General features: G+C 48.5%; 54 protein-coding genes and 2 tRNA genes (2 of these 56 running past the window's edge). 10 read left to right on the top strand and 46 right to left on the bottom strand.

Features of this window, described 5'->3' with window-relative positions; translation table 11 throughout:
- Window positions 1-726, top strand: partial view of an LEA type 2 family protein gene (locus tag KFF03_RS05760; protein ID WP_255859592.1) — the 3' portion only. It extends 141 nt beyond the left edge of the window; only the last 726 of its 867 coding nucleotides appear in the window; its start codon lies beyond the left edge, outside the window; the stop codon is at window positions 724-726.
- Window positions 727-752: 26 nt separating this feature from the next.
- Entirely contained in the window at window positions 753-1,655 is a 903-nt protein-coding gene (locus tag KFF03_RS05755; RefSeq protein ID WP_255859591.1) for a prenyltransferase, read from the top strand.
- Between the two features lie 17 nt (window positions 1,656-1,672).
- Here KFF03_RS05755 and rlmF read toward each other — a convergent pair whose 3' ends face one another.
- The gene (gene rlmF / locus KFF03_RS05750; RefSeq protein WP_255859589.1) at window positions 1,673-2,947 is read right to left on the bottom strand and encodes a 23S rRNA (adenine(1618)-N(6))-methyltransferase RlmF; all 1,275 of its coding nucleotides are present in this window, start codon (window positions 2,945-2,947) and stop codon (window positions 1,673-1,675) included.
- 126 nt (window positions 2,948-3,073) lie between these two features.
- Between rlmF and KFF03_RS05745 the strand changes: the two genes are divergently transcribed.
- Window positions 3,074-4,339: an inorganic phosphate transporter gene (locus tag KFF03_RS05745; RefSeq protein WP_255859588.1), complete on the top strand. Its 1,266-nt coding sequence runs from the start codon at window positions 3,074-3,076 to the stop codon at window positions 4,337-4,339.
- Window positions 4,340-4,513: 174 nt separating this feature from the next.
- Here KFF03_RS05745 and KFF03_RS05740 read toward each other — a convergent pair whose 3' ends face one another.
- Together KFF03_RS05740 and KFF03_RS05735 are read right to left on the bottom strand one after the other, a co-directional pair.
- Window positions 4,514-5,116 carry a Yip1 family protein gene (locus KFF03_RS05740; protein ID WP_255859587.1) on the bottom strand — a complete coding sequence of 201 codons (603 nt, stop codon included), beginning with the start codon at window positions 5,114-5,116 and terminating at the stop codon, window positions 4,514-4,516.
- A 177-nt stretch (window positions 5,117-5,293) separates the two neighbouring features.
- Window positions 5,294-6,127 (bottom strand): TatD family hydrolase, encoded by an 834-nt coding sequence (locus tag KFF03_RS05735; RefSeq protein ID WP_255859586.1) that lies wholly within the window; start codon window positions 6,125-6,127, stop codon window positions 5,294-5,296.
- Between the two features lie 68 nt (window positions 6,128-6,195).
- Here KFF03_RS05735 and KFF03_RS05730 point away from each other — a divergent pair, with 68 nt between their 5' ends.
- Window positions 6,196-6,606 carry a hypothetical protein gene (locus KFF03_RS05730; RefSeq protein WP_255859584.1) on the top strand — a complete coding sequence of 137 codons (411 nt, stop codon included), beginning with the start codon at window positions 6,196-6,198 and terminating at the stop codon, window positions 6,604-6,606.
- Window positions 6,607-6,609: 3 nt separating this feature from the next.
- Here KFF03_RS05730 and msrA read toward each other — a convergent pair whose 3' ends face one another.
- A complete protein-coding gene (gene msrA / locus KFF03_RS05725) occupies window positions 6,610-7,239 on the bottom strand; it encodes a peptide-methionine (S)-S-oxide reductase MsrA (protein ID WP_255859582.1) in 630 nt (209 codons plus the stop codon).
- 40 nt (window positions 7,240-7,279) lie between these two features.
- Here msrA and KFF03_RS05720 point away from each other — a divergent pair, with 40 nt between their 5' ends.
- Entirely contained in the window at window positions 7,280-8,044 is a 765-nt protein-coding gene (locus KFF03_RS05720; protein ID WP_255859581.1) for an MBL fold metallo-hydrolase, read from the top strand.
- A 3-nt stretch (window positions 8,045-8,047) separates the two neighbouring features.
- A complete protein-coding gene (locus KFF03_RS05715; RefSeq protein ID WP_255859580.1) occupies window positions 8,048-8,734 on the top strand; it encodes a methyltransferase in 687 nt (228 codons plus the stop codon).
- An 82-nt stretch (window positions 8,735-8,816) separates the two neighbouring features.
- Here KFF03_RS05715 and KFF03_RS05710 read toward each other — a convergent pair whose 3' ends face one another.
- A complete protein-coding gene (locus tag KFF03_RS05710) occupies window positions 8,817-10,616 on the bottom strand; it encodes an alkaline phosphatase (protein WP_255859579.1) in 1,800 nt (599 codons plus the stop codon).
- 337 nt (window positions 10,617-10,953) lie between these two features.
- Between KFF03_RS05710 and KFF03_RS05705 the strand changes: the two genes are divergently transcribed.
- Window positions 10,954-12,885 carry a ribonuclease R family protein gene (locus tag KFF03_RS05705; RefSeq protein WP_255859577.1) on the top strand — a complete coding sequence of 644 codons (1,932 nt, stop codon included), beginning with the start codon at window positions 10,954-10,956 and terminating at the stop codon, window positions 12,883-12,885.
- 198 nt (window positions 12,886-13,083) lie between these two features.
- On the opposite strand, the gene KFF03_RS05700 is transcribed toward KFF03_RS05705, so the two are convergent.
- From KFF03_RS05700 to KFF03_RS05670, 7 genes are all read right to left on the bottom strand, one after another.
- Window positions 13,084-13,833, bottom strand: a complete 750-nt coding sequence (locus tag KFF03_RS05700; RefSeq protein WP_255859575.1) for a TIGR04219 family outer membrane beta-barrel protein — start codon at window positions 13,831-13,833, stop codon at window positions 13,084-13,086.
- Window positions 13,834-14,068: 235 nt separating this feature from the next.
- Window positions 14,069-14,779, bottom strand: coding sequence for a phosphoribosylaminoimidazolesuccinocarboxamide synthase (gene purC / locus KFF03_RS05695; protein WP_255859573.1), 711 nt, complete (start codon window positions 14,777-14,779; stop codon window positions 14,069-14,071).
- Between the two features lie 65 nt (window positions 14,780-14,844).
- Window positions 14,845-15,612 (bottom strand): MBL fold metallo-hydrolase, encoded by a 768-nt coding sequence (locus KFF03_RS05690; protein ID WP_255859571.1) that lies wholly within the window; start codon window positions 15,610-15,612, stop codon window positions 14,845-14,847.
- On the bottom strand, window positions 15,609-16,271 hold the full coding sequence (gene bamC, locus KFF03_RS05685) for an outer membrane protein assembly factor BamC (protein WP_255859570.1): 663 nt from the start codon (window positions 16,269-16,271) through the stop codon (window positions 15,609-15,611). Before bamC ends, KFF03_RS05690 begins: the two co-directional genes overlap by 4 nt.
- A 4-nt stretch (window positions 16,272-16,275) precedes the next feature.
- Complete coding sequence (gene dapA, locus KFF03_RS05680; protein ID WP_255859569.1) at window positions 16,276-17,151, bottom strand: 4-hydroxy-tetrahydrodipicolinate synthase; 876 nt, start codon at window positions 17,149-17,151, stop codon at window positions 16,276-16,278.
- Between the two features lie 104 nt (window positions 17,152-17,255).
- Window positions 17,256-18,329 (bottom strand): AI-2E family transporter, encoded by a 1,074-nt coding sequence (locus KFF03_RS05675; RefSeq protein WP_255859568.1) that lies wholly within the window; start codon window positions 18,327-18,329, stop codon window positions 17,256-17,258.
- 4 nt (window positions 18,330-18,333) lie between these two features.
- Window positions 18,334-18,576: a sulfurtransferase TusA family protein gene (locus KFF03_RS05670; RefSeq protein WP_255859567.1), complete on the bottom strand. Its 243-nt coding sequence runs from the start codon at window positions 18,574-18,576 to the stop codon at window positions 18,334-18,336.
- A 419-nt stretch (window positions 18,577-18,995) separates the two neighbouring features.
- Here KFF03_RS05670 and KFF03_RS05665 point away from each other — a divergent pair, with 419 nt between their 5' ends.
- Window positions 18,996-20,360, top strand: a complete 1,365-nt coding sequence (locus KFF03_RS05665) for a M48 family metalloprotease (protein ID WP_255859565.1) — start codon at window positions 18,996-18,998, stop codon at window positions 20,358-20,360.
- Window positions 20,361-20,452: 92 nt separating this feature from the next.
- Here KFF03_RS05665 and nadA read toward each other — a convergent pair whose 3' ends face one another.
- The 20 genes from nadA to KFF03_RS05565 form a co-directional block, all read right to left on the bottom strand.
- Complete coding sequence (gene nadA, locus KFF03_RS05660) at window positions 20,453-21,481, bottom strand: quinolinate synthase NadA (protein WP_255859563.1); 1,029 nt, start codon at window positions 21,479-21,481, stop codon at window positions 20,453-20,455.
- A 175-nt stretch (window positions 21,482-21,656) separates the two neighbouring features.
- Window positions 21,657-21,732, bottom strand: a tRNA-Lys gene (locus KFF03_RS05655).
- 97 nt (window positions 21,733-21,829) lie between these two features.
- Window positions 21,830-21,905, bottom strand: a tRNA-Lys gene (locus tag KFF03_RS05650).
- Between the two features lie 118 nt (window positions 21,906-22,023).
- Window positions 22,024-22,833 (bottom strand): tol-pal system protein YbgF, encoded by an 810-nt coding sequence (ybgF, locus tag KFF03_RS05645; RefSeq protein WP_255859561.1) that lies wholly within the window; start codon window positions 22,831-22,833, stop codon window positions 22,024-22,026.
- Entirely contained in the window at window positions 22,833-23,387 is a 555-nt protein-coding gene (gene pal / locus KFF03_RS05640) for a peptidoglycan-associated lipoprotein Pal (RefSeq protein WP_255859559.1), read from the bottom strand. Before pal ends, ybgF begins: the two co-directional genes overlap by 1 nt.
- A gap of 32 nt (window positions 23,388-23,419) precedes the next feature.
- On the bottom strand, window positions 23,420-24,715 hold the full coding sequence (tolB, locus tag KFF03_RS05635) for a Tol-Pal system beta propeller repeat protein TolB (RefSeq protein WP_370647453.1): 1,296 nt from the start codon (window positions 24,713-24,715) through the stop codon (window positions 23,420-23,422).
- Window positions 24,709-25,560 carry a cell envelope integrity protein TolA gene (gene tolA, locus KFF03_RS05630; RefSeq protein ID WP_255859558.1) on the bottom strand — a complete coding sequence of 284 codons (852 nt, stop codon included), beginning with the start codon at window positions 25,558-25,560 and terminating at the stop codon, window positions 24,709-24,711. The genes tolB and tolA overlap by 7 nt, the downstream gene beginning before the upstream one ends.
- Before the next feature lie 14 nt (window positions 25,561-25,574).
- On the bottom strand, window positions 25,575-26,024 hold the full coding sequence (gene tolR / locus KFF03_RS05625; protein ID WP_255859556.1) for a protein TolR: 450 nt from the start codon (window positions 26,022-26,024) through the stop codon (window positions 25,575-25,577).
- On the bottom strand, window positions 26,024-26,731 hold the full coding sequence (gene tolQ / locus KFF03_RS05620; protein ID WP_304941530.1) for a protein TolQ: 708 nt from the start codon (window positions 26,729-26,731) through the stop codon (window positions 26,024-26,026). Before tolQ ends, tolR begins: the two co-directional genes overlap by 1 nt.
- Before the next feature lie 46 nt (window positions 26,732-26,777).
- Window positions 26,778-27,176 (bottom strand): tol-pal system-associated acyl-CoA thioesterase, encoded by a 399-nt coding sequence (ybgC, locus tag KFF03_RS05615; protein ID WP_255859553.1) that lies wholly within the window; start codon window positions 27,174-27,176, stop codon window positions 26,778-26,780.
- Complete coding sequence (ruvB, locus tag KFF03_RS05610) at window positions 27,176-28,201, bottom strand: Holliday junction branch migration DNA helicase RuvB (protein WP_255859552.1); 1,026 nt, start codon at window positions 28,199-28,201, stop codon at window positions 27,176-27,178. The genes ybgC and ruvB overlap by 1 nt, the downstream gene beginning before the upstream one ends.
- 14 nt (window positions 28,202-28,215) lie before the next feature.
- On the bottom strand, window positions 28,216-28,824 hold the full coding sequence (gene ruvA, locus KFF03_RS05605) for a Holliday junction branch migration protein RuvA (RefSeq protein ID WP_255859551.1): 609 nt from the start codon (window positions 28,822-28,824) through the stop codon (window positions 28,216-28,218).
- 225 nt (window positions 28,825-29,049) lie between these two features.
- Window positions 29,050-29,571, bottom strand: a complete 522-nt coding sequence (ruvC, locus tag KFF03_RS05600; protein ID WP_255859550.1) for a crossover junction endodeoxyribonuclease RuvC — start codon at window positions 29,569-29,571, stop codon at window positions 29,050-29,052.
- A gap of 42 nt (window positions 29,572-29,613) precedes the next feature.
- Entirely contained in the window at window positions 29,614-30,015 is a 402-nt protein-coding gene (locus KFF03_RS05595; RefSeq protein WP_255859549.1) for a protease complex subunit PrcB family protein, read from the bottom strand.
- Window positions 30,016-30,040: 25 nt separating this feature from the next.
- Window positions 30,041-30,496, bottom strand: coding sequence for a hypothetical protein (locus KFF03_RS05590; RefSeq protein WP_255859548.1), 456 nt, complete (start codon window positions 30,494-30,496; stop codon window positions 30,041-30,043).
- Window positions 30,497-30,693: 197 nt separating this feature from the next.
- Complete coding sequence (locus KFF03_RS05585; RefSeq protein WP_255859546.1) at window positions 30,694-31,293, bottom strand: hypothetical protein; 600 nt, start codon at window positions 31,291-31,293, stop codon at window positions 30,694-30,696.
- Between the two features lie 55 nt (window positions 31,294-31,348).
- On the bottom strand, window positions 31,349-32,029 hold the full coding sequence (locus tag KFF03_RS05580) for a methyltransferase (protein WP_255859544.1): 681 nt from the start codon (window positions 32,027-32,029) through the stop codon (window positions 31,349-31,351).
- A 1-nt stretch (window position 32,030) separates the two neighbouring features.
- The gene (locus KFF03_RS05575) at window positions 32,031-33,098 is read right to left on the bottom strand and encodes a murein transglycosylase domain-containing protein (RefSeq protein ID WP_255859542.1); all 1,068 of its coding nucleotides are present in this window, start codon (window positions 33,096-33,098) and stop codon (window positions 32,031-32,033) included.
- 54 nt (window positions 33,099-33,152) lie between these two features.
- Entirely contained in the window at window positions 33,153-34,508 is a 1,356-nt protein-coding gene (locus KFF03_RS05570; protein WP_255859540.1) for a DUF1329 domain-containing protein, read from the bottom strand.
- Window positions 34,509-34,729: 221 nt separating this feature from the next.
- Window positions 34,730-36,028, bottom strand: coding sequence for a homoserine dehydrogenase (locus tag KFF03_RS05565; RefSeq protein WP_255859539.1), 1,299 nt, complete (start codon window positions 36,026-36,028; stop codon window positions 34,730-34,732).
- Between the two features lie 269 nt (window positions 36,029-36,297).
- On the opposite strand from KFF03_RS05565, the gene KFF03_RS05560 reads away from it, so the two are divergent.
- Window positions 36,298-36,813, top strand: a complete 516-nt coding sequence (locus KFF03_RS05560) for a glycine cleavage system protein R (RefSeq protein ID WP_255859537.1) — start codon at window positions 36,298-36,300, stop codon at window positions 36,811-36,813.
- Between the two features lie 112 nt (window positions 36,814-36,925).
- Here KFF03_RS05560 and KFF03_RS05555 read toward each other — a convergent pair whose 3' ends face one another.
- The 12 genes from KFF03_RS05555 to KFF03_RS05500 all read right to left on the bottom strand — a co-directional run bounded on the left by KFF03_RS05555 (window position 36,926) and on the right by KFF03_RS05500 (window position 53,512).
- On the bottom strand, window positions 36,926-37,792 hold the full coding sequence (locus tag KFF03_RS05555; protein ID WP_255859535.1) for a DsbC family protein: 867 nt from the start codon (window positions 37,790-37,792) through the stop codon (window positions 36,926-36,928).
- Window positions 37,793-38,055: 263 nt separating this feature from the next.
- Window positions 38,056-38,421 carry a 50S ribosomal protein L19 gene (gene rplS, locus KFF03_RS05550; protein WP_255859533.1) on the bottom strand — a complete coding sequence of 122 codons (366 nt, stop codon included), beginning with the start codon at window positions 38,419-38,421 and terminating at the stop codon, window positions 38,056-38,058.
- Between the two features lie 10 nt (window positions 38,422-38,431).
- A complete protein-coding gene (trmD, locus tag KFF03_RS05545; RefSeq protein WP_255859531.1) occupies window positions 38,432-39,187 on the bottom strand; it encodes a tRNA (guanosine(37)-N1)-methyltransferase TrmD in 756 nt (251 codons plus the stop codon).
- A gap of 36 nt (window positions 39,188-39,223) precedes the next feature.
- The gene (gene rimM, locus KFF03_RS05540; protein ID WP_255859529.1) at window positions 39,224-39,790 is read right to left on the bottom strand and encodes a ribosome maturation factor RimM; all 567 of its coding nucleotides are present in this window, start codon (window positions 39,788-39,790) and stop codon (window positions 39,224-39,226) included.
- Window positions 39,791-39,808: 18 nt separating this feature from the next.
- Entirely contained in the window at window positions 39,809-40,060 is a 252-nt protein-coding gene (rpsP, locus tag KFF03_RS05535) for a 30S ribosomal protein S16 (protein ID WP_068654437.1), read from the bottom strand.
- Between the two features lie 201 nt (window positions 40,061-40,261).
- On the bottom strand, window positions 40,262-41,494 hold the full coding sequence (locus KFF03_RS05530) for a CDP-alcohol phosphatidyltransferase family protein (protein ID WP_255859527.1): 1,233 nt from the start codon (window positions 41,492-41,494) through the stop codon (window positions 40,262-40,264).
- Between the two features lie 139 nt (window positions 41,495-41,633).
- On the bottom strand, window positions 41,634-43,229 hold the full coding sequence (locus KFF03_RS05525; protein ID WP_255859525.1) for an AMP-binding protein: 1,596 nt from the start codon (window positions 43,227-43,229) through the stop codon (window positions 41,634-41,636).
- On the bottom strand, window positions 43,226-44,371 hold the full coding sequence (locus KFF03_RS05520; protein ID WP_255859524.1) for a hypothetical protein: 1,146 nt from the start codon (window positions 44,369-44,371) through the stop codon (window positions 43,226-43,228). Before KFF03_RS05520 ends, KFF03_RS05525 begins: the two co-directional genes overlap by 4 nt.
- Window positions 44,372-44,564: 193 nt before the next feature.
- Complete coding sequence (locus tag KFF03_RS05515; protein ID WP_255859523.1) at window positions 44,565-47,327, bottom strand: phosphoenolpyruvate synthase; 2,763 nt, start codon at window positions 47,325-47,327, stop codon at window positions 44,565-44,567.
- The gene (locus KFF03_RS05510) at window positions 47,320-50,199 is read right to left on the bottom strand and encodes a phosphotransferase (protein WP_255859521.1); all 2,880 of its coding nucleotides are present in this window, start codon (window positions 50,197-50,199) and stop codon (window positions 47,320-47,322) included. The genes KFF03_RS05515 and KFF03_RS05510 overlap by 8 nt, the downstream gene beginning before the upstream one ends.
- The gene (locus KFF03_RS05505) at window positions 50,196-51,140 is read right to left on the bottom strand and encodes a UbiA family prenyltransferase (protein WP_255859520.1); all 945 of its coding nucleotides are present in this window, start codon (window positions 51,138-51,140) and stop codon (window positions 50,196-50,198) included. Before KFF03_RS05505 ends, KFF03_RS05510 begins: the two co-directional genes overlap by 4 nt.
- A gap of 29 nt (window positions 51,141-51,169) precedes the next feature.
- Entirely contained in the window at window positions 51,170-53,512 is a 2,343-nt protein-coding gene (locus KFF03_RS05500; protein WP_255859519.1) for an RND family transporter, read from the bottom strand.
- Between the two features lie 563 nt (window positions 53,513-54,075).
- Here KFF03_RS05500 and KFF03_RS05495 point away from each other — a divergent pair.
- Window positions 54,076-55,812 carry a Na/Pi cotransporter family protein gene (locus KFF03_RS05495; protein WP_255859518.1) on the top strand — a complete coding sequence of 579 codons (1,737 nt, stop codon included), beginning with the start codon at window positions 54,076-54,078 and terminating at the stop codon, window positions 55,810-55,812.
- Window positions 55,813-55,913: 101 nt separating this feature from the next.
- On the opposite strand, the gene KFF03_RS05490 is transcribed toward KFF03_RS05495, so the two are convergent.
- Window positions 55,914-57,005, bottom strand: a complete 1,092-nt coding sequence (locus KFF03_RS05490; RefSeq protein WP_255859517.1) for a GGDEF domain-containing protein — start codon at window positions 57,003-57,005, stop codon at window positions 55,914-55,916.
- 398 nt (window positions 57,006-57,403) lie between these two features.
- Window positions 57,404-57,671, bottom strand: the 3' portion of a protein-coding gene (gene trxA, locus KFF03_RS05485; RefSeq protein ID WP_255859516.1) for a thioredoxin. 62 nt of this gene lie beyond the right edge of the window; the window shows 268 of its 330 coding nt (coding positions 63-330); its start codon lies beyond the right edge, outside the window; its stop codon occupies window positions 57,404-57,406.

Here is a 57,671-nt window from a genome sequence, read left to right as displayed (position 1 = left end):
GATTTATCACTGAAAACCATCACCCTTAACGCTCAGGTAAACATCGAAAACCCGAATCCTTTTGAATTAAAAACCGCGGGCCTGGAGTTAGATGCCGCCATTGCCGGGCATTCTCTGGCACGCATCAGCCAGCCAGACTCACAACTCACTCTGCCTGCTTCTGGTAATAAAACCATTGATTTACCCATCACCATTAAATTCAGCGAATTGTTTGCCGCCGCTAACAGCGTAAAAGGAAAAAACCAGGTGCCGTATGGCTTATCAGGAGAGATTCTGGTGGCGGTACCGGTATTGGGTACCATCAGCATGCCGCTGGAATATCAGGATGTATTACCGATCCCGCAATTACCGGATGTTCGTATTGATGATGTGAAATTGCTGAAAGCCGGTTTTACCGAGATTAAATTACAGCTGGATATGACCATTAAAAACCTCAATGACTTTGCCATCGATTTGCAACAACTCAACTTTAATCTGGCGGCACAAGGTCAACCATTGGGCGGTGGTGAATTAAAATCGGTATCACTGGAAAGTGGTAAAAGTCAGTCGGTATCGTTACCGCTGTCGCTGAGTTTATCGGAGTTTGGCAGTGCGCTGTTACGCCTGATTAATAGCGATAAACCGATGGATTTCTCACTCAGCGGAGATGCCGAATTACTACCAGCACTGGAAGCCTGGCAGGCAGAAAACATGTCATTTAATGTGGAAAAACAGCTGAGTCTGTAGCTCGCAAAACATCACAAGGAATTTTTATGAGTAACCCGGCTTTTCATATCCCTGCTGTCTTTCAGACCATGCGCCCGCCCTTTTTGGTTCTGACACCAATTGTCGTGTTGTTGGGCGCCAGCAGCAGCGCAACACATACCGATGGCTGGGTGTTTGATTTATCACTGATTGTGATCGCCGCGTTATTAGCCCACATCAGTGTCAACATGCTCAATGAATATCAGGATTATCACAGTGGTATCGACCTCAACACCCAACGAACGCCTTTCAGTGGTGGCAGTGGCGCATTACCTGAGCATCCGCAATCCGCAACAGCCGTGCTTTGGGGTGGCGTTGCCAGCCTCAGTTTGATGGGGTTAATCGGGCTGTATTTTATTCAGCAGGCCGGTTGGCTGGTGTTAGCGTATGGCGTAATAGGCTCATTGATTATTGTGCTGTACACCCGGGTGATTAACCGCTCTCCGGTTTTATGCCTGATTGCTCCCGGTGCCGGGTTTGGCTTATTGATGGTGTCGGGCACACAACTGGTATTGCAACAACAAATTACCGAGCCTGGCATTTACAGCGCTCTGATTGTCTTTTTTCTGGTGAATAATCTGCTGCTGTTGAATCAGTTTCCGGATATTGAAGCCGATAAAAACGCTGGGCGTTTTCACGCCTTGATTGCCTGGGGGCCTAAAAAGGCTGCGCAGTGGTATGGCATGTTTCTGATGGCGGCGGCCATCACTCTGATCATTGCCATTATTCAGGGGGCTTTTCCACTCTGGTCTGCGGTTGCATTAGTGCCAATGATTCCCGGCGTGCTTGCCTGGCGGGGTGCCTGTTCATTAGGCGAGAATATCGCTCAGGAGCCTAAACTCCTGGCGATGAACGTTGTCATGAACCTCGCAACTCCTGCCTTTCTGGCAGGAACCCTGGCTTTGCAATAACAAGCCATCAGATACGATTAAAACGTCCAGGCGATGAAACGACTGATTTTCTGACCCTGGGCCATTTTCACCACTTCGGTCTTTTTAGCGCCCTGGCGTTTGAGGTATTCCAGCAGCATTGGCACATGCTCCTGCTTCGAGACTAAGCTGGTGAACCAGTCCACCTGGGTTGCAAACTCTTTGCTTTCCCGCGCCATACGCTTCAGGAATGCCAGTTCACCACCTTCACACCACAACTCATTATTTTGACCGCCGAAATTGCGCTGTTTATCTAAGGCTCTATGATCTGGTGCGCTTTTGGCTTTTGCCCAAGGATCGTTACTCGACACCGTATCCGTGTTAACACCGGAATCAAGCGGCGCGACCGGTTCAGTGCCTGGAGTCGTACGTGTCTGTTGATGGCGTGCCAGATTGCGTGTTTTGCGTCGGTTTTCTGCTTGAGCATCGGCCGCCGATTCATAAAAAGGAGGATTACACACCGATAACTGGTAATGCTCACCTGGTTGAATCATCTGGCGGAAAATCGACTGCTTGTCGCTTTGCAGGCGTAGCTGAATCTGTGTCGCCAGAGCCGGGTTATGCTGCAGAATCTCAGCAGCGTTATCCAACGCGGCCTGGTCAATATCACATGCCAACATTTGCCACTGATACACACTGGCACCCAACAAGGAATAAATCAGATTCGCGCCGGTACCAATGTCCAACACCCGGGTTTGCCCGTTACGAGGCGATAACTGATATTTCGCCACTAAATCCGCTGCGTAGTGAATGTAGTCTGCTCGCCCGGGAATCGGTGGGCATAAATAACCCACCGGAATCTGCCACCCCTGAATGCCATAGTGGTGCAGCAATAATGCCTGGTTCAGACATAACACCGCTGCCTGGTCAGCAAAGTCGATGGTTTGTTCGCCTCTGGGATTGAGTATCAGGTAATCGGATAGCGCTGGCAGTGCTTCCACCAGCGCCGCCATATCATAGCGCCCCTGGTGCTGGTTACGGTGATGCAGACCTTGTGATACCGAAGGTTTGCGCGCGTCCGTGTTGTACTTGTCTGTGTTGCGCTTGTCTGCTCTGCCCTTCGTCGCTCCAGACGTTTTAGCCGATGAACTGCGTACCTGAATTCTGGGTTTACGTGGTTGTGCTTCACCGCTACGGCCCAGACGTTTGTTGGCTAGCGGGCGTGAGGCTTCCTGTTCTCCCGCTTGATTGTTAGCGGATTCGTCCGGTGTTTTATCGGGAAAATGCTTGGAAGACGTCACGGTGGTATACCCCAGAAAATTTGCCCGGATCATACCACAGCCAGCATTCACTGAACGTATGTGTTTTTTCCTCCCGCTTTCGTGATTCTGCGCCTATGAAGTGACCGAATGCTGGGGTAGAATGCGCGCCTTTTTTGACTATGAACTCAGGAATTCATCATGGAATTACTTGCTGACCAGGGGTCTGTATTTATTATCCTGGCCTGCATCTTCGGTGCATTTATGGCCTGGGGTATTGGCGCCAACGACGTTGCCAATGCCATGGGAACCTCGGTTGGTTCAAAAGCCATTACCATCAAACAAGCGGTACTGATCGCCATTATCTTTGAGTTCGCCGGTGCTTTTTTTGCCGGAGGTGAAGTTACCGCCACCATCCGCAAAGGCATTATTGACCCGTCTTATATTGCTTCGACACCGGAATTGCTGGTGTTTGGCATGCTGGCGTCGCTATTAGCCGCTGGCACCTGGCTGCTGATTGCCTCTTACCGCGGCTGGCCGGTATCCACGACGCACTCAATCGTCGGAGCCATTGTGGGCTTTGCTGCTGTGGGGATTTCGATGGATGCCGTCAACTGGGGCAAAGTCGGCAGTATTGCTGCCAGTTGGTTAGTCTCTCCCGCTGTTGCCGGCAGTATTTCATTTGTATTGTATAAAACGGTTCAGCACTGGATTCACGATACTCAGGACCCGTTCACCCAATCGAAGCGCTTAGTGCCGTTGTATATCCTGCTGGTTGGTTTTGTGATTTCGATGGTAACGCTGACCAAAGGCCTGAAGCATTTGGGCCTGAATATCTCTTATCAGGACGCGTTGTGGATGGCGGCGATTGCCGGTTTGATCATCATGGCGATTGGTAGTTTCTTTGTGCAGCGCGTTCATGCCGACCCGGAAGTCTCCGAAGATGTGCATTTAGCCAACGTTGAAAAAGTGTTTTCAATCCTGATGATCTTCACCGCTTGTGCCATGGCCTTTGCCCACGGCTCTAACGATGTCGCCAATGCCATTGGCCCGGTTGCAGCAATTGTCAGCGTGGTGGAGCACGGTGGCGAAATTGCCGCTAAATCGGCATTACCATTATGGATTCTGCTGGTCGGTGCTGTGGGTATTGTGGTTGGCCTGATGACCTTTGGTCATCGTGTTATTGCAACCGTAGGCAGTGGTATCACAGAACTGACACCAAGCCGTGGTTTTGCCGCGACTCTGGCCGCCGCAACAACCGTTGTGGTGGCGTCTGGTACAGGCCTGCCAATCTCAACCACACATGTTTTAGTGGGCGCAATTCTGGGTGTAGGTTTAGCCATGGGCAGTGACTCACTTAACCTGAAAAAAATCGGTTCTATTTTTGTTTCCTGGATTGTGACTTTACCGGCCGGTGCGGCATTAGCAGTGTTGTTCTTTTATCTGTTTAAAGCCATTTGGTTATAAAACAACACAACTTACTCAAACAGCCACCAGGCAAACAAAAAATTGTTTAATAGTCTAACTCCCACGCAGAGCGTGGGAGTTAGACAGACAGCAGTAATAAAAAACAAAGCCCGCTTAGAAAGCGGGCTGTGTTTTTTATCGGTGTTGTTTTATCGGTGCTGCGTTGTAGAATTTCTAAACGAAGCTAGGGCCAAACCCCATCCCCCACATCACCACCGTGATTGCCATACAGCCAACCAGTGCACACAAGCCAACGGTTAATACCGAGCTGGCAAAAATAAAACCACGCTCTTCAGGAATATCCATAAAAATAGGAATGCCGGAATACAGCAAATAAACGCTGTAACACACCGCGGCTAACACCACAAAAAAGTCGAGCCAGAGAATCGGCAACAAGCCAATAAAACCAGCCAGAAACATCGGCGTTGAAGTGTAAATAGTGAAGATCACACAACGTTCAAAACTGGCGGTGACACCAAAGGTGCGTTCCATCCAGAACATGCAATAAGCAACAAATGCAATACCCACTAATAGTGCAAAATAAAACGCAATGGCAATGGGCACAGCACTTTCCATACTGAGTTTCACCACATCACCACCGGCAACACTCCAGCCCATTTGTGTTGTACCAATCAACAAAGAAGCCGGGGGGATAACCGCTAATAATAAAGCGTAACGAATAAAGACCTGAAGCAGGCTGGGAGCACCCTCTTTGCGAATGGCTGCCCATTCTTCCCGAGGATGATATAAAAGGCCGAACATATGATTAGGGAACATAAGCAGTTACCTCTGCTCAGTGGGCTTAAAATTTAAGCTATACAGGCGCGTGTTGTTGTACAAGCCTTTGGGAAAAGGTGGTCTAAAAATTCCGTTCAACAACGCTGGATGATCTAAAAAATGATGGAACTTTTTTTGAAATAATTATTAAGTATTAAAAATAAACCCATTAAAAAATCAGGTTTTAAAGTTCACCAATACCGATTTTAAATTACTTAATGTTTGTGTGGATACCACCTGGATCGATGTATTTTTTAAGGCGGCCAGGATCGCGCCATACAAAGGAATAGCAACCGGCGAACTCACACCCTGACGAAAAAACGCCGGGCGCATATCCGGGGCATCGGTTTCCAGCACCCAAGCCGAAAGTGGTAAGGAAGCAATGGTTTTACGCAATTTATTCGCCCGGGGAAATGTCATGGCACCACCGATGCCCAGTTTAAAGCCCAGATCGAGCCAGGCTTTGGCTTGTTGTTCGCTACCAGAAAACGCATGAACAATACCACCGAATGAAAACCTCCGGCGGCGCAGCCAACTGGCGGCCTGATCATGGCAGCCACGGATATGCAGAATCACAGGCAGTTGATAACGCTCCGCCAGCGCTACCTGAGCCTCGAACCATTGCCACTGCTGTGCACGGGCAGCATCCGGGTCATCGGCTTGCTTAGCCAACACCCAATCCAGACCAATCTCCCCCAACGCAATAGCCTCAGACGCAGATAACAACCCCTCAAGAGCGATAAGATCATCAGTGTGATGTTGTGCAAGAAAGTACGGATGTAATCCCAGTGCAAACTGCCAGGGCGTATCGGTACAGAACTGAGTGACCTGCTGGTTTTGCTCAATCGTGGTGCCGGGAACAATCAGTGACTGTACACCCAGTGTTTGTGCCAGCTGCCAGTGTTCGTCACGCTGCGCCTGCCACTGCGGAAAATCAAAGTGGCAGTGGCTATCGACCCACACCAGCTTTTCCGGTTGGACATTGTGATCGTTGTGTGACAATAAATTCATACTGGCAGTGGTAATCCTTCAGTAATTTGGTATTAAATAATGCCATTGCTATCAGTACAGGCACAGTCATGGAACTCGACACTCAGGAACTCAGGGAGCAGATCATCCGCCCCACGCTGCAATACCTTGGTAAAGATTCAGACGCCGCTGAAAACCTGCTGATTGCCCTGGCCCAGTTAAATCAACATTCACTGTGTCGCCAAAATAAAGCCTATGGCATTTATCAGATCGATGCCGCCTTACATCAGCGTATCTGGAATAAATACCTGGCGTTTGAGCCCGACCTGGCCAGCAAAATACGTGGCCTGGCATCACAACGTGAGTTTTTGAATAACCCGCATACTGAACTTACCACCAATTTGGCTTATGCCACCGCCATTGCCTGGGCAATTCATCTGGCATTTCCTCAATCAAAACATCCATGCCAGCAAACACCCACAGATGCAGCAGGAAAAGAGCAGCAGGCGACCGGTAGCTAAACGTCAGCCATAGCTGACATGGCAACCACCCAAACCACAATAACCGTTCGGATTTTTCGCCAGATACTGCTGATGATAGGTTTCTGCCAGATAATAGGGGCCAGCAGGCAGAATTTCCGTAGTAATCTCGTCAAAACCGGCGGCCAGCAAACGACGTTGATAGCGCGAACGTGATGCTTCAGCCAGTTCACGATCCTGTTCATCGGACAGATAAATACCCGAGCGATATTGGGTGCCAACATCATTGCCCTGGCGCATGCCCTGAGTCGGATCGTGACTTTCCCAAAAGACTTTTAACAGCGCATCCAGCGAGGTTTGTTGCGGATCGTACCAGATGCGTACCAGCTCATTATGGCCGGTATTGCCACTGCACACTTCCTGATACGTAGGATTCGGCGTATGCCCCGCGCCATAACCAACCGACGTGACGACGACACCCGACTGCTGCCAGAAGCGCCGCTCTGCTCCCCAGAAACAACCCATTCCAATAATCAGCTGCTTCAGGTGCGCCGGACATTCACCATCAAAGCGCTCACCATTGATAAAACTCTCCGGCTCAACGGCTAAGGGTTCATCACGACCGGGCAATGCATCCGCTGCATCAGGGATGGACATTAATTTTGGACGCCACATAATGCAGACCTCTTGCTTTTGTTTGTCGATATACCGGGTTATGACCACAGAAAACGCACAATATTCACTGAATTTTCATGGCTGCGGCAGCGGTGGCCAGATTTCGCTGGGCACCTCAGCCTCAACACTGGAAAAAAACGGACAGCCACAACTACTGATAGATTGTGGCCCGGGTACCGTTCACGCTTACCAACAACGTTACGGCCAATTACCCCACGCTATTTTTATCAGCCACTGCCATCTGGATCATATTGCCGATCTGGAAATTTTAACGGTCAGAGCCCGGCTGCAACAAGAGTCTCTCGCCGAAGGGCAAGTACAAGCACCGATTCGTTTATTTGTGCCTCTGAATCTAATCACTACTTTGCACCAGCGGCTGGCGACGTATCCGGAATTCGGCACCATGGCCGAAGGTCGCCATGATTTCTGGCAGTCGTTTCAGTTATTGCCGGTTAGCCATGAGTTTTTTCATGCGGGGTTACACTTTCAGGTGTATGCCACCCGCCATCATGCTCCCAATACCAGCTTTGCTTTACACCTGCCAGGACGGATGTTTTACAGCGGTGATACCCGCCCGATTCCTGAGATATTGCATCACAAACTCACCGGTCAGGAAGTGATTTTTCATGACTGTGGCACTCAGCCCAATCCCTCTCATACCGGGCTAAGCGACTTACAAGAATATCAGCCGGAAATTCGCGATAATCTGGTGCTCTACCATTACGCCGATGAACAAGCCGGAGCCCTGCTGCAACAAGCGGGTTATGATATTGCCACCCTTAACAACCCGATTCCGTTACGCTGATTTATGACCTCTTCCCTCTTACACACTCGCAACGACCAAGCTGCGGATCAGGACGCGTTAAATCAGCTGATCCGAAATATGCTCGATGATGCCACCGTTACTACACAAACATTGCCTCAATGTGATGCGATCAAACTCTGGCTGGTCGAGCCACAGGCCATGCGCCGCCCCTTTACTCAGGAAGAAATTCTGTCGATTCAGAGCTACCCGGCTTATTGGGCATTCTGCTGGGCCAGTGGCCAGGTATTAGCACGCGAAATTCTCAAAAATCCCCACTGGGTAAAAGATAAAAAAGTAATGGATTTTGGTGCTGGTTCGGGCGTGGTTGCCATTGCCTGCGTGATGGCCGGTGCCAAAGACGTAATTGCCTGTGATATCGACCCGGAAGCGTTAATATCTTGTGAGGCAAATGCCCGCTTAAATAACGTGACTTATCGCTGCCATGGCGACCTGTTTGAGTTTGACGAAGAACTGGATGTATTAATCGCCGCCGACGTGCTGTACGACAAAGCGAATTTACCGCTGCTTAATGTATTCCGGGAAAAAGCCAATGAGGTCTTAGTAGCCGACTCGCGTGTGAAAAACTTTGACTTCCCGCCGTATAAAAAAATTGGCCGCGAAGAATCGTTTACCGTGCCGGATCTGGACGAGCTGGATGAATTTCGCTGGGTGAATTTATACCAGGCCTGAGACAGGCAAGTATTCGCTAGCAATAAAAATCCGAGGATAAAATCGAAGTAATAAAAAACCCGCCGAAGCGGGTTTTTCAGGATTAAGACGCTGGTAAAGCGACGTCCTCTAGGGTACGATTCCCCGCCCCTGGCAATACTTCCATTTTCTTGGCAACACTTGCCTGATAATCCGTCGATTGAATGGTTGAAACAAAACGCCATTCGCAGGTCGCTTTTTCTTTCGTAAATTCAACCAGCGTATAACCCCGATTAACGGCGTTCATATACTTAAGATCATCGACCAACGTCGTCACGGCCAATTCAAACAAGCCCTGCTCCTGTTCACTTCCAAAACTGATGTAGGAATCGAAACCAGGAGAAGTGACTGACGAAGTCGCAAATTCAACACCAACAGGGCCATCAGCTCGTTCGATAACACCGTTAGCATCGCTGGTATACAGTTCATTAGCCCAGGCATTGTGAGTATCACCCGCCAAAACAACCAAGTTAGCATCTGCCATTTTTGCTTGATTCAGAATTGTTTCACGTGCTGCAGAGTAACCATCCCAAGCATCGAGGTTGTAGGGTAATAAATCCGTTAAGCGCGCATTCGATGGGTCACTGCCTTTCAGAAGAAACAGCTCAGTCAAAGAAGTCCGAATCTGATTTTGCAACTGCGTTGCAAGGCCAGTATCTGGTGTTTCTTTTTCAAGCTCTTCTTGCAACGCTGTCAGCCCTTCCTGGATTTCAGCAGGGATCATCATACGTCCCATTAATACTTGCTGACCTAATACTTGCCACGTTGCTGTAGAGCCAGATAAACGGTTAAACACGCGCTGCTCTTGTTCTGCACCCAACAATGTCGAGTTTGTATCTTTCAAGGCCTGAGTTAAACGTGCTTTTTCAGCCGCTACTTCTTGTGCTGAGCCGCTGAAGTTGAAATCGCTGTAAGACAATGACTTGGTGCGTGCGACCTGACGGGTATCCATCATGTGCAGACTCAACAAATCACCAAAGTCAAAAGAGCGATCAATTACTGCACGATCGGACCCGGTACGAATCGGTAACCACTCGTGATAAGCCTGGAACGCAGCGGCACGACGATCGGCAAATGAGCCTTCGTCATCACTGTGGTTCTGTGCGCCATCTTTATATGCATCGTTGGCTAATTCATGGTCATCCCACACACAAATGAACGGTGTGTTTTGATGAGCAGCCTGAAGATCCGCGTCACGGCGATACTGGTTATAGCGTGCACGATATTGATCCAGTGTAATAATCTCTTCCTGAGGGTCTGGTTGGCGGTTCTCAGCAATATTATCTGCATCAGGGTAAACACCAGAGCGATATTCATAGATGTAGTCTCCTAAATGAACAACCACATCGGCACCAGCCTTGGAAATTTCTTTGTAAACATTGAAATTACCAAACGCAAAGTTGGAGCAAGAGCACACAGCCAATTTCACATTAGAGACATCACCCGTGGGCAGTGTTTTGGTTTCACCAATAACACTAGAGACGCCAGCTGCACTGAACTGATAATAGTAAGTTGTATCAGCAGACAAACCTTCTGCATCCACTTTAACCGTGTAATCAACCGTTGCATCAGTATCAACCTGGCCACTGGCGACAACATTAGCCATAGAAGCATCGGTAGCGACAGACCAGTCAACCGTTATCGCCTCGACATTTCTGTCAGACGTAATGCGTGTCCATATAATCACACGGTCTGATAAAGGATCACCCGAGGCGACACCATGCCCAAAGGAGAATACAGGGCCGTTATCATCATCGTCATCACCACCACAAGCGGTTAATACGGCAGGGGTGGAAACAGCGCCAGCACCGGCGGCGACTGATTTCAAAAAGCTACGGCGGCTTACTTTAGAATTATGGGTCATATCAGAACCTTTATTCGCTGATCTTGTATTTATTCATTCTTGATAGTAGCTGCCTTAACGATAAAGTTTTAACAGCACGTGAGAATCGACTTGTCATTATTACTGATGACATCAAGTTTTTCATACAAAAGAATTACAAAAGCTTAAAAACTCTGTAATTTTTTGTTATCGGCCCGAATTACCACAAGGATCTTCGTCAAAAAGTCCACTCAAGAATTGTCTGTAAAGTATGAAACCACGGATTTTCTCCGGCCTCTGCCGTCATCCTGCTCTGGCCTAAAATCTGCTTTTTCCGTACACTTGGCCGCTTTCTAACAGCAATGTGGTTACCCAACGGATGCTTGATAAAAACGCCCTTTCCCAACTCAAAAACCTGAAACAAGAGATTCATGACAGCACACCACGTTATGAAGGTCGGGTAAGAGCCACCACCGGTCGTTTTGGCTTCGTTAACACCGAAGATAAGCAACAATTCTTTTTATCTCCCGATGAGATGGAAAAGGTATTACCGGGCGATCAGATTGCGTTTCGGGTTGAGTCTGCCGGAGAGGGTAAACAGCAGGCCATCATTGAGAAAGTCATTAAAAGTGAGCTGGACAAACTCTACGGCCGTTATGTTATTCGTGGCAAAGGTCACTTTATCGAGCCGGACAGTGACACACTGAATCGCTGGATTTTTATTCCGCCGAATAAGCGTATGAAAGCGGAAGAAGGCGATTTAATCAGTGCTCATATCAGTCAACACCCCTATCCGAATGGCCGTGCCCAGGCACATATTGACGAAGTCATTGGCAAACCAGGCGAAGATCACATTGAACACCGCTTTATCATGGCCAAAAGCGGATTGTCAGCGGAGTTTTCTGCGGCTGAGCAACAACAGGTCGCAGAGCTGGCAGAGCAAGGGCTGCAAGCTGAGCTGGACAAACGTACCGACTTAACACACCTACCCTTTGTGACCATTGATTCGGCGGGGACCCGTGACATTGATGACGCGCTCTATGCGGAAGCTCATAGTCAGGGCTGGTCCTTGTGGATTGGCATTGCGGACCCGGCCGCCTTAATTGCCACCGGCAGTGAATTAGATCAGGCCGCTCAACAACGCGCAACGTCATCGTATTTCCCGGATCAGGTATTGCCAATGCTGCCGCCTGAGCTGTCTGAACAATTGTGCTCACTGCAGGAAAATGAGTTACGCCTGGCCATGGTTGTTGAGCTGAAAGTCGCGGAAGATGGCACGATCGAAAGCACCAACATTCATAATGCCAAAATCCGTAGCCAGGCTAAATTAAGCTACACCCAGGTTGCACAATTGATTAAAGGTGAAGATAACGAGATTCCGGCAGAACTGCATGGTCATATCGTTCATCTGCATAACTGCTCTCAGGCACTAAATCAGTTCCGAACTGAACACTGCTTAGTGATGGAAGAGCGCCCGGATTACAAAATCATCACAGATGAGCAAGGCAAGGCGAAAGAAATTGTCAAACTCGAACGTAACCAGGCACACCGCTTAGTGGAAGAATGTATGCTGGCTTGCAACCGCTCGATTGCAGATTGGCTGGCAGACAAAGAAAGTGGTTTCTTTATCAACCACAGCGGTGTAAGAACTGAGCGCATCGGTGAAGTGGTGGCGTTAATTCGTGAACAGCTGGAACTGGAGCGTAAACCTAAAATTCAGACTTTAGCGGAGTTTGTAGAGTGGGTTCAGAAAGCCGAACAGTGCGATTCGGAATTCCCGCTGCGCACCATTATCAGCCGCCAGCTTGAACGCAGTAACCTCTCGCTGGAAGCCGGTACTCACTTCGGTCTTGGCTTTAATCACTACACGACGTTTACCTCCCCTCTGCGTAAATATAATGACCTGTTATTACACCGAGTGATAAAAGCATTATTGGAAGAAAAGACGCCGGAGCTGCCACAACAAACGACACTGGATCAGATTCAGCAGCGTCAGACCAACAGCCGTATTGCGGCTTCTCAAACCGAGAGCTGGCTGAAACTGGACTGGCTGCAACAGCAGGATAAAGAAGCCACTTACGATGCCATCATTGTGCATATGAACTCAGCAAACTTTACCGTGCGCTTAGAAGAGTCTGGTATTGAAGGAACGATTGATCGCCGCAAAGCCAAAGGCGACTGGACGTTTGAAACCAAAACCCTGACGCACCGCAGTGGTGATATCTGCTTTAAACTGAATCAGCCAGTTCAGGTGAAGATACAGGATATTAAGCCGCAGAATCGCAGCGTACGTTTTGTTTTGGTTGATTGAGTCGCTCGATATCAAAACACCGACAGAACAGCACAGACTTTTCAGACGCTCTTATCGCAATCGCGTCCCTGCTCCGGCGATAAGTACGCAACATCCTGTTGCTGCTTTTGAAAAGTCTGCTCTATTCTGCCAATAAAAAAACGCCGCGGGTTTTATCAAACCAGCGGCGTTTTTTATGTAATCAGGTTCTTCTGAAAATCAGAAACCAACTGACAGGCTGGCACCAACATAAGTACCTTTAATATCGGCATCGGCTTCAATATCCGCCAGGTCTTCGTCCGTCTTCAGAGATAAAGAGCGGTAGCCCGCTTCTAAGCCCAGATCTACCAGCGGGATTGGTAAGGTATAACCAATGCCATACGACAGATCCTGAACTTCGTTATCACCGTAGGCGATATAGTTCACATCCAACTGACCATAAATACCAAATGGCGTATCGACTTTCACTTCACCGTAAAGCAATGGCATAGTGAAATCCAAGTCAACAGACTCAGTACCAGCAACAGCACCGGTTACTTCCGCAACACCATCAAACTGACGGGCGGTTAAACCAAAATTAAAATCAACGAAAGGAATCGGCAGTGGCAGGCCCCAGATCAACGTCAGATCATTGTGGCTCAGGTCAAAAGTAGAGGCTACATCTTCATCAAAAGGAGTTCCGGCAAACTCACCATCAATATTACCTTCACCTTCAACTTCCAGAGACGTGCGCATCAGCTTCACATTCGGAATCAGTGGCACTGGATGCTCAAAGAAAACCGTCAGCTGCTGGCCATTCTCAGAGTCCAGATTCAGGCCATCGTCTTCAACTGAAATGCCATCATCCAGCTGACCTGTTGGTTCAGCATCCCAAACGCTGGCTTTCGCACCTACCGTGAATAACAAGTCTGCCTGAGCAGCCATTGGAGTCATTGCTGCTAATACTGCTGCAATCGCCACTTTTTTCATGATGTGTTCCCGTAATCAATTTATTATCAAACCGACCAGCTGATTCTGAACGATGATTAAAACCAGTCTGGTAACTCAGTGTTCCGCTAGTGTGCCTGCAAATGATCAGAATGCAAATTCTTTCAACCAGCCGGGAGTTGAATAAACAAAAACCCGTGAACTGATAAACAATTCACGGGTTTTGTATAAAGTCAGCGCGGGGCTTTAATGCCCTGTCGTATTCTGAGTGGGCTGATCAGAACTCAACACCAATACGCTTGCCGACGGCTTCGTAAGACTCTACAACGTTGCCTAAGCCCTGACGGAAGCGGTCTTTATCCAGCTTTTCACGGGTCTCTGCATCCCACAGGCGACAACCATCTGGAGAGAATTCGTCACCGAGTACCACTTCACCATTAAATAAGCCGAACTCAAGTTTGTAGTCGACCAGCAACATGCCACCATCAGCGAACATTTGCTTCAGAACGGCGTTCACTTTGAAGGTCAGTTCTTTCATTTTTTCGATGTGTTCTTCCTGTGCCCAACCGAATGAACGCGCGTGGTATTCGTTGACCATCGGGTCGCCGAGCTCATCATTTTTCAGGAAAAGTTCAAACGTCGGTGGCACCAGGTCAATACCTTCGTCCACACCCAGACGGCGGACCAAGCTGCCTGCCGCAACGTTACGGACAACACATTCCAATGGAATCATATCCAGGCGCTTAACCAGTGCGTCGGTATCAGACAACAGTTTTTCAAAGTGCGTAGGAATACCCGCTTCTGCCAGCTTGGTCATCACAAACGCGTTGAATTTGTTGTTCACCAGACCTTTACGATCCAGCTGTTCCATTTTTTTACCGTCAAACGCTGAAGTATCGTTGCGGAACTCCAACACCATCAGGTCATTATCATCGGTTGTGTAAACGGATTTTGCTTTACCGGAATAAAGCAGCTCGCGTTTTTCCATGTGAATCTCTCCGGAAATAATAAAAATGATACCCGAATAACCGGGTTAATAATTTATCTGCACCGCTATAACGCCAGCTGATACCACTCGGATACGGCGTCTTGTTCTAGCAGTTCAACATCCGGGGGCAAACAGTTCAGTACCGGAGCCAACAGCTCCTGCACCCGGGTGCGATCATTATTTTTTTCGCTGATATGGCCAGCCGTTACTTTCTTTAATCCTGGCCAGCTAACCCTGGCAACCAGTTCAGCACACTGATGATTATTCAGGTGCCCATAATTACCCGCAACACGTGCCCTCAAACTGGGAGGATACGGACCAACCTGCAGTAGTTGCGGGTCATGATTCGCTTCAATTTGCAAAGCATGGCAGCCAGCATATTGTTCAATAATATGAGGGGTCAGCGAACCCAGATCCGATAACACACCTAACTTATGACCTTCCTGATCACTGATCACATACTGCAGTGGTTCCTGAGCATCATGGGGCACCGTCACCGATGTAACCGCCAAACCAGCCAGGTTCACGATCTGCTCGCCACGGACACATCGCCACAATGGATGCTCCAGCCACTCCATCTTACGTGCTGTACCAAACGAGGCGTAAAACGGTATTTCCAGTGCTTCACAAAGCCCCTGAACCCCTTTGGCATGGTCACTGTGCTCATGGGTAACCCATACCGCTTTCAGTTGAGCCGGGTCGATATCTAACTGAGCCATACGCTGCAGAGTGACTTTACGACTAAAACCACAATCGATCAGGATACACTGCTGCTGATATTCAATCAGGGTCGAATTACCGCGACTGCCGCTGCCTAATGATGCGTATCTCACGACTTCAGCTGCAGTTCAATACTCTTTAATACCGCTTCAGTCACATCAGACTCTGCCAGTGTATCGGCATCGGTTAACAGGGATAAATAAACGCCCTGACGCGAACGGTTCATTTTCAGCAAATAAGTTGCTGTTGTAATCAACTCTTCACCCCAAAGCTTGTCCCACCAGCTACGGTCATCTTCCACATCACGTTTTTCGACCTCTAGAAAGTAGGTACCGGTGCTGCGGTTCAGGTCGATCAGTTTCAGATCTGACGCGGATAATGCTTCCGTCACAGCGGCCCAGGAGGCTGCAAAGCCAAGGTCTAAGCGTAAAATTTGTGTGCCAGCACCATCCACATCCAAACGCGGATTCAGGCTTTCAGAACGATATTGAGCCAGACTGGTAACACCCACATCATCCTGTTCCACTTCCACTAATGCCAGAGGACGTGGGGTCTGAAACTTATCCGGACGTTCAGGAACCACGGCCAGAGGCGGAATTGGATTGGCATCACGGAAAGGCAATGGTGGCTCACCTTCCGGATTATTGATAACAGGATAGGTCTCCTGGGTCAGATAATCATCAGCTATGTCATCAAATCCTAACCAGGAACAACCTGTCAGCAGAATACCGCTAACCATCATAATGACGGTGCAAAAGTTGGTTCTGTTCATAGGCTTAAATCAAATCAAACTGAGACAGCGTCAATTCCAGTTTGGCACGGTAGCGATTTTCTAACGCTACCAATGGCAAGCGAATACCTTCGCCCATGTAACCCATTTTGTGCATCGCCCATTTCACCGGAATCGGATTGGCTTCACAGAACATGCTGTTGTGTAATGGCATCAGGCGCTGGTTCAGTGCCCGAGCTTCTTCTGCTTTGCCATCTAAAGCCAGCATGCACAGTTCGTGCATCAGCTTGGGCGCCACATTCGCGGTAACAGAAATATTGCCTTTACCGCCCAATAAAATCAGTTCAGTAGCCGTTTCGTCGTCACCTGAATAAACAGCCATTTTGTCGCCAACCAAATCAATCAGCTGACGCGCACGCTCCATATCTCCCGTCGCTTCTTTGATCGCAACAATTTGTTCAATATCGGCCAGTGCGGCAACGGTTTCTGGCAACATATCACAGGCCGTACGCCCAGGAACGTTGTACAGAATCTGTGGAATATCAGCAGCCGCGGCAATAGCTTCGTGATGCGCAATCAGGCCACGCTGCGGAGGTTTGTTGTAGTAAGGCGTTACTAACAGTGCGGCATCTGCACCCAGAACTTTCGCTTCCTGGGTCAGCTCAATGGCTTCTGAAGTGGAATTTGCACCTGTGCCAGCGATGATCGGACGGCGACCCGCGGTAACCTTAACGACACGCTCAATAACAGCACAATGTTCTTTGGTATCCAGCGTTGCAGATTCACCGGTTGTACCGACGGCAACAATCGCGTCAGTGCCTTCTTTAATGTGAAACTCAACCAGGCGATCCAGGTTATCCCAATCAATCTGACCGTCGTCATGCATGGGGGTTACCAAAGCAACCATACTGCCGGTAATCATTGAGCAATACTCCAAATTCTGAGCGTAAAACAGAGGCGCAATACTACTGATGCAGCGCCTCAGACACAAGCAAGAGAGTTTATAAGAGCGTGATTAACGGTAAATTATTCTCCCTCAACCGGCTCCAGAGTTTCACCGCTCGGCCAGGCTGACAACACTGCTTTGAACAAGGTCGCCAGAGGAATAGCAAAAAAGACGCCCCAAAACCCCCACAAGCCACCAAACACCAACACAGCCACGATAATGGCTACCGGGTGAAGGCTGACCACCTCTGAAAACAGCAAGGGGACCAGCACATTACCATCCAATGCCTGAATGATGCCGTAAACCACCATCAGGTAAATAAAGTCATTACCCCAGCCCCACTGAAAATACCCCACCAGGGCAATCGGAATCGTAATCACCGCTGCGCCGATATAAGGAATCAACACCGACAGCCCAACACCAATCGCCAGCAATGCCGCGTAGTTGACGCCCATAATGACAAACGCAATGTAAGTCACACCACCCACAATCACGATCTCAACCACCTTGCCACGGATATAGTTAGCAATTTGCTCATCCATTTCTGCCCAGACACTGTTTAACAGCTGACGCTTCTGAGGCAAAAAGGAAGTACACCAGCGAATAATGGCGTCGGAATCTTTTAACAGGAAAAACACCAGAATTGGCACTAACACACAATAAATCAGCACCGCCATGACACCGGTAATACCCGAAATCGAAAAACTAACCGCCAATTGCCCCATTCTGGCCAGCTCATCACCAATCTGTTGCGTCCAATGCTGAACCTGAGCATCCGATACAAGATCCGGATACTTTTCTGGTAATAACATCAATAACGCCTGGCCTTTACTCGCCATCTTCGGTAATTCATAAAAGAACTGCGTTGTTTGCTGCCAGATGGCCGGCAAAATGACAAATAACAACGCCAGGAAAACACCAATAAACAACAGAAAAACAACCACCGTAGAGCCCAGATGCCCGAGCCCTCTGCGTTTACAGTAATTCATGCCGCCCTGAAGCAAATACGCCAGCACCACGGCTGTCAGAAAGGGGGCCAGTACTTGCCCTAGCGTCACAATCACCAACAAAATGCTGGCAATCAACACCAGCAACAGCAGAGCTTCTTCGTCCGAGAAGTAACGATCAATCCAGCGTCTTACGACGTTCAGCATGCCCTCAGGCTCCTTTTTTAATCCAATACTGATAAACACCTTCATTATCTTCAGCGTTTATCAAAGTATGATGTGTCAATTCTATAAATTTGTGTATATCACGCCATGATCCTGAATCGGTGGCTGTCACCCACAAGACATCGCCCGGCTGCATGGGCTTAAGTGCCAACTTGGTTTTCAACAATGGCATTGGACACTCAAGTCCGGAGGCATCCAGCCGCTGCTGATACGAATTTGAATTAGACACTGCTTTCGCCTTTTGACAAACTGAGCGGGCATTATACGGATGAAGCAAGCATTGATAACAGCGTTATATCGGATATCAGACGATGGGATAAAGAGTAGCCCGAACAGCAATAATCGCTAACACGTCTATGATACAGACTGATAAAGCGGGTATTCTTTGCGGAGCTTTGCCAGTGTTTTGCAAAACTTTGCCACGGTTTTGCAGAACTTTTCGGCCAATCGCATGCCTACCGTCAGCGGATACGACATAATCAGCATCGATTGTTATCAGTTTAATCGGAATGCCAGAGCCTCAGCGCTGAATAAAAGAAACGGATCGGGAAACCTATTTTGAAACCAGCAGCCTGCCTTTTTACACTGCTCGCCTCACTACCAATCACCCTCCACAGTGCTCACGGCTCCAAAAATGAATTGCCCAATTTGGGCGATAGCGCATCGGGGTATGTGTCGCTCCAGCAAGAGCATACCCTGGGTCGTTTGTGGCTGCGACAGCTAAGGCGCCAGGCTCCAACCATTGAGCTACCACTGGCAAACCAGTTTTTAGAAAATCTGATTTATCGTTTGATTCCTCACAGCGAAGTCAAAATCTCAGATTTTGAGTTTGTGATTGTTGACCAGGCTGAACTGAACGCTTTTGCTGTACCTGGTGGCATTATTGGTATCAACTTTGGCATTATGCTGCACGCTCAGGATGAAGATGAGCTTTCATCGGTACTGGCTCACGAATTAGCGCACCTGAGCCAGCGCCACTTTGCCCGCCAGATCGAACAAGCCGAAAAACAACAACCTCTGGCCATCGCCACGTTACTGGCCAGCATTTTGTTAATTGCTACCAACAATGCAGACGCAGGTTTTGCCGGGTTGGTGGGCAGCCAGGCGGCTTCTATCCAGAACCGCTTGGCCTACAGCCGAGACTGGGAACGTGAAGCCGACCGTATCGGCATGAAAGCCCTGGTCGGCGCCGGACTTGACCCATACGCCATGCCCAGCATGTTTCAGGGCATGGTCAAAGCCAACCGTTATTACAAACGACCACCCGAGTTTTTGTTGACCCACCCGGTAACAGAAACCCGAGTGGCCGACGCCGCCGGACGAGCTGAAAACTTCCCACGCAGGCCGCGATTAATCAGCTTTGAATTCGATATTCTGAAAAATATCGCGCAGATGCGTTATCAGCTGAAAGAATCCGATCAGCAAGCACACTTTGAGCACCAATTAACGCTGGAAAGTAAAAACAGCCAGCGTTATGCCGCAGCACAAATTGCACTGGCACTGATCGCAGCAGAGAATGATCAGCCTGATCAGGGCCTGAAGGTACTGGAACAAATTGTTGCCCCGTACAACGACCATACGGCTTTTATCAGCCTGAAAGCCGAATTATTGTCCCAGAAAAAAACATTTAAAGAAGCATTATCACTGCTCGAAGAATCTCTGGTATTCCAGCCCGAAGACTTCCAGCTGCAAAGCACTTTTGCACGCGTTTTAATGGCATCAGGCGACTACGCCAGAGCAACAAAACAACTCAAGCATCTGTCAGAGCAACGGCCAACCAACCCATTGGTATGGCGTAAGCTGGCCGAAGCCGCTGGCAAAGATGGCCAGACAATCCTGGCCCACCGCGCCAATGGCGAATACCTGTTTGCCACCGGCTCTCAATCCAAAGCACTGAGACAAATGGAACTGGCATTAAAGCAGGCCAAGCAACAGCAGGACTTTCACCAGGAAGCAGCGATCAGCCGCCGGGTCCGGGTTATGGCAAACAGCCCAACCTCATTTGGTAACTGATTTTTTGCACCAGATAAATTGCAACACAAAGTGATCAGACATAAAAAAATGCCGCATCAGGCAGCTGATGCGGCATTTTTAATAAGGTTCAATTACTTGTTGAAACTTAACATGCGATTCAGGCTGACAACCGCCCGTTGACGCAAACCTTCTTCAATCAGAATCTCCTGACTACCGCTTTTCAGCACGTCACGCATATTGCGCAGTTCATTCATGCCCATCCACGGACAATGTGCACAGCTACGGCAAGTGGCTCCGTTGCCCGCTGTAGGCGCCTCGATTAATAGCTTACCTGGCGCTTCTTGCTGCATTTTGTAGAAGATGGCTTTATCCGTCGCAACGATCAACGTTTCATTCGGCAGGTTTTTCGCCGCAGCAATCAGCTGACTGGTCGATCCGGCAACATCCGCCAATTGCACCACGGCGTCAGGCGATTCAGGATGAACCAGAACCGCAGCATCCGGGTGAACCTTCTTCAGGTCTTCAACCCCTTTTGCTTTAAACTCATCATGCACAATACAAGCGCTGTCCCACAGAATCATGTCTGCGCCAGTTTGCTTCTCAATATAGGTGCCAAGGTGCTTGTCCGGCGCCCAGATCAGTTTCTGCCCCTGCTCTTTCAGGTGTGTGACTACATCCAGTGCAATACTGGACGTTACAACCCAATCAGCACGTGCTTTGACTGCTGCAGACGTATTGGCATACACCACAACAGTACGATCCGGGTGTTGATCACAAAACTGGGAAAATTCTTCCACAGGACAACCCAGGTCTAACGAACAGGTCGCTTCCAACGTCGGCATCAGAATGCGTTTTTCCGGGCTGAGAATTTTGGCGGTTTCACCCATAAAACGTACACCCGCTACCAACAGTGTGCTGGCTTGGTGGTCACGACCAAAGCGTGCCATCTCCAGCGAATCAGCAACGGTACCGCCCGTCTCTTCAGCCAGCGCCTGAATTTCCGGGTCACAATAATAATGAGCCACTAACGCCGCATCTTCCTGAACCAGCAGTTCACGAATTTCCTGCTTCAGAGATTCACGTTCTTCCAGGCTAACTTCTACCGGCTTGGACCAGTATTCACGAATTACCTGCTGTGGCGTTTGTACTGCGTCAGTCATCTTTCTCTCATCACCTGCGTGTAAGGTGCCATTATTTTATCACAGCGAGCGATCTTCAATCGCATGGCAAGCAGCGACAACACATCGTTCGTTATTGTAGATATTCGATCAAACGATAAAAATCCATAAAAAAAGGGGAGAAAACCGATTGGCTTTCTCCCCTTTTAGGAATAAATGGTGGGTCGTGCTGGATTCGAACCAGCGACCAATTGGTTAAAAGCCAACTGCTCTACCAACTGAGCTAACGACCCGTTAAGTGCTGCGCGATGAAACTTGCGTTTTTTCTGAATCTTAAGATTAACTTAAAAATTCAGTAGTAAATTCAGCTACTTAGCTTCCGTTTAATGATGGTGGGTCGTGCTGGATTCGAACCAGCGACCAATTGGTTAAAAGCCAACTGCTCTACCAACTGAGCTAACGACCCCGGAAGTGCGGCGTATAATACAGACATATTTCTGAGTGGCAAGTACTTTTTTAAAAAAAGTTTCTTTTTCAGCGACTTAGCCGTGTTTATGGGCTTTCCAGACCATTTGGTCAGGCACTTATTCTGCCGCTGATAGTTTCTTCAGATACGACTTTGCCAACCGCACTGTGGCATCCGATTGACCTTCATAACGCTCGATTACGGTATTCAACCAGCGTCGGGCTTCCTGATCATTGCCCAGCTTGTGAAACGTCACACCCAGCTTATACGTCGCATCGGCTGCTTTGGCATGATCCGGAAACTGAGTCACAACCTGCTCAAAAGCGTTTTTGGCCGGCTCAAACTGACTCTGTACCAAATAGACTTCACCATTCCAGTACCAGGCATTCGCCACCAGCTTGTCATCCGGGTATTGCTTCACAAAAGCTGTGAAAGCGTCATTGGCGTCGCTGTATTTTTTCTCTCGCACCAGCGTCATAGCCGCTTTATAAGCATCCGCCGAAGAGGCGGCCGCTGCAGTTTGTGCTCCATCGGAAACAGATGTGACTGGTTTTACCGCGGTTTTAGTCTGACTTAAAGCCGCTACTCGACGGTCAAGATCCAGATATCGGGCTTGCTGATCCTGTTCCATTCCCGAGAGTTGCTGCCCTTGAGACTCAACCTGACTGCGTAATTCCGCAATTTCCTGCTGCATTTGTTCAATTTGCAACAACAGTTCAGATAATAAATCAGAAGAATCGACTTCAGCACCAGAATTGGCTGAATGATATGTCGGAGAGGGTAACGGAGTAGATAACGAAGAGGACGGCGATTGGGTATCAGGTTGTGCAGGTGCCACCGTACGGTTGGCACCTACCGAAACCCATTCATCCTCTGCAACAGCGCTGAGCGATATCGCCAGCGCTAAAGGCAGGATGACGTTTTTCATTAACGGCTCTGGTATTTCACTTCAACGCGACGGTTTTTGTCCCAGGAAGCAGCATCATGGCCAACAGCGGCAGGACGCTCTTCACCGAAGCTAACAACCTGCAGCTGACCAGCTTTTGCACCGTTAGCCATCAGGAAACGACGAACAGTCATTGCACGACGCTCACCCAGAGCCAGGTTGTATTCAACGGTACCACGCTCGTCTGCGTGACCTTCCAGAACAACGCGAGCAGATGGGTTAGCCGCCAGGTAAGCCGCGTGTGCTTTTAATGCGTCTTTGCCGTCTTCTTTCAGAGTGCTCTGATCGAAATCGAAGTAGAACACGGTCAGCTCTAACAGTGCCAGCTGAGCTTCTTTTGCTTGTGCTTCCAGTGCTTCACCAGCAACCGCGCCCGCTTCAACCGCATTCGCTTGTGCGTCAGCAGCCTGTGCTTCAATTGCCGTTGGCTCTGAAGAAGCCGCGCCTTCGTCAACACCACCGGTGCTAGAACACGCTGAAATCAGTGCCGCGCTCAGCGCCAAACCAAAAGCTTTATACAGTGCAGTTTTTTGCATATCCATTTTCCAGTCTGAAGTTAGTTTGAAAATCATTGTAAAATTGGTGACCAAGCAGGCTCTCTGACGTCGCCGTAACGCGATGGTAACCGGAATTTCACCTCTCCATCGACCGATACTGCCGCTAGAATGCTGCGATCTGCCTCACTTGCGGCATAAACTACCATACTTCCATTAGGTGCAACACTAGGCGATTCATCCAATTCGGTTTCGCTGGTCAAAATGTGCACTCTGCCCGTTTTAATTTCCTGTGAAGCAATGTGAAAACGATCCGCCGCCTGATGCACATACACCATCTTACGTCCGTCGGCTGTCACCCGTGCACGAGCATTATAACGACCTTCGAATGTCAGTCGCTTAACCTTTTTATCCGCCAGCGACACCTGATAAATTTGTGGCCCACCGGCACGGCTGGAAGTGAAAATCAGACTTTCACCATCCGGCATCCATTGTGGTTCAGTGTCGATACCGTAATGACGTGTAATGCGCTCAAGACTGCGCGTCGGAAGATCCAGGATCCAAATGTCCGGATTGCCCAGCTGTGAGCGCACAAAGGCCAGTTTTTTGCCATCAGGAGAAAACGCTGGCGCACTGTTTGAACCACGGAACGCTGCAATTTTTTCGCGTTTACCCGTCGCTAACGTCTGAAAAAAGATTTCACTTTTGCCATTTTCAAACGAAACATACGCAACGGTTTTACCGTCCGGCGACCAGGCCGGTGAAATTATCGGGTCTTTGGATTTAAAAATCAGTTGCTCACGAGCGCCGTCTGCATCGGCATAATTCAGATTAAACCGGGTTCGCTGTTGGTTGGTCGTGACATAAATCAGCTTGGTTGAAAATACACCATCAACGCCGGTCAGCTTTTTGAAAATAAAATCGCTGATGTAATGCGCCACATCTCTTAACTGGCTGGCCTTGCCTTTCACCCGATGGCGAAACACCTCAACCTGCTGGTGCACATCGAGCACATGAAACTCCACCGCATACCCTGTTGGTGACGCGTTAATACGGCCAATCACCACAAAGTCCTGCTGCAAGCGCGACCAATCCGGATACACCACCTGAGACAATTCACTTGGCCGACTGATCATATTGGCTGCAGGCATCACCGAGAAATAACCGCTGGATGCCAGGTCGTTAGCCACAATCGCACTGACGTCTTCTGGCAGTTGCTCATTACCGGCCCAGGCAAAAGGCACCACAGCAATCGGCATAGCACTCTGCTTTCCCTGGGTCACTTCAATAACCAGTTCTGCACGGCTGATCACAGCCGTCAGCATCAGGGATAAGAACAGAAAAAAAGATATAAAAGGTCGGTTTACCACGAGGCATTCTCCGGTCGGAATTTCATCGTAAAATGACGGAAGTTTTGTTCAAACACCGCAATATCATCAGGCACTGGCAAAGGTGAGGCTTTTTTAACTGCCTGCTCTACGGAGCGATCCAGTGCCTGATTGCCACTGCTTTTTATAATCTGAACCTGAATCACTTCTCCAGTAGGTACCAGAGACAATCTCAATTCAACTTCCATGCTCGCATCCACGGCTGGCGGATAGCGCCATTGTGATTGCACTTGCTGGCGAATAAGCCCGGTAAATTCAGAAGTCATCACTGCAGCACGCTCAGCTCGTTCAGCTGCGGCTTGTTGCTCACGTAATTCTGCCTCAGCCTGCTCCTGAGCCAATTCTTCCAATAATTGTTGTTCAGCTTGCTGCCGTTCTAACTCTTGCTGTTTCAGCCGTTCCTGCTCAGCTTGTTCTGCCGCAGCCTTTTGTTGAGCAATTTTTTGCTCGGCTGCTCGTTTTGCTTCGGCTTTGCGTTTTTTTTCGGCTTCCGCTTTTTGTTTGGCCAGTTTTTGTTGCTTTAGTTTTTCCTGGCGCGCTTTTTCTTGTTTGCGCTTGGCAGTCAGCTTGCGTTGACGTTCTTTTTCAGCACGGCGTTTCGCGTCACGTTGTTTGCGCTTCTTCGCTTGCTCCGCTTTACGCTGGCGCTCTTTTACCGCTTTATTTTCTTCCTGAACCACATTCGCCATCATATGCTGAGGCGTCGATTCCAGCCGCTGAGAATGGCTATCCGGCCACTCAATTAAAAATAAGCCAGCCACCAGCAGATGAATAATCACCGCAATAACGGTGGCAAAACCATAACTATCCGGATTTTTCCAGTTCATAGTCGTCAACCAGCTCAGCGCGAAGCCTGAGGGTCCGGAGCTTCAGTGATTAACCCGACATTGCTGATGCCTGCCGCCTGTAAGCCCCCCATCAACTCAACCACTTTGCCGTAGGCGACATTTTCGTCCCCCCGAATCAGTAGCTTGGTGGTTGGCACCTGACGCGTAATTTTTCCGGCATAGTCAGTCACATCCGCCAACGCCATCGCTTTAGGATCATCGTCACCGCGTTCAACAAAATACAAACCCGCGGCATTCACCGACACAATAATGGTGTTATCTTCGGGTTCAATTTCCGTTGGTGTGGCATCAACATTGGGTAAATCAACCGGTACGGTTTGCACCAGCATAGGGGCTGTGACCATAAAAATAATCAGCAGCACCAGCATGACATCAATGTAAGGAACCACATTAATTTCAGCCATGGGGCGGCGTTTTTGTACCGGAGGAGCCATCGGTTCCATTATTGCGCATCCACTTTAGCCGCTTTCTCAGACTGCGATGCCTGATGAATTTTATGCGCCTGTCGATACAACAGGGATGAAAATTCATCGGCAAATGTGTGCATTCCCGTCACCATCTGGTCAACACGGGTCGCAAAACGGTTATAAAAAATCACCGCCGGAATAGCTGCTAATAAGCCCATCGCAGTCGCCACCAACGCCTCAGAGATGCCTGGTGCAACTGTGGCAATGGTCGCCTGCTTAACCGCAGCCAGCCCCTGAAATGAATGCATAATCCCCCATACAGTACCAAACAGGCCGATATAAGGGCTGGTTGAGCCGACCGTTGCCAGAAAGGGTAAATGCGTATCCAGCGCTTCGGATTCGCGGGTAATGCTGATACGCATGGCACGCTGAACACCAGCCATTACGGCATCCGGATCATTCGTGTTTTGCTGACGCATTTTGCTGAATTCTTTTAAGCCTGCCATAAAGACGTTTTCAACCGCGCTGTGGGTTGGCTGCTGCTGACACTCACGATACAAGGCATTTAAATCCACACCTGACCAAAAACGCTCTTCAAAATCGAGTAATTGATCGCGACTGGCAGCCAATAAACGACTGCGCTGTACGATCACAATCCAGCTCAATACCGATGCAGCCAGCAACATTAACATGACCAGCTGTACCACAATGCTGGCATTGGCAATTAACGAAATAATGGACATGGATTCGTTCACAAACACTCCTGTCGGTTTGTAGTCATTAATAAAATTAAACGGCAGACAATATATCTGCGGGTATTATTCTGGGTTTACCTTTGTCATCAATACAGGCAATTGAAACGCTGCCACTGACCAAGGTCTGCTCTTCTTCTGAGGAAACACGATAAACCGTCTGAACAATGTTAAAACTGGCTTTACCCATCTTTTCGACGGCCACACTGACCTGTAGTTCATCATCCAGGCGCGCAGGCTGTTTGTATTTAGCATTCACTTCACGCACCACAAATAAAATCCCCTGCTGGCGCAGCAACTCCTGATTAAACCCTAACTGGCGTAACCATTCCGTGCGGGCGCGCTCAAAAAACTTTAAATAATTGGCGTAATAAACAATGCCACCGGCGTCGGTATCTTCATAATACACACGTACTGGCCAACGAAATTCACTCATTAGTCTTCGTCTGCCAGAAAACGCTTGGGTAACTCCAGACCAAAATGCTGGTAGGCCTGGCGCGTTGCCATACGACCTCGCGGTGTTCGGGTAATATAACCCTGCTGCATCAGATACGGCTCCAATACATCTTCAATGGTGTCGCGCTCTTCACCGATGGATGCCGCCAGGCTTTCCACACCGGCCGGGCCGCCATCGTATTTTTCTAAAAGAGTCAGCAATAAACGGCGGTCCATGTGGTCGAAGCCCTGAGCATCAACATTCAGCATATTCAAGGCTGCGTCAGCCACATCCTGATTCACCACACCATCAGATTTCACCTGAGCATAGTCGCGCACCCGGCGTAATAAACGATTGGCGATACGTGGGGTACCACGAGCACGACGAGCAATTTCGCGCGCTCCCTGACCATCAACATCGAGCTCCATTAAACGACCAGAACGCGACACAATGCCGGTTAAATCGTCGATATTGTAAAACTCCAGACGCTGAACAATGCCAAAGCGATCACGTAACGGCGAGGTTAACAAACCAGCCCTTGTGGTGGCGCCTACCAATGTAAAAGGTGGTAAATCAATTTTAATAGAACGGGCCGCGGGGCCTTCGCCCACCATAATATCCAACTGATAATCTTCCATTGCCGGATACAGCACTTCTTCCACCGCCGGGTTCAGGCGATGAATTTCGTCGATAAACAACACATCGCCTTCTTCCAGATTGGTAAGCATGGCGGCCAGATCGCCAGCTTTTTCCAATACAGGCCCTGAGGTAGATTTAATCTGCGACCCCATTTCTTCGGCAATGATATTCGCCAAGGTGGTTTTGCCTAGTCCTGGCGGACCAAACACCAGTGTATGATCCAGCGCTTCACCACGAGCACGTGCAGCACCAATAAAAATTTCCATCTGCTCGCGCACATGCGGCTGACCGATATAGTCATCCAGACTTTTCGGGCGAATGGCACGATCCTGACGTTCCTCACCCATGACAGGTTGCGGGCTGATAAAGCGATCTTCTTCAATCACGATGTATTACCTTATTATCGACCCAGCGTGCTTTTTAACGCCAAACGAATCAGCTCTTCGGCCGATAAATCATCCGCAGCGACTTTATTCAGCATCTTGGCGGCGTCAGTCGGTTTATAACCCAAGGCCACCAGCGCGCTTTCTGCCTCAGCCAGTACCTGGTCACGCGAGGCTTTTTCAGCTTCATCGACTGCGGCCCATAGCGGAGCCGGTGCCTGCCATTCTTTCAGGCGATCACGCATTTCTACAATTAAGCGTTCGGCAGTTTTTTTGCCAACACCAGGCAGTTTGGTTAACGCCGTTACGTCTTCAGCATGCACACAACTGGCAAAAGAATTGACGTCCATGCCGGATAAAATCGCCAGCGCCAGCTTAGGACCAACACCACTGACTTTAATCAGCGTGCGAAACAAGGTTCGCTGACCTTTATCACTGAAACCATATAACTGATGGGCATCTTCACGGATCGCCAGATGGGTATAAATCACCGCCACATCACCGGGTTTGCCTAAGCTGACAAACGTCGATAACGGCGCCTGGACTTCATAGCCCACACCGTTCACATCAATTAATAAATCAGGAGCTTGTTTTTCGAGGATGATGCCTTGCAGACGACCAATCATGGGAATTCAGATACTTGCGTTAAATAAAGCGGCTAGCCTATCAGTAAAATGGGGGAAGGCTCAATTCAGTACAAAGTATTTCCAGACATCCTTTCAGCTGGATATATTTTCAGCCGCCGCGCCGAAGGGCCATCCATGGCCCTGCCGCGCTACCGCCACATCCTGTGGCTGCTTTTGAAAACATATCCAGCGAAAACGATACTGATACAGTCTTGTTTACACGATTTATATTTTCACTCGCCCACGGGCAAAACTTTTGATACCTGCCTGATTAACCAAGCTGGCTCGGGTGTTGGCATGAGTAATGGCGATAGCAAGCGCATCAGCGGCATCCGCCTGGGGTTTGCCCGGTAGTTTCAGCAAGTGCTGCACCATCATCTGCACCTGCTCTTTGGTGGCGCTACCTTTACCAACCACTGCCTGCTTGATACTTCTGGCCGCGTATTCACCCACAGGTAAGCCATGTAAAGAAGCGGCAACAATGGCAACACCCCGTGCCTGACCCAGTTTTAGTGCTGAATCGGCATTTTTTCCCATAAACACCTGCTCGATGGCAAATTCCTGTGGGGAGTAGGTTTCAATTAGCTCAGTGACACAGTCAAAGATTTTTTTCAGGCGTTCCGGCAGTTCACCGTCACCTACGCGAATACAGCCGCTGGTGATGTATTCATTTTTCTGCCCGATTGAATTAATAACCCCAAAACCTGTGATACGGGATCCGGGGTCGATGCCAAGAATAATGGCCATAAAGAAAGACTGCCGCTGTCGGATGTTGTTGAGCTGGAAACGTTATTGAGCCGGAATTGTCTTATAAACCGGCGGCGAGCGGAACTCCCAGGTTTGTCCGTTATCCTTGTTCACCACCCGGGCTTTCTGCCAATTTTGTGGTAACGGAACATACACACATGGAGTGGTAATCACCTGTGCCGAAAGACTGCCTTCTGGCGGCCGTGTTTCACGATAGTGAATGCTAACCACACCCTCTTCTTCACGAACGCTATGATCAATGCCATAACCGGCGGATGGACGCTGCCCCAACGATAAACGTACCCCATCCCGATTTATCAGTGCCACACCTTCGTGAGCCGTGCAGTTTTGCTGCGGCTCTGAAGGCTGTAACAGAACGGTACTGGTAGTACAGGATGCCAAAACAGACAGTGATAACAAAAAAGCGGATCGTAATAGCATCATGGTGGTGGTTCAATTCCTATTGAGGTTACCAATCGTTAGCGGATAAGGCCGCACGAACGGTACGTACTTTTTCAGTTTCTTCCAGCTGGATCAGGTTTTCAAAAAGCTGCCGGGCTTCAACACTGGTAGCTTCACTGGCCATCTGACGATACAACGCAATCAGATAGTCATCAATTTTTAAGGCAATCTGAACCAGCTCATCCACGGAAATATCCGGGTGGCATTGCTTACAACCATCCAGCGCTTTGGAAATAGACCCAGGTTCAAACTGGTGCCATTCCGCCAGTACACGCTGGCTGGTGTGTTCGTGCAGATTTTGCATTGATTTTGCCAGCAAGGCTTCATGATCAGCCAGCAGCTGGAGCATCATATCAACTCGCTCTCGCTGAGTCTGATCACGCAGCTGCTGATAGAGGCTGCTGGCGTGTTTATGCAGTTGCTGGCTATAGTCGAGTACGTCTTTAACGGTGGAATAACTCATACAACACCTCTGTTACCTTAATAACGCATGCTTCAATGCGGTTTGCTTCAACACTGTTTACTTCAGTAGTGTTTTAAGCTTAGTTCGCTTAAAGCTCATTGCGCTGTATCAAGGGTAAGAAGACTTAAATGACACGTAAGAGTGACAACATAGCACCATACCAGCGATCAAAGGTCGTCAGAGCCTGTTAACAGGCCCTAGTGATGATGATCATGTGCGGCGTTTTCTGCTTCACCGGCCCCATTCTGAGCATTAAATTGTCGCTCGATCTGTCCCGCATACTGACGCACTAATTGTTTATTATTTTGCGAAACGCCTTGAGTTGATTTCAGCATCATCAACGATGTTTGCATCATTTCGGTCATCATCGCCTTTTGCTCAGCAGGAATTCCCTCAGTTTTCTCCAGCTTTGCCAACTGCTCTTCAAGCTGAGCCACAGTGATTTGCTCTTGATCCATCTGCAAGGCAATAAAAGCCAGACTGATATCACGCGATACCTCGGACCACTGCTCAACATCCTGATAGCCTTGTTCGCGAACCAAACTGTTAAAGTCAGCGTATAGGCCTTTCTCGCGTAACAGCTTGATGCTTTTAGCAAACACCTGCTCCATATCACTGGACTCTTCCATAATATGTTCAGAATGCAGTGCATCCTGATGCTGGTGCAGCCAGCCCGTTAACGAAGGCATGGCCTTCAGCCACTGCTGGATACTTTTCTCTGACAGCTCTTCTGCCAGCAATACCGGTGTTATGCAGATCATCGCCAGCGCGATGAAGAATTTGCGTACATAGCTCATTTAACAGTTCTCACTATTTAAAATTGACTCAAGCATGTCAGAACGCTACCACAGCTCACGAGTGTCGACCATAGACGGTCAGGGTCACCGCTTCATCAAAATCACCGATGGCCGGTAAGGTTGACGTTGTCTGGCATCGTAATAACTGCAACGCCACCCAATCCGGCGCAACTTGCTGATTCTCAGCCAATAACCAATCCGGGATTGCCATCATTAATTGTCGTAAGTCAGCGCTGGAGCTGATGTCGTACAAGACGTCACTGGCCAATAACATATCTACGTCCGGCCAGACGCTACCCGGTACAATCGTTTCGATGGTCACTTCGTTTAGCTGCGCATTATGCTCTGCTGCTGATAAAGCATTGTGATCCAGATCAGTCACATAAACACGCTCTGCTCCCGCCTTCGCCGCCGCAATACCAACCAGGCCGGAGCCACAACCAAAATCCAGTACACGCTTTCCTTCAACCGTTTCCGGATGATCAAGAATATACTGTGCCAGAACCCGGCCACCGGCCCAGGCAAATGCCCAATAAGGTAATTGTTGCCAGAACAAACCAATGGCAGCGGCATCCATTTGAACCGCCTCTGCATCAATATCCAGCAGCCAGAGTTGTAACTGCTGCCCTTGTGTTTGCTGCCCTTGTGTTTGCAGTACCGGGGATTGCTGTAAACGCGCACCAGGTAACATCAGCGCTTCTGACAGCTTGTTAACCGAGTTATTATTAACAGACATACTACCAACTGACATATTTTTTCTTAAACCGGGTGACTTTTTTCAGGTAATTGCGCGATTCCGCTTTGGGATGCTGACTGATGATATGATGATAAACCTGATCAGTGCTCATGGCATTAATCCGGGCAATCGCTTTTTTACGATTAGTGTGAAAAGCCTTAAATAAATTACCCGCCCCGCCATTGTATGCAGCAATAATACAATATTCTTTTTTCAGCCAACCCTGAATGTCTTTTAAATAGACATCCCTGAGAATGGATAAATACGCCGAACCGGCATCGATATTTTTTTCCGGATTTAATAAATACTGGCGCGTGGGTTTATCCCGGCGTTTATAAATACGCTGGAACACATCTTTGCCAGCGGTATTTCTCATCACCTGCATCAGGCCATAAGCATTGGCATGAGAAACCGCCATGGGATTAAAGCTACTTTCGGTTTCAATCACCGCCAGAATAAGAGCCTCAGACAAACGATATCTTTCTGCCGCTCTGGAAACAGGTAAACGATAACGATCAGCACTGATTTGTTTGTAATTGCCCACCATCGGGATATCAACCCAATAGCGTGAACCACGCTTTTTCAGACGAGAAGCAGTCAGGTGCTGAGCAAAACGCTCTGCCCGCCAGGAGTACAGAATACTTTTTCCTTCATGATCTAATACCTGACCGGCAAGAAACGGCTTACCGGTTAAACCAAAATCGGCAGCGGTATAGAGATCAATGGCATTGGGATTGGCAGGTGTCAGCAAGGTCGCAGTGATGGCTTTTTGCAATGATTGTATCGGGGTTTTCGAACCTAAACTTTCGACTCTGATTTTCCCTCGGGCAAAATCAATTCGAACCCGGGTGTGAAAGTCATCCAGATATTTGACCATGGAGTAGATAGAACTTTCTTCAAAGTCATCACCCCAGACTTTATCCGCCTGTTCGGAAAAAAAAGTGTATTCAAGAATAACGGCCTGAACATCATCCGGCAGTTCAGCAAAATTATCCGGTAACTCGACCGACTGCAGCGAGCCACAATAAAAACAGAGCAGGAAGAAAGCAGTAAAAACAGAGAAGCGCACTGGCGAGTCACATCATCATCAAGGAATCGCCAGTGTAACAGACTATCACCGATATTAGCGTCGGGCTTCGCGGCGTACGGTACCGGTTGAGAAATTACGCTTGGTATAGGATTCACTGAAGTTCAGCGTTGATCCGCGCTCATTATCCAGACCTTCGGCAAAATAACCGCCGTCTTCCAGGTCGTAAGTGACTTCCATGGTTGGATACACCAGCTGAATATCATAAAAGTTAATTGTATGAGCTTCGGTTACCTGCAACAGCTCGCCACTTTCACTGTATTCTTCAGCCACCACAATCGACCAGGAATCTTCGTCAACATAATAACGACGCTTAGCGTATTTATGATCAAAGCCGACACGCAATGTCGCTTCGATCACCCAGACACGGTGCGGCTCATAACGTAACAGGCCGGAGTTAATATGCTTCTCAAGTAAAATTTCATCATTTGTCAGATCACCCTGATGCAGCTTGTAGGCGTTATAAGGGATATACAATTCCTGTTTACCAATCAGCTTCCAGTTGTAATAGTCCGGAGCGCCGTTATACATATCGACCTGATCAACCGTGCGGACTGAGTTTGTGCTTTCATCCGGAGAGTCATACGACAAATCCGGAGTACGGCGCAGTCGACGCTGACCCGGCACATACAACCAGGATTTTCTTGGAGAACGAACCTGGTCCAGCGTTTCATGGACCAGAGCAATGCGGCCAGCCAGGTTTGACGGCGCCAGTGTTTTACGCTTCAGAAAGAAAATTTTGTTATCGAGATCTTCCGGAGAAATGCCGGGCACACTGTAATTAAAGAAGTACTGGTGATCCCTCAGCGTATCACTGCGACTGCCACTCTTAAGAACTGACGCAGTGTAATCAGAAAATGAAAAGGAGTGACCACGAAAGCGCAGCGTATGATTCCACAAAACTTCCAGGCCATTCTGGGGCATAGGGAATGGTGAAGACATGGTCGCACCAGTAACACCAGAGCCGTACTTCAACAGCTCTGCCGATGACGCGTTGTCTTTCACAGCCTGATACACATAATCCGGATAAGAAGCGGAACGGCGGCTGGGATATACCTCAAAGAATAAATCCGGGAAAGTTTTTAACAGCACCTGCTGGCCATGACTCAAGCGCTCCTGGTGCTGATCAATATTGGCGGCTGTAATGCGGAACAATGGCTGATCAGCCCGAAATGGATCCGGGTGAAACTCACCGGGTTTTAACGACTCGTCTTTCTTCAGACCACCCCGCCAGGCAGGAATATCATCGCCATTACCCAGTTTTTCTGCTCCCACAGGCGTCAGATCCTGGCCAAGGCGCTCGACCTCAACATCGGACAGCGCGGCATTCGCCTGATTCATGGCAAGGCCAACAAGGCTGAATGATAAGAAAACTGATCGTATGGTTCCCATGGGCATCTCCGGATTGGATATTGAAGCGCCGCGCAGGCTACTGGGCGACGTTTTTTTGATCAACAGCTTGTTACAAACGATTACAAATTTAAGCAAGCGTTTGCTTGGTTTATGACAGGAATGGTCTATATGCGCCATTAGACATAAAAAAACCGCTACCCCGGAAGAGTAGCGGTTTTCATATTGATTAAAAAAATCTGACAGGATTGTCTGCTATTCGATCAGTTAAGGTGCTCCACACGAATACGTGTGACCTCACCCACAGTGCTGTCCAGGCCTTCAATCGCGGTGATCGCATCGTTCATGGTTTTTTCAACAATACGATGCGTCAGCAGAATAATTTGTGCCAATGCCTCACCTTCTTTTGGCTCTTTCTGAATGATGGCTTCGATATTGATGCCACGCTCACTCAGAATAGAGGCCACATTAGCCAGAACACCGGCTTTATCCTGTGCTTCGATACGCAGGTAATAAGCGGTTTCGACTTCGTCCATTGGCAGCACAGTCACATCATCAATGCTGTTGAATGCCAGGTGGTTAACACGGGCTGAAGCCGGTGCATCAAAGCTGCGCGCCAGATCAATAATATCCGCAACCACGGCTGAAGCCGTTGGGCCAGCACCAGCACCAGCACCGACGTATAACGTATCGCCAACTGCATCGCCATTCACCATAACGGCATTCAGAACACCATCAACAGTCGCAATCGGGCGACCTACCGGAATCATGGTTGGATGAACGCGCAAATCGATACCGTTTTCGGCACGACGACTAACACCCAGGTGTTTGATGCGGTAACCCAGCTCTTCAGCATACTCAACATCATCCGGGGTAATATTGCCAATACCTTCGGTGTAACAACGGTCAAATTGCAGAGGGATGCCATACGCAATAGAAGACAGAATGGTCAGCTTGTGCGCCGCATCAATGCCTTCCACATCAAACGTTGGATCAGCTTCGGCGTAACCCAGCTCCTGAGCTTCTTTTAACACGTCGGCGAAATCACGGCCTTTGTCACGCATTTCAGTCAGGATAAAGTTACCAGTACCGTTGATGATGCCAGCCAGCCAGTTAATGCTGTTAGCCGCAAGGCCTTCACGAACGGCTTTAATAATCGGAATACCACCAGCAACGCCGGCTTCGTACATCACAGAAACGCCTTTGGCTTCAGCGGCAGCAAAAATTTCTTCACCGTATACCGCAATCAAAGCTTTGTTCGCCGTTACTACGTGTTTGCCGTGTTCAATCGCCGTCAACACCAGTTCACGCGCAACGTCGTAACCACCAATCAGTTCGACAACAACATCAATTTCCGGGTTTTTCGCAACAGCAAACGCATCATCAGTCACAGCCACAGCGCTGGTATCACAAGCAGGGTTATCACTGCGGGTCGCAATTTGCTCAACAATAATTTCACGACCTGCACGGCGAGCAATGTCTTGTGCATTGCTGGTCAGAACATTAAACGTACCACCACCAACTGTACCTAAACCACAGATACCTACTTTAACCGGTTTCAAGGTCATCTCCTCTCGAGAATAATCTCTATCAAGTCGTTATTGTCCGGGGCTTCTGTTGTTTGATGTCCCCGGTTCAGAAAGTGCAGCAATGTACCATAAAGGCCGCCACCAGTACCACAAAGGCCTGTACCAAAGCCCATAACCAAAGCCCATAACCAAAACCCATAAAGGTTCAGCCCGAATCTTATAAAGGTATTGAGCCTGTGCTAAGGTCATTGAATATATTGAAAACCCCGATGAACAAAAAACAAACAAGTTAAGGACACTTCATGTCAACGTTTCTGGTTCTGACTGTCATTGCCGATGACAAGCCTGGCATTGTCGAACAACTGTCTGCCGTCATTGCAGAGCAAGGTGGTAACTGGCTGGAAAGCCGTATGTCCCATATGGCTGGTAAATTTGCCGGTATTCTGCGTGTCAGCATTGATGAAGAGAAAAGTAATACACTGGTCAGCGCTCTGGCGTCACTGAGCAGCAGCGGGATTGTGGTGAATGCAGAGCACAGCAAAGATGCAGGCGACACCGTTTCCAGCAAAGACCTGACACTGAATCTGGTCGGCAATGACCGCCCTGGAATTGTACGCGAAGTATCTCAAACACTGGCTAAATTGGGTGTTAACGTATTAGAACTGACCACCAACTGTGAAAGTGCCGCCATGTCTGCCGACCCATTATTCCGTACTGTGGCACACCTGCGTGTTCCTCAGGACTTTGAATCGGATGAGCTGACTGACGCTCTGGAGGCCATCTCAAATGATCTGATGGTGGAAATTAACCTCGATTAATTATTATTCCCTCAGTAAACAAAAAGCCCGCGTTATTACTTAATAACGCGGGCTTTTTGTTTCTCTTTACTCTTGCTTCCACTCTCTGCGTGGGAGCCAAACGCACAGTTGTTTAGTTAATTCCCAAACGAGCCGCCAGATCATCGGCAGGCATATAACCCGGGAATAACTGGCCATCCTGAGTAATAATTGCCGGTGTACCGGTAACACCTAACTCACCACCCAACGCATACTGAGCGGCAATTGGTGCACCACAATCTTTACTGGCATCAATCATAGAAGCCATCTGCGCCTGAATCGCACGGAATTGCTCCTGTGTTGATTCCGGAGCGCTAGGACTCATACGGCGGCCCAACACACTCAGCTCACGCTGGCTTGTCTTCATATTGGTCATCGCATCTTTGCGATCATCCTGACACCAAACATAATTAATCTTCTGATAAGACTGAGTCAGCAAACCGGTTTGCGGGCTTTTAATACCTGCTCGTGGATACGCCAGATAACGAACAGAAACACCCAGTTCATTCAAACGCGGAATTTCCTGGTGCAATTTCTGACAGTAGCCACAATCAATATCGGTAAACACATTGATCAGGGCTTTCTGATCACCCTGAGCCGGGAAAAATACCGTGTCTTTATCAGCCACAGCCGCCAGTTTATCCGCACGCTTCGGATTCAGGCGTGCCTGAGTCATATTCACCGGACCGGTTGCTGATAACTGATACAACTCATCGCGGTAAATAAAATTATTGGTATCAGGGGTCATGTGCATCACAGTGCCATCAACCAGGGTCACTTCCAGCATCTGGCCATTCGCCACAGCGGATACTTCACGTACTTTTAAACGAGGCCCGAATGCCGATACCAACTTACCTTCAACCTGCTTTGTCAGATCAACGGTAGCACTCTTAACTTCTTCCGCCTGAAGCGGGCTGACCACAGCAAGACCACAAACCAGGGCCATTAACGTCTTTTTCATTCGATAACCTTGTACTTAATTACAAACAATCGGCAGAACCCTATCAGGCAAAACCACTGTCATCTGATTCTTATATCGCGAAAGAGTTCATCTGGACAACAAACATTCAGAGACTGTTTCGGTGACAATTACTGATCGAATCAATAATGCGATGGCAAAGCATAACGTAATTTGATGACAGCAAAAGGGAACAGGCATAAAAAAACGGGCACAAACTCTGTTTGCACCCGTTTTTTTGGTAAAGCTTAGTCAAGCCAAAGCGATTAGCTTTGCTTAGCCAGCTTCTCTTTAATACGTGCAGACTTACCGCTACGCTCACGCAGGTAGTACAGTTTCGCCTGACGAACGTCACCGCGACGCTTAACTTCAACGCTGTCTACCAGTGGGCTGTGAGTCTGGAAAGTACGCTCAACGCCAACACCGTGAGAGATCTTACGTACAGTGAAAGCAGAGTTCAGGCCACGGTTACGCTTACCGATTACCACACCTTCGAACGCCTGCAGACGCTCACGGTTACCTTCTTTTACTTTAACCTGTACAACGACAGTGTCGCCTGGGCCGAATGCTGGAACGTCAGCTTTCAGCTGTGCATTTTCAATCTGCTGAATAATTAAGTTTTTGTTGCTCATTGTTTTCTCCTCAACAGTCCGGAGAGCTTTCTTCAAGCTCAGCCAGATACTCTGTCAATAACCTTTGTTGCTCGTTTGTCAGTTCCAGCGCGTCCAATAAATCGGGTCTGCGCTGCCAGGTACGGCCTAACGACTGTTTCAGTCGCCATTGACGAATTTTTTCATGGTTGCCACTCAGCAACACTTCCGGTACTGCCTGCCCTTCATACAGCTCAGGGCGAGTATAGTGTGGACAATCCAGCAAGCCATCCGAAAAGGAGTCCTGCTGTGCCGACAGTTCATGGCCTAAAACACCAGGAACTAATCGGATAACGGCATCCATCATGGTCATCGCGGCCATTTCGCCACCACTGAGAACAAAATCCCCCAGCGACCATTCTTCGTCGATCTCAGTTTCGATCAGACGTTCATCAATGCCTTCGTACCGTCCGGCAACCAGTATCAGCTTTTGTTGCTGAGCCAGTTGTTCGGCTCCGCGCTGATCCAGCTTACGGCCCTGAGGTGACATATAAATCACTTTAGCGCCTTCACCAGCCGCTGCTTTAGCAGCGTGGATAGCGTCCTTGAGTGGCTGAATTTTCATCAGCATACCCGGGCCACCACCGTACGGTCGATCATCCACAGTCTGGTAATTATCATGCGTAAAATCACGAGGATTCCAGCACTGAATTGATACCTTTTCCTGCTTCACTGCCCGACCGGTAACACCATGGTCAGTCAGAGCCTGAAACATATCAGGAAACAGTGTAACGACATCAAATCGCATCGAGATCAAATCTCATACCAGCCTGTTAGCACCGGATTAAAAATCCGGATCCCAGTCCACCTGAATCTCACCAGTATCCAGATCGACATCCAGAACAATTGCATCCACGAAAGGAATCATGCGTTGTTGCTTATCCACACTGCCTTCGCAGGGTTTCAGCTTCATCACCTGATTTCCGCCGCCGGAATCAAACAGTTCCGTTACCTGACCCAGCAATTGACCGTCAGCATTCTCATCAGAAACATGGAATACTTTCAGACCTTCCAGCTGGAACCAATAATGTTCGTCTTCTTCGAGTTCCGGTAAGTCACTGGTTGGGATACCAATTTCAACCTGAGATAAGGCCAATGCCTGATCACGATCGTTGATACCTTCCAGCGCTGCCGCTAACCCTTTGCCTTGGGGACGACTATCACGCAGTTTATATTCTTTCCACTGGCCGCCGATGTTCAACAGCCAAACGGGATACTGCAGAATATTGGTCATCGGATCGGTATACGAATACACCTTAACCCAACCTTTAATGCCAAAAGCGGTAGTAATTTTGCCCAGGATGGTGATGTCCTGATCATTGGCATTACTCACTGCGTTCTGGCCTGCCATAACTTCCCCGTGCGTCAATTAAGCTTCTGCTTTCTTAACGTCTTTCAGTAACTTAGCTACGCGATCAGTTGGCTGAGCGCCTTTACCAATCCAGTACTCTACGCGCTCTAAATCAACACGCAGACGCTCTTCCTGGCCACGAGCAACAGGGTTGAAGAACCCAACACGCTCGATAAAGCGACCGTCGCGAGGCATGCGAACGTCAGCTACGTTAATGCTATAGAAAGGGCGTTTTTTAGAGCCACCACGGGCCAAACGGATAACTACCATAAATTTGATCACTCCGATCGTTTATCAATGACAGGTTTTGGAATCGCCTGCCGTTTAACATACCTCAATAAAACCCGCATAAATGCCGGTTTTACTGAGAATTTGGCGCTGACATGCCCCCGAAAAGGCATACCAACCCCAGTAAAAGGGCGCGTAGTGTATAGGAATTCGTATGACCATGTCCACCACTGCACACCACCATCAGACCGCGCTTTGTTTCAGTGCATTCTTATGCAGCCAGTCTTTCACAATCAAAGCCGTCAGCGGGAAGCTGATGATGTACCAGAGCGCCACGTCGGAGCTGATGCCCAGATAGATGGAATAAGCGGCAGCCACACCTATGGCAGAGTCCAGCTGATCCACGGCAATGGTAATCACCTTGCCCTGCTCCGGCAGCTCCCCGGCACCAATCCCCATACGACGTTTAACCAGCGAATTGGGTAACTCACCCAACATATAACCTAAACCGGCAATGGCACCCGCAAGCAATAACGAATAACCTGCAAAAGGCGAGCGATCACCTAACAGCCACTCGAATGGCAGCAAGACTAACGCCCCAGCAGCCGTTAAAGCCGGCACTACCACAAAGCCGCGCCAGGTTTTATTGGCACCAAATGCCGTTTTCCAGATCGGCTTCGCCAGACCCGGGAGATAGTCACGGCTTACCACCACCATGTGCAGTACACCACCTATCACCACCGGAATTTGTAAATAGAAGGCGGTTAATAAAGCTTTAGCTAAGCCATCGTTCTCACTACCCAGAGTCCATAACAGGAATCCACCCAAGGTCAGTGCCAGGATTTGCCTGAGAGAGCTGAATTTAAAAAAGCGGGCTTTGCGTACCATCAGGTAACTGAATACCGTTAAAGAAACCGCGAGCAAAACTTTCGTTGCTATCGTCGGCAACACACCCAGAGTGTTTAGCCACAACAGCGGTGCAATAATAAACAGGCTCCAGAATACCGGCATGCCCTGATACGCCAGACCATCGACTGAGGTTTCAGAAGGTTTAGCTTCCTCCTCGGGCTTAGCTTCCTCAGAGTTAGCTTTATTAGCTTCTCCTTCTCCGAGATTGCCGGTTTCATTAAATACCGACAGGCGAATGCAGCCACAGCCAACCATGAGCACCAGCGGAATCATCCACCAACCAGTAAAGCCCCATTGCATCAGAATTAATGCCGGTGTCAGCAGATAAATCAGCACATCCATAAAGCCATCGAGATAACGGCCAAAGTTGCGGGTCAAATTCCAGCGCCGCGCTAACATGCCATCCAGCGCATCCGCGGTCATCGCCAGATATAACAGCCCCAACGCTGACATGATGTGTTGCTGCAATACTTCGCTGATAGCGAGTAACGTCAACGGCACACTTAACAATGTGATGCAGTCCACTCGATTTAAACGAATTAACCAAGGTGAGTTCATATTTTTCATTATTCAAATCATTTAAATTAAAGAGAAAAGTGAACGGTATGTTTTTCAAAGCAACAACAAGATGTTGCGGGCCCATCGCAGGGGCAGGGATGCCCCTTACGATGGGTGCGACTGAAAAATATCCGTTTAATTTTCTCTGTTAATGTTTATCGAAAAATTTCTCTTCCAATTTATTTTTTAATTTCCCAACCGCCATTTGCTGACGCAACCTTGGTCGATCGATTTTGCTGTTATGGCGACCATCCACCGGCATTTCTTTTAATCGAATTAATACCCAACAAGACGCTGGCAAAAACTCTTTAATGAAACCTTCTATTTCATTAAGAACATCGTCGCTGACAATAAACAAACACAGCTGATCACCACACTGCACAGCAGCTGTACGCTGAATACCGTCTAATTGATCAAGTTGTTGCTCAAGCGGAAATGGTTGCGTTAAACCACTCTTTAAGTGAATCACATCCGCCAAACGACCGGTTAACCACAAACGTTGTTCCGAATCGAAATACCCGACATCACCGGTACGATGCCAGACATCCCCTTCGGGTCGAGGAATTTTATTAGCGTTATCCGCAGCGCGGTTTTGGTAATAACCTTGCAGCACGTGTGGGCCAGCCACCAGAATTTCTCCAGCTTCTCCCTGAGCACAAGCAATTGGCTGCCCTTCTGTATCGACATGTGCAACCAACACCTCAGCTTCATCCACAACCGAGCCGACCAATAAACCCGCGGACGGATCCGGGAAGGTTAAATATTCGTCTAACTCCAGTGCCGCGATGGGTTCTGCTTCCGTTGAACCATAAGCAATTCGTGCCCAGGCATTGGGAAATACGTCACGCAGTTTGGTTGCCAGCTCCAGAGACACCGGCGCACCACCAATACTTAAGCTGGTGATTTGTGGCAAAGATTGATTATTACTCATTAAATAATCACAAATGGCAGCAAAATACGCAGGAGCCCCACTGATACGTTCAACCTGATGTTTTTGCCAATGAGCTACCAGAGGTTGCACGTTAACCTGCGCCGGTGTAGCTAAGTCCACTTTTGGCATCACAGTGCTCATGCCACAACTGAGGTTATGTAATACCAATACCGGAAAACACGGACTATCCACCTCGCCGTCTTTATCCGGCCAGTGATGGCGAATAGCAAAGTGCTGCTGATCGAGACTATTGTGAGTGCGATCAGCGCCTTTGGGCCGACCAGTACTGCCAGAGGTAAACGAAATTAAACCATGGTCACCTTGTGCCGGAGTCATTAATTTCAGTTGATCATCCGCTCGCGTCGTCATCGGTAATGCACGCAACAATAAACCGGCACCATCAATGCTCCAGCAGCTGATTTTTCGTAGTTCCGGAATTAACCAGCGAAATTTCAATACAGACTTCATACTGACAATGGCTTTGGCATCTGCATCCTGCAACGCCTGACGAATTTTGGTTTTCCCCATGCCGGTATCAATAAATACCGCCACCAAACCCGACGCTAATAAACTCAACACCACGGCATATAACGCCGGAGATGGTTTAGCAATCACCACTACCCGATCACCCGATTGCAAATGATGATCCGACCAGTGGCGCTGTAATGCCCCGGCCAGTTGATTCAACTCACCATAAGTCATCACATCTTCATCGACACATTCCAGCCCCTGCATTTGTGGAATGCGCAGTGCCGGACGGTGTGGGTGTTTTTCTGCCTGAGCCAGAAAGTGACGACAAAAATTATCTGTCATACCTCACCTTCTGTTTTGTTCAGCTTTTTAAAGTACAGGGCGTAACCCCTTTCCTGTTCACCATTGCTGGCGTATTTCAACGATGGGTTATCTTCGCGTACCAATGAGGCCGCCATACGTTGATAATAAGGCGCGCCCCAGGTGGTCAGCTGCATCGACATCAGAGTAAATAAGCCAGCTTTGCGGTAATCCGGGTGTACTGCACCGGTTTTGGCTAATGCCATACATGGCTCGGGTAACACATCAAAATGCTGCTCAAAGTTCGCTTCTTCTGCGGTGGTAATACCCTGGCGAATCAGCGGGCTAAAATCCGGAAACACCAGAAAATAACCGGCAATAGAACCATCACGATCCGTCACCAACACAGAGCTATTCGGGCATAACTTTTTCGCAAAAGGTTCGCCACAGGCCGCCTTAAACTGCTCTTCCGAAATAGGAGAATAAGCAAAGTTATTACGAAACATTTTATCGGTAATTGGATACAACTCTGATAATTTTTCTCGCCAGATATCACCCGTAAAGCGGTGAAATTCAAATTCACCCGCCAATGCCGTTTTCCCCCGCTCCAATATAGGTGCAACCATTGCGGCCAACTCTGCTGGGTTATTATTGATCCGGGTAAAATATCGGTAACGAATACTGTACCCTAATCCATCTAATAAGCTGGCATAGTATTCAGGGTTATAAGGTTCACCGATAAATGGGGCTGTTTCAGCTTTTTTGCCTTCTGCCCGACTTTCTTCTGAAAACACCTGAATACGATTCAACCCATAGGTATTAAAGTTGATTGGCCCGTAGATGGTTTGTGCGCCCTGTTCTTTTGCCCAAGACTCAAAGCGTTGAAACAGTTGTGTATTATTGTCTGTGCTATCTGCGGTTTCCCAGAAACCAAAATAAGCGACGGACTCGCCGTCAATTTTCATATTCGGGTCGTAGAAACCTGCCAGGCGTGACAACTCTTCGCTGCCATTGTCATTAACACTCGTAATAACATCTGCCCAAACCTGCCCGCCGTTTTTCTGATAGTCACTGCTATCAGAAAAAGCTTTTTGGATGACTTCGGGGTTTTCACCTAACCAGTATGGATCGTTCTGGTAAATATTTTTTGCTGTCTGAAAAAAAGATTCTGGTAGTTGCATCATTCCCTCCCATGGCCGCATACCTTTTAAGCCCAGAACTGCATTGTTTTTCGATATCTTTTACAGCTATTAACCTGGATTGTTTTTCAATAGCAGCAATAGGACATTGCGGGCCCATCGCAGGCGCAGGGACGCGCCTTACGATGGGTGCGACTGAAAAATTATCCGGGGTAATAGCCATGCACTTCTGATGAAATTAAGCGTCAGCCTCGGCCTCAACCTCCAATCGAACAACCCGACCGCTGCTGCCATCCATACGAACCAACTCACGATCTTTCACAATCGAAGTTAACCCCGGAATGCCCACAACCGCCGGAATACCCAGCTCACGCGCGACTACAGCAGAGTGACTCAGAGTTGAGCCACGCTCCACCAAGATGCCGCCAGCGGTTGGAAATAACGGTGCCCAGCCCGGGTCGGTTCGTACTGTGCATAAAATCTGACCATCCAGATTTAATTCATCTTCTGGCGAAAAAATCAGGCGAATATTGTTTTCGACAATGCCTGGGTAACAACCGGTGCCCTGCAATTCATTACCGGACTCTCCACCACAACCGGGAATTTCTTCCTGGAACGGGTAGTCATAATCATTATTGCAATACACCACTCCACGGGTGTGGAAGTGATGAGCCGGCTCTTCCTCAGTTTCATACTGAGCAAATTCGGCTTTGCGTGCTGCCACCAGAGGGCGTAATACCGCACTGATACTGCGACCATCCGAATAAGCGTAAATATCTTCCACCGTTAAATAGAAGATATCTTCCGCCTCATCCAGCTGACCATAAAAGGCCAACTGCTCACCTAATTGGCGATAAATATCACGATATAAACCAAACATACGGGTACGGGCTAAACGCATGTTTTCACGATTACGAATAGCATCGCGTAGTTTGGCTAAATCTTTGTTAAATTTAGCCAACGCACGGCCACCTAACTTCTGTTTTAACAGCGGGAATACCTGCTCTTCTGCATCCGCGCGGAATTTGGCTTCGTTTTGTGCCAGTGTCTCCAGCGTTAAATCATCACGAGTCAGGAAATTTTTCAGGATGGCGAACATAAACGATGCATCCTGACGCAACGTTTTTGACTCCAGCTTCAGCTCGCCCATGGTGCGATCACCATAACGCTCGATGTAATCCAAACACTGAGCGTGAAACGACGGAAACTGCTGCTGTAATAACGTCAATAACTGATCGTTGTCTGTTTCCTGCAGTGCACGCAACAATAAAGGTTGGGTTCTGGCCTGATCACATAAGCGCAGCAGATATTTGGTCGGTTCGGTACTTTCTATACCTTCTTCACCAGATAATAAATTGTTCTGCACCAGGTCGATATTTTCGATACCCGTTTTTTCCAGCCAACGGTGAACCTTGCCGTTCATCATCATGACGTAAAAGTCATTAACGATGGGCGTGGTCCAGCGCTGCAATAAGTTTTCGTCCAGAGAACGACTCAGTTCAATTAACTGATCCATACTGTAAGTATGTAATTGCTCACGTGGCACCGAAGCGTATTGCTCGGCAAACATCGAGCGGAACTTTTCCACCAGCTGATCCATTTTTCGGAAACGGCCCAACATCGAAAATAACGCACGAATCACTTGAGGAATACGCGCTAATTTTTCTTTGCTGGTTAATTCACGATCCTGAATCAGATCAACCGGGTCCTGCAGACCCATCATACGTTCCATATCCGCTTTATTGGTTTTAAAAGACGGCAGGAACAATAATCCGCGATACCAGTTATTAATGTTGTAATACACCCGACCGCGTACCAGGCCCAGCATATTTTCCAACATGCCCTGATGCGCCTGAACCACATCTTCTTTTACGCCGATCAAACGCATGGTCTGTTCGTACACGGTTTTATAAGCACGGTTGGCAAAACTGAAGGTCAGTGGTGTGGTGACACCACAATAGGATTCCTGAATATTGGAGTTATCCCAAACCTGCAAACGATCTTCATCAGAATTTTTTTGCGGTAATGACGTCACCGGACGTGCCTGCAGAATATAAATCTGATTATCCTGCACACACCATTCGATATCCTGTGGCGACTGGTAACTTTCTGCAATGGCTTTACCGGCATCGCGTAACGCCAGGATATGCGCATCCGATAAACACAGCTGCTCACGCAGGTTTTCTTCAACCGCTAATTCAACGGTGCCACCCTCAGGGCCCTGGCGTAAAGCGATGTCTTTATCCGCAGTCTGGGCATCGATCTGGTTATCGTATAAACCCACCGTGATTTCATCGGCATTACAAATGCCAGACACCAGACCTTCGCCACATCCCCAGGTGGCAGAAATTAATGCCTGGCGACGATTACCGTTAACCGGATTGGCGGTAAACATCACACCAGAAACATCGGCATCCAACATACGCTGAATAATCACCGCTGCCTGAATATTCACCACACTCAGGCCTTTTTGTAACCGGTACGCCAATGCACGGGCATTAAAAGCACTTTGCATCACTTTTAATACCGAATCCGCGATGGCGGTTTCACCTTTCTGATACAGGTAGCTGTCCATTTGTCCGGCAAAAGAAGCACCAGCGGAATCTTCACCCACCACAGAAGAGCGCACCGCCCAGAATTCACTGTTCAAATCCTGTTGTGGCAACGCCGCACGAACAGCAGCCAGAATATCCGGGTGCAATCCCACTTCAGCCAAACGCTGCTGAATATCTTCAGCAGCCCGGGTTAATGCCTGGCTATCAACTTCCGTTTCTGTTTTTCCAACAAAATGATGCAACTGCTGTTGAATCCAGTCGCTTAACGACTCGCCATTGGCTGTGCGCAGTTGCAGCTGTAATTCAAATGCGGCAACCGGCACTACCCACCACTGTGGTACGTTAAAACCAAAACGACTCAGAAAAGCCAGGTTGTGGGCTTTGCCGCCCAGTTCAGCAGGAGCCGTCAGGCTGGCCTGCTGCTGATCAATACACCAATCAGTCATGCGCCTGCTCCACATTGTTTGTGTCTTTATTCGTCAGGCCGAGCGCCTCAAAACGAATTCGTTCGTTATCCAGCAAACGACGTGATGTCATCACAACCCGTTCCATAAACGGATAATGACGGAAGGTATGAGCCATGACATACATAGGCAAACGACACACGGCTAAATCCCATAAACTCAGAGTGAAACCCATGCGCCATTCATCGGCATCAATCGATTCATGAGTTGCGGCCTGCAGCTGTTCGCGATGACGTTCAATCAGGGTTTCAACCTGTTGCGGATCAAAATCCGGCGCCAGCGCAAAGGCTAATAATTCTGCTAAATCGTGCTGTGGCAACTGCATTGTTGCCAGCTCCCAGTCATACGCACATAAGGTCAGCTGGTTATTATTATCGCGGCGGAAGGCAATATTACGCGGATTAAAATCGTTATGAGTCAGGGTTTTTTTCATGCTATCCAGCTTGGGATACCAGGATTCCAGACTGTAAATACGATCACGATAACGCTCCATATCGTCGGCACTGAACCATTCAGGAAACTCCTGTTGCGCATGGGCACCTAACATTTCCCACAGGCGCATTTTTTCGGTCATTGATGGTGTCGTAGGTGCATCCACCAGCCAATCAAATTCCTGCAATTCCTGCTCACGGCCATACCAGATACTGTGTACCTGAGCGATGCCATCGACGGCGGCATTATAATGGTCAATAGTCCAGCCAGAGGTGTCATCAGCGGAGTCCATTAATTCCAGACCGTCCAGATATTCCTGCACAATCACGTACGCTTCACGTGAGCTGTCTTCCCAGGCACGGTAGGTTTTTGGCGCAAAACGAGTAAAGCGCTCATCCTGCTGACTCATCACCGCCAGTTCACGGCGATGGCATTGTTTAAAGCCCAGATGATCTTTAAATTCGTTATAGGCGTGGGCTAAACGGGCATCACACATGGAGGCCATGGAGTTCAGCATCAGAATAACTTCGTCATCCAGCGGCTTTACTTTAACCATCATGTCATGGCTTTCGCCCTGCGCTTCTCCGTCTTCGCCAGTAACCACTCTGAACGGGAAATGGCCTACCAACTTATTAATTTTATGTGCCGTCAGTTCGGTAATAATCGAACTGCCTTTGGACGATAAATTCAGTGGCTGTAACTCTTTCACCGGCGCACGATATTCACCAGATGCAGACAATGCCTGAGCGAAAAAGTCTTCGTTTAAATCACCCAGCTTTAACCACTCCACCGGGCGGTTACGCCCCAGCTTTTCGTGGGCACGGGCAAACTGGTCGCTGGCAATTGCCGACAAGGTCGAGATATCCAGCGCCAGACAAAAACTGGCGATGACTTCGGCTAATTTGTGCGCACAACCCGGTCCGGCACAGCCAATTAATTCCAGACATTCTTTTTGTTGCGGCAAACTGGTGCCGCCACCTACGGTACCGACAACCAGAGAAGGTAAACGCAGAGTGGCGTACACATCGCCGTCTTCCGTCAGTTCCATATGCAACTGACCAATAGCCGATTCATGCACACAGGCAATGTCCTGGCCGGTGGCGGTAAACATCGCACCAATAGTATTGGCAATATTGATGTTAATACCCACCATACCGGCAGCGATACTGCCGCCAACAAACTGGTTATAGGCGGTAAATAACTGACGCGCGCTGACTTTTAATACCCGCTGACAAACCTCATCGGTTAATAAAGTTTCCGCTAAGACACGAACACCACGCCCGCGCAGGTATGAGTTGTAGGTGACTTTTTTATCGTTGGATAAGTTGGCTTCAATTAAAAAATTCTCAAACTCAATGCCATCGAATGATTTCATCTGTGCCAGAATCCACTGACACGCCTGCCAGGTACAAGTGGTCGTCATATTCTGACCGGCCGCATCGCCGGTTTCATAGACAAACTGCACGTGCACACTGCGCCCCATTAATTCGGCATGCACTTCTACTAGATTGGCGTAGTTCGAATATTTTCGGGTTTGTGCCGCAATTTCCTGCTGATGGTCTTTAACCCATTCGGCAAAAAACAACGCCGACGATAAATCCGACAAGACAAATACCGGTACTCGCAACATACGCTGCCCAAGTACTTTGACCCGCACACCACCGGAGCGGGAAATTGCGGTTGCGCCACGAGTGGCAGACGCCACCAGCGCTCCTTCGGATGTCGCCATGGGTGCATAAAATAAACCGTTGGCGTGATCACCCAGAATCTGCAATGGCCCGGCAATGCCCACCGGAATTTCCACCGAACCAATTAAGGCTTCGATATTACTGACCAATGCTTTCGGGTCGAAACGCGTATGTTCCACTTCGGCCAGTGGTGCGCCAGTGGTTTCACGAGCAAAAGCCAGACGTTCCTGGCGGGCTTCTTCTGTGTATAAACCACGCGCCGGAACCTTGGGTAAATTAAATTCGTCGTAGCGTTGTGTTTCACGTTTAACCGGCAATAAACGCAAGGCATAACTGATCTGCCATAGTTGTCGTGCATTCTCCTGACCTGCTTCAGCTTCCAGATCATCGTTACTGAAAACAATGCGCTGTTGACGACCATCCTGAGTCAGTGAAACCTTACTGACACGCAAATTTTTAAGCGAAAATGTCTGTTCGTTCAAACGAAGTACAATGTCACGGCATACGGCATCTTCGACCAGAGATTCACAAGGCTGAGTTAACACACACAGATGGCTTTTGGATACATCGACTGCTTCTGCAGCACGCCATTGTTCACAGCCTTTTTGGTCACCGCTTTTTTCGTCACTGCTCCGGTCTTCATTACATAACAACTCAACTTCTGCATTATGTTCCTGTCCAAACGCGTAACGGGCTTCACTGGTAAAGATCTGAGGTTTTGTCAGAGAGTTCATGCACCACCTCCGATTAATAAACCCGCAATAACCAGAACGTAACCCAGCAACATGGTAATCGCGACGGCTTTTTCGTTGTTTTCACGACCTTCCAGCGTAGGGTTTTTAAGAAACTTCATTAACGATTTAATCGCTAACACCCAAACCAGAACAGCTAATACGGCATAAATGATCAGCCAGCTCACACCCGCCAGCCATAATAATGTGATTTGGTTAATCACCATCGCGCTGACCAGCGCAAACACAAGGTAGGTAGCACCGTTAACGCCGAGGATTTTGGTGTAGGAATCGACTGTGTCTCGCTCTTCTTCTGGCCCGCGGGTTTTGCGGGTAATTTCAAAGCAAAAACCACTGACAAACGCCAGGCTCATCATCGCAATCAGTACCGGAGTAAATTGCACTTCCGGATTAGCTAATACCGCTAACCACCAAACGATTAATGGCATAATTGCCATGTGGGTTAAGGCGTATAACAGCAGTTGTTTTTCTAACCATTCGCCGCAGAAAAACTCCACACCCATCAGGCATAAATAGGCAAACATAATCGCCCAGACCATGGCGCCAACATCACCGGCAGTCAGCCAGGAAAATACCAGCTGCACCACAATCGCAACGGCACCCAAGGTTTTCAAATGCGTTAAAGTTATACGACCACTTTGCAATACACGCTGCGGGTGGTTAATAACATCAATGGCATAGTCTTTATGCTCATCAAAAATCCGAATTAATAAAAATAACGACCAGGTCACCAAACAAGCGAGAATATCCAGCCATTGCAGACCAGATTCATCGCCATCGCTGGCTCCCTCTCTGGCAACTACGGCACTCGCTAAGTAAAGGATAAAAAACAATAACGCGTTTGCGGCCGGAAAACGTTCGTCCATCCACGCACCGATTCGACGCCACAGGGGATCCGTGTGGCTAACAGAGACTTCAGTCATAACTACTCCATGAGAAAGGGTAAGAATATTTAATTTTTAAAATCGGTAAATGCCGGATTACTGCCTGGTTGGGATTGTGGTTGTGATGATAGTTGTGTTTGAAGCGGGACTTTTTCCCGATCAAACAGCAATAACAACAACGGCAATAAAATAATGTCGGCAATAAAGGCGAGTACCACGGTCAGGCTCATCAGAGCACCCATGCCCCAGGTTGGTGAAAACGGCGATAACACCAGCAGGGCAAAACCTGCCGCCAGCACCACGGTGGTAATCAACATCGCCACACCCACAGTTGCAAAGGCAAACTCAACGGCTTGCTCTGGTGTTTTCCCTTGCTCACGGGCATAACGGTATTTGGTGAGAAAATGCACACTGTCATCCACCACCAGACCCAGGCTCATACAGGCCACAATACTCAAACCCAGATCCACCTGACCAGAGAGATACCCCCAGGCACCATAAGCTAATAAGGCTGGCAGAATATTCGGAATCAGGCTCAGCGCACCAAGGCGCAATGAGCGTAAAAACCACATCATGGAAACCGAAATCAGCACCAGCGCGATCAGAGTTCCAACAAATAAACTGATGCTGTTGCGATCCGATATTTTGGCAAACACCATGTCCAGGCCAGTACCCGGAGTCAGAGATAATGCGGGTGTGTTCAACGCGGCCCAGGCACGAACTGTATCATCAAAAGCCACCAGCTCACGCGAGGTATGTTTGTACAAGTTAACCGTCAAACGTGTTGCGGTTTTATCAATATTGATGCGCTCTTCCAGCCCCATACCAAACGGCAGAGACATTTCGTACAACAGCATTGATTGTGCAATTGCATCGCTGTCATCCGGAATCCGGTAAAACTGTGGCTGGTCTTGATTCAGCTTCTGGCTGATCTCCAGCAACTGATGATGAACACTATCAACGTAACCCACACCGGGTTGTTGCTCTAACCATTCCGCCAGACGTTTAAGCTGCTGCATATAATCGCTGTTATAGACGGAATCGCTATCCGCTGCGGCAATCGAATACTGAATAAAGTTGACGCCATAGAGCTGCTGCTCCTGGGTTTCCAGTGCCTGGCGCACCGCAAAACTGTCGTCGTAATAGTGATACCACTGCTCGTTAAACTGTAATTTTGTTAAACCAAACCCCAATACAATCGTCACCAGTACGGCAATCAAAAAAGTTGTTTTTTTCGCCGGTGCAATGACACGACGATAAAAGCTCAACAGGAGATTGCCCAGGCCATGATCTACAGCGGCCGCCTTAGGCTGAGGCAATATTCTTAATAACGCGATAAACCAGGTAAGGCTCAGAACCCCAGCCAACAAAGCCGCCATCGCCACCAGGTTGCCTAAATCCCGATAAGGTGGAGACTCACTGAAATTCAGGCACAACAAGCCTAAAGCGGTTGTCACCGAAGTAATCATCACTGGCTTAATATTCAGCGCCTGGGCTTTGGCCAATGCCGCCGTTTTATCCAGCCCTTCTTTTAAGGCATGCTGATAAGACACCAAAATGTGCAAACAATCGGCCACGACAATAATCATAATCATCGACGGTACCGCGCCAACAACCGGGGTCAGTGTTGCACCACTCCAACCTAATATTCCAAAAACTGCCGCCACCGTTAATAACGTCAGTGTCAAAGACAATAACGAACCTGCCAATGAACGAGTTAATAAAAACAGCGCCGTAAAAATTAATAAATAACTACCTGGAATTAATGCTGCCATATCTCGCTCAATCGCTTCCGCCAAGGCAACATTAACAACCGCTGTCCCTAATAGCTGCACATCGAATAACGATAGGTTGAGGTCGTTTAATAAACGTCGGGCTTCACTCACCAGCTCGGCCGTTGCGAGCGGATCATTATCTGGCAAGGTTAAATTGATAATAACCTGAGTAAGTCGCTTACCATCACCAAGCAAGCGCTTGTTTATTACCGGGTGATGGTCAGAAAAATCAAACAACTCATCAAAAGTACCTGAAAAATCAGGACCAAATAGATCTTCAACATAAATATCATCGCCCTCGGCCTGCATGCGTTGATAATTAGTCAATGAGTCGACACGCCTGGCATAAGGTAGCTGCCAGGCTTTTTCAGTCAGATTTCGGATTTGTAACAGAGCATCGGCACTGAATATTTCAGCATGCTCTTTTGCATTTAATAAAAAGACCAGAGTGTCTTGTTTATTAAAGTCCTGCTCCAATGCTTCGAAGGCTTTTAACTGAGGATTTTCCGCACTGAAATACGTACGAAAATCCGTCGTCAATTGTAATTTTCCGGCACCTGAAGCAACTGCAATTAACAATAATGTTAGCGTTACAAAAGTAACCCAGGGCTTTTTTAGTGAGAATAAAATAAACATAAAACAACCACCCGGTAATCCTTAATCCGGTTCCTTTTAATTATTGCCATCACGACAACTTTATTGGCTGTTTTTATTTTTTGAGGCCATTTTTAATGGTGTGGATATTAGCTCAGTAAGAATCGATGAAGCCATAGGAAATCGATAAAAAATGTGAAAAAGACGCATTTTTTTTGGCCAATTTATTCAAATATCGTTATTGATACTTATATTGGCTCGCATTAACACATTCAAATGGTCAGCTATTTGATATACATAACCACATTAACATTAATACTTAATAACCCGTTTGTTATATTGGAACCAAATATTGCAATCACGCACAAACGATTCAACAGCCTTATTCCACCTCATATCGTTACCTGAATAGCAGCCTGAACTCAGATCAAGATCTTTGGCTATTGTTGATAAAAAATCGCACCAGGGGCAGACCCTCTATTACTCAACCGTTATAATGCGTTCGCCTGAAACCAGCATCCCGGATTCAGAGCGTAATAGCAAGAAGCTCCGGGCCAACATTGGCTGCGGAAAACAGTAACAATCCTTCACCCTAACGGTGTTACATGAACTATTCCTTATTTGACCTGCTGCAGCTGATTGGTGCACTGGGTGTTTTTATCTTTGGCATGAAGATCTTCAGTGAAGGTCTGCAAAAGATCGCCGGTAACCGGCTAAAGAGCATTCTCAGCGGCATGACCCGCAACCGCTTCACCGGGGTACTAACCGGTTTTGCCACCACTTCCATCACCCAGTCTTCTACCACCACCACCGTGATGGCCGTCAGTTTTGTTAACGCTGGCTTGTTAACCTTTGTCGAGTCGACCGGCGTAATCATGGGTGCCAACATTGGCACAACAGTAACAGCATGGATTGTTGCCCTGTTCGGCTTCAAAATGAAAATCACCCCTATCGCCATGGCGTTGATTGGTATTTTCTTCGCTTTCTTATTCTCCAAAAACAGCCGCTGGCGCAATATCGCTGAAACCATGGTGGGTTTCGGCATTCTGTTTATCGGATTGGAGTTTATTAAAAACGGTGTACCGGATATCCGCAGCAACCCTGAAATGCTGGCGTTTCTGGATGGCTTTGCCGGCCATGGTTACCTGTCATTGCTGCTGTTTGTATTTATTGGTACGGCATTAACCCTGGTGATGCAGTCCTCTTCGGCCGCCACCGCGGTAACTCTGGTGATGCTGTTTGAAGGCTGGATTTCCTTCCCGCTGGCTGCCGCCATGGTATTGGGCGAAAACATCGGCACAACCGTAACCGCAAACCTGGCCGCCATGGTGGGTAACGTCCATGCCAAACGAGCCGCCCGTTTCCATCTGATCTTCAATTTGATTGGTGTCGCCTGGATGCTGATTGCTATCTATCCAGTGATGCATGCCATTGATGCCGTGATTCTGAGCTTCTCTGACAACCCGGCTTCCATCATGAGTGCTGACCCGGAAGCTCGCCCAAATGCCACGCTTGGCCTGTCGTTATTCCACACCTCCTTTAACATCCTGAATGTGGTGCTGCTGTTTGCCTTTATTCCGGCCATTGTGCGGTTTATCGAACGTATCCTGCCCGCTGAAGAAGGCGACGAAGATGAATACCACCTGCGTTACATCAGTACCGGCGTGATGAACTCTCCGGCACTGTCGGTCGAGCAGGCACAAAAAGAAGTGCAACAATTCGCTGAAATTGTCACCAAGATGCACAAAAAGGTGAACAAACTGCTGTTTGACCCAAAAGCCAAACACCAGAAGTTGTGGAATAAAATTGCGCAACTGGAAGACACCACCGACCAGCTGGAAATTGAGATCTCCGACTACCTGGTACGTGTCACCGAAGACGGCAACCTGGAGCAGGAATTAACCGAGCGCATCCGCTTCCTGCAATCCATGATTCATGACCTGGAGCGTATTGCGGATATCTATTTCCAGATTTCCAAACTGAGTGAGCGTATGCAGGAAACCAAAACTCAGTGGCCACAAGAAGCGGTGGAAGATCTGGTGCGTATGATGAATGCGGTGCAGGAATCCATTGTGAATATGCAGGATAACGTTGCCCGGGACGCTGCTGAGGTGAATCTGGACAACGCACTGACACTGGAAAATGCCATCGATGAACTGCGTGATGAGTTCCGCAATAAGCACTTCGATCGCCTGGAAAAAGCGGCCTACACACCACGTGCCGGTGTTAACTTTATGGATGTCTTAACCCGCCTGGAACGCATTGGTGACCATATCCTTAACGTTAACGAATCTGCGGCTGGCAACCGCCTGAAAGCGACCCGGATTGCCGGGAATCGCTAGCCACAAAAAAGGCCTCTAATCTTTTAATCAGAGGCCTTTGTCTCTCTACTTCCTACCATACTTTCTACCATGTACCTGCCACTGCCTCATCAACATAGACGCTAACTCTCACACGCAGGCTGCTGTTCCATCACGATGCAATTACGTCCGGTTTCTTTACCCTGGTACAACCCCTTATCAGCACGGGCAACCAACTGCTCAAACGTATCGTCAACAACCAACTCAGCGACCCCAATGGTGGTTGTGGTGTACACCTCGTTGCCACCCATAGTCACCGAATCTTGTTCCAACTGCTTACGAATTCGTTCGGCCACCAGCTGAGCCTCAGCGGCTGGCGTAGAGGGTAATAGCACCAGAAACTCCTCTCCACCCCAGCGGGCAATCAGATCTCCGGAGCGAACCTGCTGGCTCAGTACATGAGAAAAGTTACGCAACACTCTGTCGCCAGTTTGATGACCAAACAAATCGTTCACACGTTTGAAGTGATCCAGATCACACAGCAAAACCGACAGCGGCAAACCATTTCGCAGATGGTTTTTAATCTCTCGCTCCGCCAGCTCCTGAGCACATCGACGATTGTGTAAACCTGTGAGACTGTCGGTTGTCGCCAATTGCTGCAACTGAGCTGCGTTACGCACCACCAGGCGATAATACAGCCCCGACAGAAACACCATAGAAACCAGCACAACCACCAGGTTGAAATAATATAAGCTGTTTAACAGCGACTCTTTCAGCAGATACACCGGCTGAGCACCACGCAGACCATAGTCCATCAAGACATACAGCATCATCATGCCCATCACCATCGGCATCTTGGCGATACTTTCTTTTAACGGACTCACCATCATGACCGGCGGAATCATCATCGCATAAAAGTGAAAACCACTGTCCCAACCCAGCAGATAAACTGCCAGCGCAGCATGGCCAACAATCTCGAACACCACCAACGCCCAACCAACCACAATAAAACGACGCTGCAGCGTCATCACAAACACGCTCAGGTACAGCACAACGCTGAAGATATTCACAATCCCCAGCAACAGAATGTCATTGGCAAAAAACAACGCCGCAAAGGCAATATGAATAAAGGATGCAAGAACACTGACCTGCAGCATCAGCTTGCGAAACATACGCTCGCCGCCGATCACACCGGGTTCCATCAGTGTTGAATAAAGGTCCATGGAGAATGCCATTATTTACTTTTTTGGATTAGGGCCTGTTAACACTATTTCGATCACGCTGTTATGACTGAAAATCTTTCAATCAAGGCGCGAAGAATGATGTTTAACGGGTTAAATAAATGATGAGCAACACAGAGTGAGGGATTTTCAGCCATAACCCAAAGGGCTGGCATCAGTTTTCCCCTGAGCTGTGTTATTCGTTGCTTATTTAACTCGTTAAACGACACTCCTCATGCCTTGCTCATGACAAAAACTGACTGCCAGCAGCAAAGATCTAAATAGTGTTAACAGGCCCAAGCAAAAGTATTGGTCACAACCCCGTTTTTTACAAACCAACAGATGTAATAGAACGGTAATGTTAAGTGAGCGTACTGACTAAGATCGCCAAGAAACCGCCACTAACGGTTGTTTTAAGGCATAGACTCCATCAGCCACTGACGGATTTGAGCCGGGGTCATCACACCCGCCCGGCGGGTGATTTCCTGGCCATGGTAAAACAGCATTAACGTAGGAATGGAGCGAATGGCATACTGAAAACCCACAGCAGGTGCTTGCTGAGTGTTTACCTTGGCAAACAAAACTTTTCCCTGCATTTGCAGCGCAGCCTCATCCAACAATGGCAGCAACTGCTGACAGGGAGCACACCAATCTGCCCAGAAATCAACAATGACTGGTAGC

This window comes from Bacterioplanoides sp. SCSIO 12839 (assembly GCF_024397975.1).
Lineage (GTDB): Bacteria > Pseudomonadota > Gammaproteobacteria > Pseudomonadales > Oceanobacteraceae > Bacterioplanoides.
This window is presented reverse-complemented; position numbering and strand designations above follow the sequence as displayed.

Coding starts and splice junctions, on each gene's coding strand:
- KFF03_RS05515 (WP_255859523.1), bottom strand. CDS start 47,327: ATGACTGATTGGTGTATTGATCAGCAGCAGGCCAGCCTGACGGCTCCT.
- KFF03_RS05580 (WP_255859544.1), bottom strand. CDS start 32,029: ATGTCTGTTAATAATAACTCGGTTAACAAGCTGTCAGAAGCGCTGATG.
- KFF03_RS05705 (WP_255859577.1), top strand. CDS start 10,954: ATGCTTGATAAAAACGCCCTTTCCCAACTCAAAAACCTGAAACAAGAG.
- dapA (WP_255859569.1), bottom strand. CDS start 17,151: ATGATTACCGGCAGTATGGTTGCTTTGGTAACCCCCATGCATGACGAC.
- KFF03_RS05675 (WP_255859568.1), bottom strand. CDS start 18,329: ATGCTGAACGTCGTAAGACGCTGGATTGATCGTTACTTCTCGGACGAA.
- KFF03_RS05495 (WP_255859518.1), top strand. CDS start 54,076: ATGAACTATTCCTTATTTGACCTGCTGCAGCTGATTGGTGCACTGGGT.
- KFF03_RS05730 (WP_255859584.1), top strand. CDS start 6,196: ATGGAACTCGACACTCAGGAACTCAGGGAGCAGATCATCCGCCCCACG.
- pal (WP_255859559.1), bottom strand. CDS start 23,387: ATGCAAAAAACTGCACTGTATAAAGCTTTTGGTTTGGCGCTGAGCGCG.
- rpsP (WP_068654437.1), bottom strand. CDS start 40,060: ATGGTAGTTATCCGTTTGGCCCGTGGTGGCTCTAAAAAACGCCCTTTC.
- purC (WP_255859573.1), bottom strand. CDS start 14,779: ATGGAAAAACGCGAGCTGCTTTATTCCGGTAAAGCAAAATCCGTTTAC.
- tolQ (WP_304941530.1), bottom strand. CDS start 26,731: ATGTCCATTATTTCGTTAATTGCCAATGCCAGCATTGTGGTACAGCTG.
- KFF03_RS05500 (WP_255859519.1), bottom strand. CDS start 53,512: ATGTTTATTTTATTCTCACTAAAAAAGCCCTGGGTTACTTTTGTAACG.
- KFF03_RS05700 (WP_255859575.1), bottom strand. CDS start 13,833: ATGAAAAAAGTGGCGATTGCAGCAGTATTAGCAGCAATGACTCCAATG.
- ruvC (WP_255859550.1), bottom strand. CDS start 29,571: ATGGCCATTATTCTTGGCATCGACCCCGGATCCCGTATCACAGGTTTT.
- KFF03_RS05520 (WP_255859524.1), bottom strand. CDS start 44,371: ATGATGCAACTACCAGAATCTTTTTTTCAGACAGCAAAAAATATTTAC.
- KFF03_RS05510 (WP_255859521.1), bottom strand. CDS start 50,199: ATGAACTCTCTGACAAAACCTCAGATCTTTACCAGTGAAGCCCGTTAC.
- tolR (WP_255859556.1), bottom strand. CDS start 26,024: ATGGAACCGATGGCTCCTCCGGTACAAAAACGCCGCCCCATGGCTGAA.
- KFF03_RS05740 (WP_255859587.1), bottom strand. CDS start 5,116: ATGTTCCCTAATCATATGTTCGGCCTTTTATATCATCCTCGGGAAGAA.
- KFF03_RS05555 (WP_255859535.1), bottom strand. CDS start 37,792: ATGAAAAAGACGTTAATGGCCCTGGTTTGTGGTCTTGCTGTGGTCAGC.
- KFF03_RS05715 (WP_255859580.1), top strand. CDS start 8,048: ATGACCTCTTCCCTCTTACACACTCGCAACGACCAAGCTGCGGATCAG.
- KFF03_RS05735 (WP_255859586.1), bottom strand. CDS start 6,127: ATGAATTTATTGTCACACAACGATCACAATGTCCAACCGGAAAAGCTG.
- KFF03_RS05570 (WP_255859540.1), bottom strand. CDS start 34,508: ATGGGAACCATACGATCAGTTTTCTTATCATTCAGCCTTGTTGGCCTT.
- KFF03_RS05720 (WP_255859581.1), top strand. CDS start 7,280: ATGACCACAGAAAACGCACAATATTCACTGAATTTTCATGGCTGCGGC.
- KFF03_RS05595 (WP_255859549.1), bottom strand. CDS start 30,015: ATGATGCTATTACGATCCGCTTTTTTGTTATCACTGTCTGTTTTGGCA.
- KFF03_RS05710 (WP_255859579.1), bottom strand. CDS start 10,616: ATGACCCATAATTCTAAAGTAAGCCGCCGTAGCTTTTTGAAATCAGTC.
- KFF03_RS05505 (WP_255859520.1), bottom strand. CDS start 51,140: ATGACTGAAGTCTCTGTTAGCCACACGGATCCCCTGTGGCGTCGAATC.
- tolA (WP_255859558.1), bottom strand. CDS start 25,560: ATGAACTGGAAAAATCCGGATAGTTATGGTTTTGCCACCGTTATTGCG.
- ybgF (WP_255859561.1), bottom strand. CDS start 22,833: ATGAAAAACGTCATCCTGCCTTTAGCGCTGGCGATATCGCTCAGCGCT.
- msrA (WP_255859582.1), bottom strand. CDS start 7,239: ATGTGGCGTCCAAAATTAATGTCCATCCCTGATGCAGCGGATGCATTG.
- bamC (WP_255859570.1), bottom strand. CDS start 16,271: ATGAACAGAACCAACTTTTGCACCGTCATTATGATGGTTAGCGGTATT.
- rimM (WP_255859529.1), bottom strand. CDS start 39,790: ATGGCAGGCCAGAACGCAGTGAGTAATGCCAATGATCAGGACATCACC.
- KFF03_RS05525 (WP_255859525.1), bottom strand. CDS start 43,229: ATGACAGATAATTTTTGTCGTCACTTTCTGGCTCAGGCAGAAAAACAC.
- KFF03_RS05590 (WP_255859548.1), bottom strand. CDS start 30,496: ATGAGTTATTCCACCGTTAAAGACGTACTCGACTATAGCCAGCAACTG.
- KFF03_RS05585 (WP_255859546.1), bottom strand. CDS start 31,293: ATGAGCTATGTACGCAAATTCTTCATCGCGCTGGCGATGATCTGCATA.
- ruvA (WP_255859551.1), bottom strand. CDS start 28,824: ATGATTGGTCGTCTGCAAGGCATCATCCTCGAAAAACAAGCTCCTGAT.
- KFF03_RS05560 (WP_255859537.1), top strand. CDS start 36,298: ATGTCAACGTTTCTGGTTCTGACTGTCATTGCCGATGACAAGCCTGGC.
- rplS (WP_255859533.1), bottom strand. CDS start 38,421: ATGAGCAACAAAAACTTAATTATTCAGCAGATTGAAAATGCACAGCTG.
- ybgC (WP_255859553.1), bottom strand. CDS start 27,176: ATGAGTGAATTTCGTTGGCCAGTACGTGTGTATTATGAAGATACCGAC.
- KFF03_RS05530 (WP_255859527.1), bottom strand. CDS start 41,494: ATGAAAAATATGAACTCACCTTGGTTAATTCGTTTAAATCGAGTGGAC.
- KFF03_RS05755 (WP_255859591.1), top strand. CDS start 753: ATGAGTAACCCGGCTTTTCATATCCCTGCTGTCTTTCAGACCATGCGC.
- KFF03_RS05745 (WP_255859588.1), top strand. CDS start 3,074: ATGGAATTACTTGCTGACCAGGGGTCTGTATTTATTATCCTGGCCTGC.
- nadA (WP_255859563.1), bottom strand. CDS start 21,481: ATGACTGACGCAGTACAAACGCCACAGCAGGTAATTCGTGAATACTGG.
- KFF03_RS05490 (WP_255859517.1), bottom strand. CDS start 57,005: ATGGCATTCTCCATGGACCTTTATTCAACACTGATGGAACCCGGTGTG.
- trmD (WP_255859531.1), bottom strand. CDS start 39,187: ATGCGATTTGATGTCGTTACACTGTTTCCTGATATGTTTCAGGCTCTG.
- rlmF (WP_255859589.1), bottom strand. CDS start 2,947: ATGATCCGGGCAAATTTTCTGGGGTATACCACCGTGACGTCTTCCAAG.